At 46.5% G+C, this 56,813-nt stretch carries 57 protein-coding genes, 1 other RNA gene and 3 pseudogenes (1 of these 61 running past the window's edge); 23 read left to right on the top strand and 38 right to left on the bottom strand.

The window, feature by feature from the left end:
* The 5 genes from MiSe_RS08480 to radA all read right to left on the bottom strand — a co-directional run.
* On the bottom strand, positions 1-452 hold the beginning of the coding sequence (locus MiSe_RS08480) for a glycosyltransferase (RefSeq protein WP_226577409.1). The gene continues 676 nt to the left of window position 1, outside the view; only the first 452 of its 1,128 coding nucleotides appear in the window; its start codon is at positions 450-452; its stop codon lies beyond the left edge, outside the window.
* Positions 453-523: 71 nt separating this feature from the next.
* Positions 524-1,678 carry a glycosyltransferase gene (locus tag MiSe_RS08475; protein WP_226577406.1) on the bottom strand — a complete coding sequence of 385 codons (1,155 nt, stop codon included), beginning with the start codon at positions 1,676-1,678 and terminating at the stop codon, positions 524-526.
* A 78-nt stretch (positions 1,679-1,756) separates the two neighbouring features.
* Positions 1,757-2,620, bottom strand: a complete 864-nt coding sequence (locus tag MiSe_RS08470; protein WP_226577404.1) for an RNA-guided endonuclease TnpB family protein — start codon at positions 2,618-2,620, stop codon at positions 1,757-1,759.
* A complete protein-coding gene (locus MiSe_RS08465; RefSeq protein ID WP_226577401.1) occupies positions 2,595-3,008 on the bottom strand; it encodes a hypothetical protein in 414 nt (137 codons plus the stop codon). The genes MiSe_RS08470 and MiSe_RS08465 overlap by 26 nt, the downstream gene beginning before the upstream one ends.
* 146 nt (positions 3,009-3,154) lie before the next feature.
* Complete coding sequence (gene radA, locus MiSe_RS08460; RefSeq protein ID WP_226577398.1) at positions 3,155-4,678, bottom strand: DNA repair protein RadA; 1,524 nt, start codon at positions 4,676-4,678, stop codon at positions 3,155-3,157.
* Between the two features lie 169 nt (positions 4,679-4,847).
* Between radA and rpaB the strand changes: the two genes are divergently transcribed.
* The 4 genes from rpaB to MiSe_RS08440 all read left to right on the top strand — a co-directional run bounded on the left by rpaB (position 4,848) and on the right by MiSe_RS08440 (position 8,014).
* The gene (gene rpaB, locus MiSe_RS08455; protein ID WP_226577395.1) at positions 4,848-5,582 is read left to right on the top strand and encodes a response regulator transcription factor RpaB; all 735 of its coding nucleotides are present in this window, start codon (positions 4,848-4,850) and stop codon (positions 5,580-5,582) included.
* Between the two features lie 160 nt (positions 5,583-5,742).
* Positions 5,743-6,405 (top strand): cofactor assembly of complex C subunit B, encoded by a 663-nt coding sequence (locus MiSe_RS08450; RefSeq protein WP_226577393.1) that lies wholly within the window; start codon positions 5,743-5,745, stop codon positions 6,403-6,405.
* A gap of 471 nt (positions 6,406-6,876) precedes the next feature.
* Positions 6,877-7,416, top strand: a complete 540-nt coding sequence (locus MiSe_RS08445; protein WP_226577390.1) for a DUF456 domain-containing protein — start codon at positions 6,877-6,879, stop codon at positions 7,414-7,416.
* A 13-nt stretch (positions 7,417-7,429) separates the two neighbouring features.
* Positions 7,430-8,014: a Uma2 family endonuclease gene (locus tag MiSe_RS08440; RefSeq protein ID WP_226577387.1), complete on the top strand. Its 585-nt coding sequence runs from the start codon at positions 7,430-7,432 to the stop codon at positions 8,012-8,014.
* A gap of 64 nt (positions 8,015-8,078) precedes the next feature.
* Here the strand turns inward: MiSe_RS08440 and MiSe_RS08435 are convergent, their stop codons facing one another.
* From MiSe_RS08435 to rfbB, 4 genes are all read right to left on the bottom strand, one after another.
* The gene (locus MiSe_RS08435) at positions 8,079-8,711 is read right to left on the bottom strand and encodes a hypothetical protein (RefSeq protein ID WP_226577384.1); all 633 of its coding nucleotides are present in this window, start codon (positions 8,709-8,711) and stop codon (positions 8,079-8,081) included.
* Positions 8,712-8,714: 3 nt separating this feature from the next.
* A complete protein-coding gene (locus tag MiSe_RS08430) occupies positions 8,715-9,215 on the bottom strand; it encodes a hypothetical protein (RefSeq protein ID WP_226577381.1) in 501 nt (166 codons plus the stop codon).
* Positions 9,185-10,030 carry a DNA adenine methylase gene (locus MiSe_RS08425; protein ID WP_226577377.1) on the bottom strand — a complete coding sequence of 282 codons (846 nt, stop codon included), beginning with the start codon at positions 10,028-10,030 and terminating at the stop codon, positions 9,185-9,187. The genes MiSe_RS08430 and MiSe_RS08425 overlap by 31 nt, the downstream gene beginning before the upstream one ends.
* Before the next feature lie 227 nt (positions 10,031-10,257).
* Entirely contained in the window at positions 10,258-11,343 is a 1,086-nt protein-coding gene (gene rfbB, locus MiSe_RS08420; protein ID WP_226577374.1) for a dTDP-glucose 4,6-dehydratase, read from the bottom strand.
* A gap of 77 nt (positions 11,344-11,420) precedes the next feature.
* Here rfbB and MiSe_RS08415 point away from each other — a divergent pair, with 77 nt between their 5' ends.
* Positions 11,421-13,028, top strand: a complete 1,608-nt coding sequence (locus tag MiSe_RS08415; RefSeq protein ID WP_226577371.1) for a CapA family protein — start codon at positions 11,421-11,423, stop codon at positions 13,026-13,028.
* A gap of 100 nt (positions 13,029-13,128) precedes the next feature.
* Here the strand turns inward: MiSe_RS08415 and MiSe_RS08410 are convergent, their stop codons facing one another.
* The 8 genes from MiSe_RS08410 to MiSe_RS50820 form a co-directional block, all read right to left on the bottom strand.
* Positions 13,129-13,623: a radical SAM protein gene (locus tag MiSe_RS08410; RefSeq protein ID WP_226577368.1), complete on the bottom strand. Its 495-nt coding sequence runs from the start codon at positions 13,621-13,623 to the stop codon at positions 13,129-13,131.
* Positions 13,599-13,931, bottom strand: coding sequence for a hypothetical protein (locus MiSe_RS08405; protein WP_226577365.1), 333 nt, complete (start codon positions 13,929-13,931; stop codon positions 13,599-13,601). Before MiSe_RS08405 ends, MiSe_RS08410 begins: the two co-directional genes overlap by 25 nt.
* 319 nt (positions 13,932-14,250) lie before the next feature.
* The gene (locus MiSe_RS08400; protein WP_226577363.1) at positions 14,251-14,931 is read right to left on the bottom strand and encodes a SnoaL-like polyketide cyclase; all 681 of its coding nucleotides are present in this window, start codon (positions 14,929-14,931) and stop codon (positions 14,251-14,253) included.
* Between the two features lie 536 nt (positions 14,932-15,467).
* Positions 15,468-16,499 carry a D-glycero-beta-D-manno-heptose-7-phosphate kinase gene (gene rfaE1 / locus MiSe_RS08395; protein WP_226577360.1) on the bottom strand — a complete coding sequence of 344 codons (1,032 nt, stop codon included), beginning with the start codon at positions 16,497-16,499 and terminating at the stop codon, positions 15,468-15,470.
* Positions 16,500-16,562: 63 nt separating this feature from the next.
* Entirely contained in the window at positions 16,563-17,840 is a 1,278-nt protein-coding gene (locus tag MiSe_RS08390) for a hypothetical protein (protein ID WP_226577358.1), read from the bottom strand.
* Positions 17,841-17,923: 83 nt separating this feature from the next.
* Positions 17,924-18,811, bottom strand: coding sequence for an energy transducer TonB (locus MiSe_RS08385; RefSeq protein ID WP_226577355.1), 888 nt, complete (start codon positions 18,809-18,811; stop codon positions 17,924-17,926).
* A 33-nt stretch (positions 18,812-18,844) separates the two neighbouring features.
* On the bottom strand, positions 18,845-19,570 hold the full coding sequence (locus MiSe_RS08380) for a precorrin-2 C(20)-methyltransferase (RefSeq protein ID WP_226577352.1): 726 nt from the start codon (positions 19,568-19,570) through the stop codon (positions 18,845-18,847).
* 4 nt (positions 19,571-19,574) lie between these two features.
* The gene (locus MiSe_RS50820) at positions 19,575-19,709 is read right to left on the bottom strand and encodes a hypothetical protein (RefSeq protein ID WP_264196384.1); all 135 of its coding nucleotides are present in this window, start codon (positions 19,707-19,709) and stop codon (positions 19,575-19,577) included.
* Positions 19,710-19,865: 156 nt separating this feature from the next.
* On the opposite strand from MiSe_RS50820, the gene MiSe_RS08375 reads away from it, so the two are divergent.
* The 3 genes and pseudogenes from MiSe_RS08375 to MiSe_RS08365 all read left to right on the top strand — a co-directional run.
* The gene (locus tag MiSe_RS08375; RefSeq protein ID WP_226577487.1) at positions 19,866-20,273 is read left to right on the top strand and encodes an IS607 family transposase; all 408 of its coding nucleotides are present in this window, start codon (positions 19,866-19,868) and stop codon (positions 20,271-20,273) included.
* A 24-nt stretch (positions 20,274-20,297) separates the two neighbouring features.
* Positions 20,298-21,719: a hypothetical protein gene (locus MiSe_RS08370; RefSeq protein WP_226577349.1), complete on the top strand. Its 1,422-nt coding sequence runs from the start codon at positions 20,298-20,300 to the stop codon at positions 21,717-21,719.
* A gap of 103 nt (positions 21,720-21,822) precedes the next feature.
* A pseudogene (locus tag MiSe_RS08365) lies at positions 21,823-22,044 on the top strand (lipase); the annotation flags it as partial.
* 158 nt (positions 22,045-22,202) lie between these two features.
* Here MiSe_RS08365 and MiSe_RS08360 read toward each other — a convergent pair.
* Entirely contained in the window at positions 22,203-24,113 is a 1,911-nt protein-coding gene (locus MiSe_RS08360; protein WP_226577345.1) for a cation:proton antiporter, read from the bottom strand.
* A gap of 588 nt (positions 24,114-24,701) precedes the next feature.
* Here MiSe_RS08360 and MiSe_RS08355 point away from each other — a divergent pair.
* Together MiSe_RS08355 and MiSe_RS08350 are read left to right on the top strand one after the other, a co-directional pair.
* Complete coding sequence (locus MiSe_RS08355; RefSeq protein WP_226577342.1) at positions 24,702-25,436, top strand: cytochrome c biogenesis protein CcdA; 735 nt, start codon at positions 24,702-24,704, stop codon at positions 25,434-25,436.
* Positions 25,437-25,863: 427 nt separating this feature from the next.
* Positions 25,864-27,255: a cytochrome c biogenesis protein gene (locus MiSe_RS08350; RefSeq protein WP_226577484.1), complete on the top strand. Its 1,392-nt coding sequence runs from the start codon at positions 25,864-25,866 to the stop codon at positions 27,253-27,255.
* A 263-nt stretch (positions 27,256-27,518) separates the two neighbouring features.
* Here the strand turns inward: MiSe_RS08350 and MiSe_RS08345 are convergent, their stop codons facing one another.
* The 6 genes from MiSe_RS08345 to MiSe_RS08320 form a co-directional block, all read right to left on the bottom strand.
* Entirely contained in the window at positions 27,519-28,676 is a 1,158-nt protein-coding gene (locus MiSe_RS08345; protein WP_226577339.1) for a response regulator, read from the bottom strand.
* Positions 28,677-28,864: 188 nt separating this feature from the next.
* The gene (gene queF, locus MiSe_RS08340; RefSeq protein ID WP_226577480.1) at positions 28,865-29,230 is read right to left on the bottom strand and encodes a preQ(1) synthase; all 366 of its coding nucleotides are present in this window, start codon (positions 29,228-29,230) and stop codon (positions 28,865-28,867) included.
* Between the two features lie 69 nt (positions 29,231-29,299).
* The gene (locus MiSe_RS08335) at positions 29,300-29,704 is read right to left on the bottom strand and encodes a hypothetical protein (RefSeq protein WP_226577336.1); all 405 of its coding nucleotides are present in this window, start codon (positions 29,702-29,704) and stop codon (positions 29,300-29,302) included.
* A 133-nt stretch (positions 29,705-29,837) separates the two neighbouring features.
* Complete coding sequence (locus tag MiSe_RS08330) at positions 29,838-30,212, bottom strand: phasin family protein (protein WP_226577332.1); 375 nt, start codon at positions 30,210-30,212, stop codon at positions 29,838-29,840.
* Positions 30,213-30,250: 38 nt separating this feature from the next.
* Positions 30,251-30,347, bottom strand: an RNA gene (gene ffs / locus MiSe_RS08325) — signal recognition particle sRNA small type.
* Between the two features lie 228 nt (positions 30,348-30,575).
* On the bottom strand, positions 30,576-30,842 hold the full coding sequence (locus tag MiSe_RS08320) for a YciI family protein (protein ID WP_226577329.1): 267 nt from the start codon (positions 30,840-30,842) through the stop codon (positions 30,576-30,578).
* Positions 30,843-30,895: 53 nt separating this feature from the next.
* Here MiSe_RS08320 and MiSe_RS08315 point away from each other — a divergent pair, with 53 nt between their 5' ends.
* Together MiSe_RS08315 and MiSe_RS08310 are read left to right on the top strand one after the other, a co-directional pair.
* Positions 30,896-31,459 carry a 2'-5' RNA ligase family protein gene (locus MiSe_RS08315; protein ID WP_226577326.1) on the top strand — a complete coding sequence of 188 codons (564 nt, stop codon included), beginning with the start codon at positions 30,896-30,898 and terminating at the stop codon, positions 31,457-31,459.
* A gap of 15 nt (positions 31,460-31,474) precedes the next feature.
* A complete protein-coding gene (locus tag MiSe_RS08310) occupies positions 31,475-32,356 on the top strand; it encodes a serine hydrolase (protein ID WP_226577323.1) in 882 nt (293 codons plus the stop codon).
* Positions 32,357-32,566: 210 nt separating this feature from the next.
* Here the strand turns inward: MiSe_RS08310 and MiSe_RS08305 are convergent, their stop codons facing one another.
* The 3 genes and pseudogenes from MiSe_RS08305 to MiSe_RS52590 all read right to left on the bottom strand — a co-directional run.
* Positions 32,567-33,811: a RuBisCO small subunit-like domain-containing protein gene (locus MiSe_RS08305; protein ID WP_226577320.1), complete on the bottom strand. Its 1,245-nt coding sequence runs from the start codon at positions 33,809-33,811 to the stop codon at positions 32,567-32,569.
* Between the two features lie 164 nt (positions 33,812-33,975).
* The gene (locus MiSe_RS08300; protein WP_226577316.1) at positions 33,976-34,122 is read right to left on the bottom strand and encodes a hypothetical protein; all 147 of its coding nucleotides are present in this window, start codon (positions 34,120-34,122) and stop codon (positions 33,976-33,978) included.
* 62 nt (positions 34,123-34,184) lie between these two features.
* Positions 34,185-34,255 (bottom strand): annotated as a pseudogene (locus tag MiSe_RS52590) (IS200/IS605 family transposase); the annotation flags it as partial.
* Between the two features lie 108 nt (positions 34,256-34,363).
* Here MiSe_RS52590 and MiSe_RS08290 point away from each other — a divergent pair.
* The 4 genes and pseudogenes from MiSe_RS08290 (at position 34,364) to MiSe_RS08275 (ending at position 37,413) form a co-directional block, all read left to right on the top strand.
* Positions 34,364-35,563 carry an RNA-guided endonuclease InsQ/TnpB family protein gene (locus MiSe_RS08290; protein WP_226577313.1) on the top strand — a complete coding sequence of 400 codons (1,200 nt, stop codon included), beginning with the start codon at positions 34,364-34,366 and terminating at the stop codon, positions 35,561-35,563.
* 20 nt (positions 35,564-35,583) lie between these two features.
* A pseudogene (locus MiSe_RS08285) lies at positions 35,584-35,718 on the top strand (YnfA family protein); the annotation flags it as partial.
* 224 nt (positions 35,719-35,942) lie between these two features.
* A complete protein-coding gene (locus MiSe_RS08280; RefSeq protein ID WP_226577312.1) occupies positions 35,943-37,145 on the top strand; it encodes a hypothetical protein in 1,203 nt (400 codons plus the stop codon).
* 34 nt (positions 37,146-37,179) lie between these two features.
* Positions 37,180-37,413, top strand: a complete 234-nt coding sequence (locus MiSe_RS08275) for a hypothetical protein (RefSeq protein WP_226577308.1) — start codon at positions 37,180-37,182, stop codon at positions 37,411-37,413.
* A 34-nt stretch (positions 37,414-37,447) separates the two neighbouring features.
* Here MiSe_RS08275 and MiSe_RS08270 read toward each other — a convergent pair whose 3' ends face one another.
* The 6 genes from MiSe_RS08270 to MiSe_RS08245 all read right to left on the bottom strand — a co-directional run bounded on the left by MiSe_RS08270 (position 37,448) and on the right by MiSe_RS08245 (position 43,149).
* Positions 37,448-37,759, bottom strand: coding sequence for a hypothetical protein (locus tag MiSe_RS08270; RefSeq protein WP_226577306.1), 312 nt, complete (start codon positions 37,757-37,759; stop codon positions 37,448-37,450).
* Between the two features lie 33 nt (positions 37,760-37,792).
* Positions 37,793-39,607 (bottom strand): CHASE2 domain-containing protein, encoded by a 1,815-nt coding sequence (locus MiSe_RS08265; protein ID WP_226577303.1) that lies wholly within the window; start codon positions 39,605-39,607, stop codon positions 37,793-37,795.
* Between the two features lie 129 nt (positions 39,608-39,736).
* Entirely contained in the window at positions 39,737-40,576 is an 840-nt protein-coding gene (locus tag MiSe_RS08260; RefSeq protein WP_226577300.1) for a FecR family protein, read from the bottom strand.
* Positions 40,577-40,718: 142 nt separating this feature from the next.
* Positions 40,719-41,048, bottom strand: a complete 330-nt coding sequence (locus tag MiSe_RS08255; protein WP_226577297.1) for a ribulose bisphosphate carboxylase small subunit — start codon at positions 41,046-41,048, stop codon at positions 40,719-40,721.
* A gap of 150 nt (positions 41,049-41,198) precedes the next feature.
* On the bottom strand, positions 41,199-41,582 hold the full coding sequence (gene rcbX, locus MiSe_RS08250) for a RuBisCO chaperone RbcX (protein WP_226577295.1): 384 nt from the start codon (positions 41,580-41,582) through the stop codon (positions 41,199-41,201).
* Positions 41,583-41,718: 136 nt separating this feature from the next.
* Complete coding sequence (locus tag MiSe_RS08245; RefSeq protein WP_226577292.1) at positions 41,719-43,149, bottom strand: form I ribulose bisphosphate carboxylase large subunit; 1,431 nt, start codon at positions 43,147-43,149, stop codon at positions 41,719-41,721.
* Between the two features lie 357 nt (positions 43,150-43,506).
* On the opposite strand from MiSe_RS08245, the gene MiSe_RS08240 reads away from it, so the two are divergent.
* Both MiSe_RS08240 and panB read left to right on the top strand, forming a co-directional pair.
* Positions 43,507-44,577 carry a ligand-binding sensor domain-containing protein gene (locus MiSe_RS08240; RefSeq protein WP_226577289.1) on the top strand — a complete coding sequence of 357 codons (1,071 nt, stop codon included), beginning with the start codon at positions 43,507-43,509 and terminating at the stop codon, positions 44,575-44,577.
* Positions 44,578-44,633: 56 nt separating this feature from the next.
* On the top strand, positions 44,634-45,410 hold the full coding sequence (gene panB, locus MiSe_RS08235) for a 3-methyl-2-oxobutanoate hydroxymethyltransferase (protein ID WP_226577286.1): 777 nt from the start codon (positions 44,634-44,636) through the stop codon (positions 45,408-45,410).
* Between the two features lie 235 nt (positions 45,411-45,645).
* On the opposite strand, the gene MiSe_RS08230 is transcribed toward panB, so the two are convergent.
* Entirely contained in the window at positions 45,646-46,353 is a 708-nt protein-coding gene (locus MiSe_RS08230; RefSeq protein WP_226577283.1) for a hypothetical protein, read from the bottom strand.
* A gap of 282 nt (positions 46,354-46,635) precedes the next feature.
* On the bottom strand, positions 46,636-48,150 hold the full coding sequence (locus MiSe_RS08225; RefSeq protein WP_226577280.1) for a hypothetical protein: 1,515 nt from the start codon (positions 48,148-48,150) through the stop codon (positions 46,636-46,638).
* Positions 48,151-48,205: 55 nt separating this feature from the next.
* Here MiSe_RS08225 and MiSe_RS08220 point away from each other — a divergent pair, with 55 nt between their 5' ends.
* A complete protein-coding gene (locus tag MiSe_RS08220) occupies positions 48,206-49,825 on the top strand; it encodes an ArnT family glycosyltransferase (RefSeq protein WP_226577472.1) in 1,620 nt (539 codons plus the stop codon).
* A 43-nt stretch (positions 49,826-49,868) separates the two neighbouring features.
* Here MiSe_RS08220 and MiSe_RS08215 read toward each other — a convergent pair whose 3' ends face one another.
* The gene (locus tag MiSe_RS08215) at positions 49,869-50,252 is read right to left on the bottom strand and encodes a hypothetical protein (protein WP_226577277.1); all 384 of its coding nucleotides are present in this window, start codon (positions 50,250-50,252) and stop codon (positions 49,869-49,871) included.
* Positions 50,253-50,682: 430 nt separating this feature from the next.
* On the opposite strand from MiSe_RS08215, the gene MiSe_RS08210 reads away from it, so the two are divergent.
* Positions 50,683-52,623 carry a chloride channel protein gene (locus tag MiSe_RS08210; protein WP_226577274.1) on the top strand — a complete coding sequence of 647 codons (1,941 nt, stop codon included), beginning with the start codon at positions 50,683-50,685 and terminating at the stop codon, positions 52,621-52,623.
* A 204-nt stretch (positions 52,624-52,827) separates the two neighbouring features.
* Here MiSe_RS08210 and MiSe_RS08205 read toward each other — a convergent pair whose 3' ends face one another.
* Positions 52,828-53,226 (bottom strand): AbrB family transcriptional regulator, encoded by a 399-nt coding sequence (locus MiSe_RS08205; RefSeq protein WP_226577272.1) that lies wholly within the window; start codon positions 53,224-53,226, stop codon positions 52,828-52,830.
* A 348-nt stretch (positions 53,227-53,574) separates the two neighbouring features.
* Here MiSe_RS08205 and MiSe_RS08200 point away from each other — a divergent pair, with 348 nt between their 5' ends.
* The 3 genes from MiSe_RS08200 to MiSe_RS08190 are packed head-to-tail and all read left to right on the top strand — an operon-like array spanning position 53,575 to position 55,458.
* Positions 53,575-54,018 (top strand): Rrf2 family transcriptional regulator, encoded by a 444-nt coding sequence (locus tag MiSe_RS08200; RefSeq protein ID WP_226577469.1) that lies wholly within the window; start codon positions 53,575-53,577, stop codon positions 54,016-54,018.
* 30 nt (positions 54,019-54,048) lie between these two features.
* Positions 54,049-55,053 carry an adenosylcobinamide-phosphate synthase CbiB gene (gene cbiB / locus MiSe_RS08195; RefSeq protein ID WP_226577269.1) on the top strand — a complete coding sequence of 335 codons (1,005 nt, stop codon included), beginning with the start codon at positions 54,049-54,051 and terminating at the stop codon, positions 55,051-55,053.
* Positions 55,054-55,083: 30 nt separating this feature from the next.
* A complete protein-coding gene (locus MiSe_RS08190; protein ID WP_226577267.1) occupies positions 55,084-55,458 on the top strand; it encodes a hypothetical protein in 375 nt (124 codons plus the stop codon).
* A gap of 337 nt (positions 55,459-55,795) precedes the next feature.
* Here the strand turns inward: MiSe_RS08190 and MiSe_RS08185 are convergent.
* Positions 55,796-56,813, bottom strand: a 1,018-nt coding sequence (locus MiSe_RS08185) for a choice-of-anchor D domain-containing protein (protein WP_226577264.1), incomplete at its 5' end; no start/stop codon positions are given.

Below are 56,813 nucleotides of genomic sequence, written 5' to 3'. Positions count from 1 at the left end.
CCCTGAGAAACTGCGACGACGCTATCTGCCCAAGGGTAAGATAATTTGGCTAACAGGGGTGCAAAGCGATCGCGTTTTCCAGTTGGGTGTTGCGCGTGCAAAGATAGATTATTCTGCTCGCAAACTACTACGCGGGTAGAAGTTCCAGACAGATATTTCGCCCATATTGCGACTTCGTTGGTAAAGTGCAAGGCAGAAAGCAAGGCGACAGGACGCTCATGCCGCAGGTAACGCGCCAGCTTGGGTATAACGCCTAGCATTTGTGGCGCTTGCAGATCTACAATTCTGACTTCTGGCGATACAAAGCTGAGGTAAGGTCCATCTTTTTTATTCAGGACGAAATCTACTTTTAAACCTTGTTTTGCCATGTGATTCGCCAGGTTTACCATCGCTCGTTCGGCTCCTCCACCGTAAAGCAGGCGGAGATAAAAGGCAACGCGGGTATCGGTCATACAATTTTGGATTTTAGATTTCAGATTTTAGATGGGAGACACACCCAATTTTGGATTTTAGATTTTAGATTTTAGATGGGAGACACACCCAGGATGTCTAGATATTGTTGGATGACGGTTTCCGATTTGTACTGATTCAGCCAAGCTGGATCGACAACTGGAAAATTGCCAGATAATACTTTCAGAATTGCTAGTGCGAGTGCTTCGCTATCTCCGACTGGCACTAGATCGCCGTACTTGCCTTTGTCTAAAATTTCTTCTGGACCGCTTTCGCAGTTGGTAGAAACTACGGGGGTCCCTACTGCCATTGCTTCTATGAGTACGGTTGGCAATCCTTCCCACGCGGAAGATAATGCGAAGACAGATGCTTTTTTCATGTAAGCATAGGGATTGTTGGAATAACCGAGCAGAGCAACATCATTTTCTAATCCCAACTCCCTCGCCAAAGTTTCTAGTTGCTGGCGCTGTCTACCGCTGCCTAAAATCATTAACCTAGCCGTTTGCTTTCGCTTGACAATCGCCAAAGCACGAATCAGGGTAGAAAAGTCTTTTTGCTCGACTAATCTTCCTACTCCCAAGATTACCGGCGGTTCGCCTGGATTAAACCAAGGGTGTTCCACTGGCTGTTTTAATTTTTCATCGAGTTCGGGGGTAATCACTGGGTTATGAATCACCCGAATTCGCTCTGGAGGTAGTTTGGTGATATTGTTTAAATCTTTCGCCACCCCTTGGGAAACTGCCACAATTGCATCGGCCCAAGGGTAAAATAGCCTCACCGTCAAGGGTGCTAACCGGGCGGAAACTTGCTCTACACGCTTTGCCTCTACGGAAATATTACTTTGTTCGCATACAACTACCCGCGTTGATACCCCAGAAAGGCGCTTAGCCAATATAGCGATTTCATTTGGATAATGCAGCGCCGAAAGTAAGGCTTGCGGCTGTTCGGAGCGCAGGTAACTCACCAATTTGGGCAAACTTGCCGTAGATTGAAGGCTGGTGGGGAATTTTAACGTTTTACTTTTGTCAAACTGTCGAGCTTTTAGATCTATGATGTTAACTTCAGGGGGAACCTGGGATAGGTAAGGCCCTTCTGCCCTGGTCATCAATAAATCTACTTTGAGTCCCTGGTTGGCAAAGCCCTGTACTAACTTTACCATCGCCCGTTCCGCTCCTCCCCCACCCAAGTCGCGAAGGAACATGGCGATGCGAGGCGGCTGTTTAGCCATGTTGATTAATCTCCGGTGCTAACCTAAATGAATCTACACAATCTTAGCGCATGGGAGAAGTAGCAATTTAAACATGGCTTACGCAACATTTCTAGATGTAGGGGTTGAGTTGACACTCCGCCGCATAAATGACGGCGGATTCTTGCGTCTACAGATCCCTCTCACAAGGAGAGGAATCCAACATCGGCGTTCGGGGCTGTGCCAAGCAGCCCATTCTCCAGACCGGATGAAACCATTACAGCAGCATCTCTCTGCAGGTCTAAAGAACATGAGAAACCATCCCCGAAGGGCTAAGTTCAAGGCAGCGTTCAAGTCAGCGTTGTGGTATTGTCCATTAGGACAGTTAAAGTCGTGCTTTTTTCGCTCTCCAAGAGTTCCACAAGTTGAGCAAGATTTGCTAGTATATGGAGCCGGACGCTTGATTAATTTTAACCCTAATAGAGCTAACTTATAATCTAGGAGTTGCTCTAAAGAATAGTAAGCCCAAGAATGCCTTGACTCACCACTATCAGCACGATTTTTTCGGATCTGCTTCATGGTATTTCGACAGCCTTCTAGATCTTCAACGACCACATCAGCATTGAGATATTCCGCAAATCTAACTATCCTTCTGCTGATAGTGTGATTCACAGCATCCATCCATCGCCGCTCTTTCTTGTTCCACTTCTTTAATGCCCGAAACTTTTTAGCCGACTGCAAAGAATGGCGACGTTTTTGATTAGGACGACGACGATGCTTGACTTCTTTACCTTTGAAAAACTTGCCGAAACCAATCGCTGGCGCTACCACTGCTAGATTATTTTGTCCACGGTCGCATCCAATATAGTTCGTTGTCTTTACCTCTGGAACTTCCAGGGTTACAGAAATATAGGCATACCACTTATTTCGATGTTTGATTAATTTTGCGGAACCTTTATCAATCGAAGTGTCGCCAACTAACAACCTGTCTAAAATTGGTTGCCAGTGCTTTGATGCTACTTCTACTGGAACTCGCGCAAGTTGCTTTGATACTGGGAAAACTTAAGCTAAAAGTTTCACCAACTTTATGGATTGACCAGTTCTGCTTATTGATCTCTGGTGGCAAAGATTTGTATTGTTTAACTTTCTTCCCAACCCCAGATGTAGTATGCCGAATTGTTTGATTTGCAATCGCAGACATGAGTGAAGTTTCTACCTTGGCTGTGGTCAACTTTCTTCTCTCTGGGAGCGGAATAGTTAACAGCCAATTAGCTAAACGAGTGTTCTCCGAACTCATCTCGCCAAACATTTTTGCCTTGACTTGATTGAGGTGAGAAAACTTTAGTTTTAGCGTGATAGTTACACAACTCATGCTATTATTTTAGCACGCCTTACCCGCATGGGTAATAAAACTGCGAATAAATTCGCCGCACCGCATTTCATCCACCGGATAAATCACGGTGGATGAAATGCTCCCGTGCTACTTTAGGTAACGAAACCCAACCTTACAGATCAAGATTAAAATTCCTCTGAGTCTGCGTCTGCCTCATCAGATTCTAAGTCGTTGCTGCCGAAGCGGGGTTGGGCGGGAATCGCGGCAACGATCGCATCCAATACTTTAGATACAGGTATAATTTCTAACCCTAAATCTTCTGGGAATTTTTGTCCTTTGGGAACGATCGCGCGTTTAAAACCGAGTTTAGCTGCTTCTTTGAGGCGCAATTCCATTTGAGAGACAGCACGCACTTGTCCGCCTAAACCGACTTCGCCGATTAAAACGGTACGGGAATCGACAATGCGATCGCGAAACGATGCCACGACTGCGATCGCTATTCCCAAATCTACCGCCGGTTCTTCTACATTCAAACCCCCCGCCGAAGCTACATATGCATCTAATTTAGATAAGGGTATGCCAACTCGTTTTTCTAATACGGCTAAAATTTGCAAAAGTCTGTTATAATCCACACCCGTGGTTGAACGGCGGGGGGAGGCGTAACTTGTGGGACTGACTAACGCTTGCAATTCGACGACGAGGGGGCGCGTACCTTCGCAAGCGACGACAATGGCAGTACCGGGGGCAGCTTCATCGCGGTTGCCTAAAAATAATTCTGAAGGATTGGCGACTTCCCGCAAGCCGCGATCGATCATTTCAAAGATACCGATTTCGTGGGTAGCGCCGAAGCGATTTTTGACACTACGTAGCAGGCGGTGAGAGGCAAAGCGATCGCCTTCAAAATAGAGTACGGTATCGACCAGGTGTTCCAGGACTCTGGGGCCTGCGATCGCGCCTTCTTTGGTAACGTGTCCTACAATCAGCAGCGTAATATCTTCCCGTTTGGCGATCTGCATCAGCGCCGAAGTACATTCTCGCACCTGCGCCACCGAACCCGGAGCCGATGCCATAGTCGGTAAATAAATCGTTTGGATACTGTCAATTACGGCTAAATTTGGTTTGAGCGACTCCAACTCGCGTAAAATTTGTTCTAAGTCGGTTTCGGGTAACACGTAGAGATTGGGCTCAACAATCTCGGTGGCGGTGGGTTTTTCCTCCGACTCGGCATCGGGGGTTAAAGCAATACCCACACCTAAACGAGACGCCCTCAATTTAACTTGCTGTCCTGACTCTTCTGCCGATACGTAGAGGATGCGGTATTCCATCGCCAGTCGATTGGCAACCTGAAGCAGCAGCGTTGATTTGCCAATACCCGGATCTCCGCCAATCAGTACTAGAGAACCGGGGACGACTCCGCCACCGAGTACCCGATTCAGTTCCGCGTAACCGGATGACCAACGTTCTTGCTGTTTTTCAGTAATTTGGGAAAATTTGAGCGACATCCTGGGTTTAGGTGGGGTATTGGCTGCTGATTTAGCGTTTTGCTGGGTGGTACCTTGCCAATTAGTGCGACGGTCATGGTTGGTTACCTGGGTGACAATTTGTTCTTCTAGCGAGTTGTAAGTCCCGCAGGCGGGACACTTGCCAAACCATTGACTAGACTCGGCCCCGCATTCTGTACACACATAAGAGGTTCGAGACTTTGGCATTTCTTTATTTTAATTAAAGAATCTACACGTCGCTTAAAGCTTAAGAAAGCTTGAAAGGCAGCACCTGCGGGAATTTCAGGCTTCTTAAACTGACATGATAGAGTACGATCTTAATACACGCTGCTAAAAATTAACGATTTGCAATTTGACTTAAGGAGTGTTGACCAAATTGGAAAGCCATAAAGAAAAAATTTTGGTAGTTGATGACGAAGCTAGCATTCGCCGGATTCTGGAAACTCGCCTATCGATGATTGGTTACGATGTGGTAACCGCCGCCGATGGGGAAGAAGCTTTAGAAACATTTCGCAACGCCGATCCCGATTTAGTCGTTCTGGACGTGATGATGCCCAAGCTAGATGGCTACGGCGTCTGTCAGGAATTACGCAAAGAATCCGATGTGCCGATTATCATGCTAACAGCACTGGGAGATGTCGCAGACCGGATTACGGGACTGGAACTAGGGGCGGATGATTACGTTGTTAAACCGTTTTCGCCCAAGGAACTCGAAGCTCGCATCCGCTCAGTTTTGCGGCGGGTAGACAAGACGGGTGGTGGAGGCATTCCCAGTTCTGGAGTGATCCACGTCGGCAATATAAAAATAGATACAAACAAGCGGCAAGTTTACAAAGGCGACGAGCGCATCCGTTTGACTGGTATGGAATTTAGCTTGCTGGAATTGTTAGTCAGTCGTTCGGGGGAAGCGTTTTCCCGTTCGGAAATTTTGCAAGAAGTTTGGGGATACACGCCAGAGCGTCACGTCGATACCCGCGTGGTGGATGTGCACATCTCGCGCTTGCGGGCAAAGTTGGAAGACGATCCCAGCAATCCAGAGCTTATTCTCACCGCCAGAGGAACCGGCTATTTGTTCCAACGGATTATTGAGCCAGGGGAGAACGAGAAATAGGCATCTTGTGCAGGTGAGCGGGTGAGCAGAGGAGCAGAGGAGCAGAGGAGCAGAGGTGCAGAGGTGCAAAAGGTGCAGGTGAGAATTACCCGTGACCTATGCTTATGCCCAATGCTCAATGCCTAATGACCAATGAGCAATGACCAATGACCCATGACCCATGACCAATGACCCAAATCGAGTGTTGCGGCGGTTACCAATAGTTGTTGGTGTGTTGGCAGGTTCCCTGCTGATGCTGAACCGCTTTTTGACGCCGCAAATAACCGACTCTCAGGCGCGTTCGGATGCGCTGGGAGTCATTTTGTCGGCGCTGTTGATTTTAACCGGGTTGCTGTGGCAACAGGTGCAGGCGCGATCGCCTGACGCGGTTCAACTCATCGGCGAAGAGGGGTTTGAACTCGCGTCTGATTTACCAGAAACGGTAAAAGCAGAATTAGCATGGGCGTCTCGTCTGTTACTCACGAATACCGTAACGCGCAGCATCGTCGTTTGGTATCAAGGCAAAGTCTTGTTGCGACGCGGCATTTTAGGCGCAAATTCCGAAGTAAAGCCAGGAGCAATTCTTCAGCGAGTTCTGGAAAAGCAAAAGCCAGTCTATTTAGTGGCTCTGAACCTGTATCCGGGCAAAATTGAATTTGATTATTTACCGGAAAATACCCAGGGTGTCATCTGCCAACCAATAGGCAGTAAAGGCGTGTTGATTTTAGGCGCGAATGCTCCCCGCAGCTATACCCAGCAAGATGAAAACTGGGTAGCGGGAATTGCTGACAAATTAGATGTGACGCTTCAAGCAGGGGAAACGGGAACGGGTGTAGAAAATTAACCGTCTCTACCACAAGATAGAGAAAGCCGGTTTCTTCGTATATACATATTTATCAAATACCGGATTTTTTGTCCAAACCCACGACGAACCAAGAAACCCGGTTTCTTGGCGTAAGTCCTGAAGTTGTTCGTCTCTCCCTAGACATTCATCCGTTTAGGTGAACCATGCCAAAACTTTTTTTTGTATTAAGTAGGTGCAGGTAAATAAAGTGAAAATATTTATGTAAGCGCCAAGCGGGCATTCTGCCCACCCCACAAGAATTTCAGCTCTCTTGTGGGGTGGGCGCGCCAAGCGGGCATTCTGCCCACCCCACAAGAATTTCAGCTCTCTTGTGGGGTGGGCGCGCCAAGCGGGCATTCTGCCCACCCCACAAGAATTTCAGCTCTCTTGTGGGGTGGGCGTCCCGCCCGCTTTGTGTTCAGTTTATTTATACTCACCTACTTACTTTGATTAAACAAGGCATGAAAATTTATGGTGATTCTCTACTGGCTGCTGGTTGTTTTGATGTTGGTGGGTGTCGTCGGTGCGGTTGTTCCCGGCATTCCTGGTTCCAGCTTGATTTTAATTTCTGTCGTGGTTTGGGGTGCGATTCACGGTTTTAGTCCGGTGCAAATATCCCTAATTGCAGCGAGCGCAGTCTTTATCCTCAGTATCGGAATTGACTTGCTCGCTACCTACTGGGGGGTAAAGCAAGCCGGTGCGAGCAATTGGGGTTTAACGGGTTCAATGGTAGGTTTAGTTGTGGGAACGTTAGGTTTGCTACCAGCGCTACCCTTTGGTGGGCCAATTTTGGGTGTCCTGATGGGGCCTTTACTGGGAGCATTTATCGGAGAATTTCTGTATAGGCGGGAGTTAGAATTAGCAGCTAGAACCGAGCAAGCGTTTAAAGCCGGTGTAGGAATTGTCGTCGGTACAATTGTGGGGCAGGTGATTCAGGGGATACTTGCGATCGCACCCGTTGCGATCTTCCTGTGGCAAACTTTGCCCTTGGTGTGGACGGGACAGATTTAATTGGGATTGGTAGATGATGGAAAATCTTCCTTTGGTATTGCAGTTGCATCCAGCAATTCAACTAACAGATGACCAATTTTTTGACTTTTGTCAACTAAACCGCGATCTACGCATAGAACGCAATGCCAAAGGAGAATTATCTATTATGTTGCCAACTGGAGGTAGAACTGGGGGAAGCAATTTTAAGTTAATTCAACAGTTAGCAAATTGGGTCGATATTGATGGAACTGGCATTGGTTTTGACTCTTCTACTGGTTTCAAACTTCCCAATGGTGCAGAGCGTTCCCCGGATGCTTCCTGGGTAAAATTAGAAAGATGGAATGCTTTAACAGAAGAACAGCAGGAAAGATTTGCTCCTATTTGTCCTGACTTTGTGGTGGAATTGCGTTCTCGCACCGATAGTTTGCAAGTTTTGCAAGACAAAATGCAAGAATATATCGACAACGGTGCTGTTCTCGGTTGGTTAATTGATTGTAAGCGGCGACGAGTTTATATTTATCGTCCCCAGTGCGAAGTTGAACGTTTAGATAATCCAGAAACGATTAGCGGCGAGCCAGTTTTGCCGGGATTTGTCTTGGATTTACGAAAAATTTGGTAGGCAATGGCATACAGCAACTTCACTCTTAGCAAAGTTAATAGCTAAAACACTAAGTTTTCCTTAATTATTCTACACTCTCAGCAGCTTGACGCAGAGCTAAGAAAGCTTCTTTTAACGGTTGACTGACTGCACTTTCTGGTTCTGCGAGTACAAGGGTTTGATATGCTTCTAGAAACTGCATCCGCAACCGATGGAATAAGTGCAGAAAATGTCGCAAAAAACTAAGGCAATCTAAAATTACAACTTCAACCCCACCCGTTATTTCATAAATACTGGCAGCATATTCCTTAACGGGTTCATCGATGATGTCTGTAGTAATAAAGATGTAGTTGTCTATTTTATAATCCGTCTGTTGTGTTCTTTCATTGATTTTTTGGATAGCAGGATCAACATCATCTTGAGTCACTTTCCTTGTTTTCATCTCATAGCTAGCGATCGCATTATCTTCACCTATCAGCGTAATCTCTAAATCTCCTAACGATCCTGTTTGTTTATCGGCTGCATTGTGAGACTGAAGAGGCAATATTTGTTCTCCTAGACGTTCAGATGCAGACTGATAAGCCGCTGCAACAACAAGAACGGGTAGACGACTGGAACCACGGCACTTCATGTGTTGTTCAATTAAACTGACAATCGCTTCTGCTGATAGCGGTATTGCATCTTCTCTGGACTGCAATCCAGCTAGTAAAGTTTGCATCCGCTAGCGTTTTTCGTTTCTTACAATCAGAAGAAACCTGACAGTTTCAGCCAGTAAGTCCGCTGCTGAAACTCTATTGTTATGAACATCTGTTAGTAGCTGCAACACTTGTTGATAGAGTTGCGGCGGTTTTCCTACCAAATTAACATCTGGAGTTAGGATAATATTCCGGTTGCGAAGTGCAGGGGTAAGAAAGGCAGTAGTTGGATTGCATGGTAATTCGTGTTTGTTGATGAAAGCATTTATGTAAGCTTCATCATAAGTGCGTCCAGAATAGCAGTCTGTATCGCCAATTTGGGTATACGGTTTGCGAATGTCTACACTCGGTTTATGTACTTTTGCTAGCAAACAAGCTAACAGCAACCTTACAGCCGCACGGTTTTGGATATTTCGGCAAACATATTCTAGCCTACTAACAATTTCAGGCTCGTTTACAATTGGTTCTGCGAGTTGAGTAGATGCTGTTTCAAAGGCTATAGCAAGGACATCTGATGGGGAGGACATTGTTTCTCTTTTTCTAGATCGTAATTAACCCAAAGAACTTCTTGACGTGGGGCTTTTACAGAATGACAATTTTTAACTGAGGCTTCAATACAAATCCAATCGCTGTATAGTTTATTCATCAAGTCGCCGTGGTAGCTAGATAAAGCAACTTTGCCTTTAACGCTATGCAGAACTTTAGCCAATTCTCGATGTTCGTTATCGGTCATTTCATAAGCATAAGCTTTGCTGTCACCGCGAGAATCGTGAGGATAAGGCGGATCTAAATAAAATAGAGTTTCCTCGCTATCATAGCGTTTTATCACCTCAATTGCTGGAGCATGTTCTATCTGAACTCTTAACAATCTTTGGGCAATTTCCGCCAAACCTTCTACACTTCCCAACCATCTAGAAACTGCACCCGCCATCCCGGCACGACTGGTGAGTAAACAATGCGCCCATCTCCCAGTACTTGCTGTTTGGGCTAATCCAGTTCTGACTTGTCTCGCCCTAATAAAAAAACGTCTTGCTCTCTCCAAATCTGATAATTCTTGATTGTTTGGAGAGATAGCAAGCTCAAATTTTTCGCGAGAAAATGGTGTCAGTCCAATCGCTTCAATTAAAGCATTTTTCTGATGCCGCAAAACGCGAAAAAAGTTGACAACTTCTCCATCAATATCGTTATATGTCTCAACTGGTGATGGTTCTCGGTTGAGCAAAACTGCTGCCGAACCGCCAAAGGGTTCGCAGTAATGTTTAGTTTGCGGTAAAAGAGGCAATAGCCAATCTAGATGGCTAAATTTTCCCCCATACCAACCAAAGGCTATCAGCTTACTCATCGCTTAAGTTCTACCTGCACGATCTATAACTCTGTTAAATTACCCTACTCAACTACCCACTCACCCTCCAAGGAATTAATTCCCTAGCTAATAGCCAAAATCCTCTTTGGGAGGACTGAATAAAAATATTAGTCCACTTGAGTGGACTTAAGCTATTAGCCAGGGATTTGAATCCCTGGCGGGTGATGGAACTCGCGCCAGATCTAAAAATTGGCAAAATCTATACTTTACGCATAAACCTTCCGATAATATGCCTGATACTCTTCTGATAGCAACGGTTCCCACCAATTCCGGTTACTCAAATACCATTGAACGGTTTGTCGCAAACCCTGTTCGACGGTAACAGAAGGACTCCAACCTAATTCTGTTTGCAATTTGGTGCTATTAATTGCATAGCGGCGATCGTGTCCTGGTCTATCTTTGACAAAGGTAATCAATTTACTGCAAGGACGCACTGGCAAATCGGGTGCTAATTCATCCAAAAGCTTGCACAAAGTTTGCACTAAGTCAATATTTTTGACTTCGTTATTGCCGCCGATGTTATAAGTTTCTCCCGGTTTACCGCGATGCAAAACTACATCCAAAGCGGTGCAATGATCGATGACAAACAGCCAATCGCGCACGTTTTGTCCGTCGCCGTAAACGGGTAATTGCTTGCCAATTAAGGCGTTGATGCACATCAGGGGAATCAGTTTTTCGGGAAACTGATAAGGTCCGTAATTGTTCGAGCAATTTGTCAGCAGTGTGGGTAAGCCGTAGGTGTGGTGGTAGGCTCTAACTAAGTGGTCGCTACCAGCTTTAGACGCCGAATAAGGGCTGTTGGGAGAATAAGGGGTGGTTTCGCTAAAAGCGGGGTCGGTAGGGCCCAGACTGCCGTATACTTCGTCTGTAGAGACGTGGTGGAAGCGGTAGGTATCGGGTTTTCCTTTGGCACCCCAGCGTTGGCGGAACGCTTCTAGGAGGGTGAAAGTACCGACGACGTTGGTTTGAACGAAGGCTCCTGGGCCTAAAATAGAACGGTCTACGTGGGATTCGGCGGCGAAGTGGGCGATCGCATCCACATCTTCTTCTTCTAGCAGACTATCGATCAAGGCGCGATCGCATATATCCCCCTGGACAAACCGGAAATTCTCTTTCCCTTCCAAAGATTCCAGATTGCGCCGATTTCCAGCATAGGTAAGCGCGTCGAGGACTACTACGCGGTCATCTGGGTAGCGCGCGCACCAGTAAAGTACGTAATTAGAACCGATAAAACCCGCACCCCCAGTCACTAACAACCGACGAGGTATCCTTGTTGACGTTGAATCAGGCATTTGTATAACCTTCCTTACCACTCTTGAATGATTGCCAAAATTTTGCTGCTGATCTCAGCTATTTTCAGCCGTATTATATGGGGAGTTTGTTTGTTGGTGTGAGGACACGGATTGTGGTACAGCAAGTCTTGACTCAGGAAACCGTGCTAGAAAAAGCAAAACGGGGAGATGCCAGTGCGATCGCCGCCTTAATTAACGAGGTATTGTGGAACAGCGGCATGAAAGCGATCGCCAAGAGCAAGGGTAGCTGCCTGCATATTGTACTGGAAGGGGAACGAGTACCGGAGCGCTCCACCTGCGTCCGCTTCGTCGCCGATGGGATGAAGCGTTTGAAACCGGGTGGATTTGACTCTGTCCGAGTTTACGGTAAACGCATTGACAAAAGAAAGCCTGCTTGGACTGAGGCGTTTGAGTTAAAAAGACGTCCTCGCACTGCACCCACTCCCACTCGACCTCCCCTTCCTGCAACCGTTCCGCAGCCCAAGAGTCGCCCTAAAAAGCTTAAAACAAAACCGAAAAAAAGAATACCCTTACTCGTAATGGGCGGTACGATCTGGGTGGCAGTGGCAACTTTAGGCGCTGCGATTAGCTCTCGAATCAATGTCGCAACGAATACTCAGGATAATTCCGTACCAGCAACCAATCAATCCACACCCAAACCTTCACCGACAAATAAACCGGCTCAAAATTTAGCACCAGCTTCCCCAGTGGCGGCGACATCTATCACTATTAAAGCCGTTGGCGATATCGTTCCCGGAACTAATTATCCCAACAATCGCCTACCCGGAAATAAAAGACAACTGTTTCAAAATATCAAATCCTCGCTGCAAGGCGCTGATATCTTATTTGGCAATTTTGAAAGTACGATGACCAACTATCCCCGACCTGCCAAAGATACCAGTCGGGCGATGGTATTTGCATTTCGCAATCCTCCTAGTTATGCCACCCTGTTTAAAGAAGTTGGATTTGATGTTCTAAGCGTTGCTAACAATCATTCTTTTGATTTTTCGCCTACTGGTTTTGAAGACACGATGCGAAATATAGAAAAAGCAGGCGTCAAAGCAGTTGGCAAGAAAAATCAAATTCTTTACACGAATGTCAAAGGTGTGCGGGTAGCTTTTATCGGGTTTAGCTATCTCAATTTCCACAATTCTATCAATAACTTGCCCGCCGGGAAAGCCCTGGTTGCACAAGCTAAGAAAAATGCCGAAATTGTTGTAATATCGGTTCACGCGGGGGCTGAGGGATCTGATGCGACGCGGGTGAGAAACCTGGCGGAAATGTTCTATGGGGAGAACCGAGGAAATAAAGTTCTGTTTGCCCGCACGATGATTGACAGCGGTGCAGATTTGGTGTTAGGACACGGCCCCCACGTTCCGAGAGCGATGGAATTATATAAAGGAAAATTGATTGCCTATTCTTTGGGCAATTTCATCGGATACAGAACCTTATCTACTGTGGGAAATCTGGGAGAATCTCTGGTTTTAGAAGTCAAACTCGATGCCCAAGGTAATTTTGAATCTGGCAGAATTATCCCAGTGCAACTCGATCGTCGAGGCATTCCTTATCCAGATCGCGGCTATGGTAGCGTGCAGCTAATTCGCAATCTGACTAAATTGGATTTTCCCAATACTCCCCTCAAAATTGAAACCAATGGGAAAATAACTAAAATTGGTAATAGGTAATGGGTAATGGGGAAGAGCTTCATAACTTACCCACGACGATACTATCACCTTTGTTTCTGGGTAGAGTTTCTTTGCGTAAGTCCTGAGCTTAAGCGATCGCTCACGACCCATGCCCCATGACCAAACTTTTGTGCGGCCCAATCCAACGCTCTCGCCCACAAATATTGAGCGTAGACGGACGATTTTGTTGTAGGCGTTTTTTAACTTCTTCAGCAGGTGTATCCAGGATGTGAAACAACTTTTGCTTGGATAAATAGCAAGGCGTTACCCATCCGTCACAAGTAATGTTTGGCTCGACACAAGACCAACAAGAACCCGTGAAAGCGCAACTGGGGCTGACAGAAACATTAGCTGTTACGCTGGCTTTATACAGTGTGGTAGTAAGTTCTCGCCACAGATCGTAATCGAGCAAATCCTCCCTGAGCAATTGTTCAGCTCGTCCTTGGGGAGCCAAAGCTGAAAAATTTATTTCTTGTACGCCCAAATTTTCTGCCAGTTGCACAAATTCTAAACATTCAGGGGCGTTGCGACGACTGAGAACAACTTCAATGTTGACCCGAATTCCAGCCGCTAGCAATTCTTTAATCCCAACCATTGTTTTTTGGAACCATATTCTACGTAACCGCTTTTATCGGGGTAACCCCCTCGATAAAAACCTAACGCCAGCGATGGATAGTCCGATCGTACAAGTTCGTGAATAACTCTTTCTAAAACATCAGGCTGATTGAGGCGACTAACCTGGCTATCTGCAAGGTTTCTGAGGATAACTGCAACGCGCTCCAGCACCTGTGGGCGATAATCGCAGATGCGAATCAGATTGAAAATTTCTGCATCTGTGCCTTGAATGCCATAGGAACGAAGGAGTGCTTGTGCTGCTTGTTCATTAAGAAGATCCCCGTTCAATTTCCACCCCCGAAGAGTTTATTAGGAGTATCTCCAATTGAAACTAATGGAAAGATAACGAAAATAGGTAATAGCTAATTGGTAATGGGTAATTGCTAATGGCTAATCGAACTAACTTCGTTACCAATCGCTAATTAACGCAAGTTGCTAGTTATAGAATATTGGTTTTAGATCCCCCCAGCCCCCCTTAATAAGGGGGGGAATCTCCCTTGAGCTTCTCTTGGGCCCCCCTTGGCATTGGGGGTTGGGGGGATCGGTTTGATAACTAGCAACTTGCGTTAATTACCCGTTACCTAAATTTCCTGGCGCGTCTTTAGTGTTATGATAGACTTGCAGAATTTGGAGAGTGGAAGGGACAGCCTGTTTCTAACTTTTCCCCTGTAGCGAGTTTTTTACCTGCCGTAAGTTTTTCCAAGAAAGCATTAGTATCAAAGAAGTGTTCGACTGATTCAATCTTCAAATCTTCACTGACGCGGGCAACGCTCATACCCACAATTTCTATGGTTTCTCCTGTAGGTTCATACTCTTTATATTTTCCGGTAAAATTTCCCCAATGCCGCCACTTGAAGGTAACGTTAGGAGGCCCAGAAAAAACTTCAATCACTTCCCAAACAAATCCTTGAGGCAATGCATTGACAAAAAGACTGTAAGAAGATTCAAAATCTTCTTCTTTTGGGTTGTAATGCTCTGTTTCAGTGAGAAACAAATTGTAAGTTCCTACATTGACTATATCCTGTACTGTGTAGGCTGGGCCGCCATTTGTACTCATGCGAAATTTTTCTGCTACAACAGACACCCACTGCTGGGGATTGGTTTTGAAAGATGCTTCCATCTCGAAGGTGCGAACCAGATTTTGCACAATCGCTTCTAGAGAACCTTCTAAGTGATTGTATTTGCTCCCAGATTTTAGGAAGCTATTGGTGCGACTGTAGTCAGGAGGGCTAGAATCACGCCACTCTGCATCTGCGCTTTGTGCAATAACTGTATCTCTGTTATCCAAAGCGGTTGATTTGCAGCCTGAGACATCTTGTATATTCTCCTCTTAATTTATAAGCCCTATTAATCGTTTATAAGTCAAACTAAATCTGAAAATATTATCCTTGTCAACCTGTAAATAATTAAAAAAATATAAGCTGTACGGGACTTACGCAAGGGCGTGCCTATCACCAAAGTAACTTGGCTGCGAACGCGAGTGCGCGCGGTGGGCATATCTCGAGTTGCAAAACCAACGATTTTTCATAGAAACCCGCATGGTTGCGCCTAAGTCTTGATGTATTTTTCCTAGCTACTTTTCCTACCTTTCTTACTTTTTTTAGAGAATTTTTCATTAAGATTACTCGCTTCCCGGCGGAAGAGTTTGTATTGAATTAACCGCAAAGACGCGATAGACGCTTTCTGGGGCGCACCCGTTGGGTAGGAGACGAAGGAAGAGGAAAGAAGAAGTAGATAATCTTCTGGCGGGATGGGAGTAATAGGGATCTCAATAGAGGAGGGAAAAGCTGCACCTTCCCCTCCGGCAATTTAGTTGCCGCGTCCCTACTCAGCTTCATCCAATAATGCCTGCAAAGCTGCTTTCATTTCATTGGGTGTTGTTGTTGCGGTACCAAATATTCTGACGACGATGCTGGCGGCTAAATTACCCAAAACGGCGGCTTGCCAAAATGACCCACCGGCACACAAACTTAAAGTCAGTGCGGCTACTACTGTATCGCCTGCGCCGGTAACATCGAAAACATCGGTGCGGTTGAAGGCGGGAATGTGGTTTTCTTCTCCGGTGCGGTTAAATAAGCTCATGCCTTCTTCACCGCGAGTGATGAGGATTTGCTGTGCTTGGGTGAGATGGAGGAGGTCAGATCCAGCTTGGCGGAGAGATTGGGGGGAAGCGATCGCATATCCTACCGCTTTTTCTGCTTCGGGCAAATTCGGCGTAAACAGCGTCGCCCCCCCATAACGCTGCAAATCGCTTTGGGCATCTACAATTGTCCGAGAATGGGCTAACACCGCTTCAATTACAGGCGCAGTAAACACCCCATCCCCATAATCGGAACAAACCACCGCATCCACCTTTCCCACCTGGGAGCGGATATAATCTGCTAGCTGCAACTGTAAATCTGGATCTGGCAAATCATCGGATTTCCTGTCTACCCGCACGATCTGCTGCGTCACCGATTGTCTAGCATGACCGGAAATTCTTGTTTTGGTCACCGTCGGACGGTGTGGATCGATTAACATGCCACTGGTATCAATTGCCGCCAGTTCAAAAATGCCCCGCAGTGCTTGTCCTTGGTCGTCTTTTCCGATCAATCCAGCTACTTTTACCTGAGCGCCCAACTTGGCTAAGTTATAAACTGCATTCGCCCCACCTCCCGGCACTTGTCGGGTATGTTCGTGGCGGATAATTAAAACGGGGGCTTCGCGGGAAATGCGCTCGACTTGTCCGGTGAGAAACTCATCCAAAGTCAGGTCACCCACCACGAGTACCCTTGCTTGGTTAAACTGTTGGAGCAGGTGAAATAATCTTTCAGAAGAGGCGCGCAGTTGGTCTGCAAACGATGAAGCAAAGGTCATAAAAATCCATCGATTTCCAGCTAGCAAATATCCCAGTATCTATTATCTCCCGAGCAATGCGCTTTAACGCGAAGCTTCGTTATTTTGCTCGATTTCGATTTCGTATAGATAAACCTTTTTCTCGCCAGCGGGTGGAAAGGAACGCTTTTTAACATCATCAATTGCTGCCTTTATTGCTGCCTCATTTAGTGCGGGATAGCCAGTACTGCGAGTTAACAGAGGATCGGTTGATAAATTTCCATTTTCATCGATTAACAAGGCGACGCCAGCGGGATTCACATCGGGCAGGTTCTGTTTGATGGGAGACACAAGGCGTATCGATATTTTTTCTTGATGCCAATTTTTTTGCTCGCCTGCAAACTGCTCAATTTTTTTGTAGAAGGCCATCACATTATTTCTTGACGCTTCCACTTTAGTGCCATCGGCATTGTAACCGTACATCCGCTTGAGATCTTCTGATTTTTGCCCTTGCTGCAATTGTTTCTGAAGCTGAACTAGCAATTTTTCTTGTTGCTCCCATTCATCTAAAACTTCCAACTCCCGCTGCCGTCGAAATATTTCTTGCCGTTTCTTTTCTTCCTCGATCTGTCTCCCCAATATTTGTTGGCGTTCCTTTTCTTGCTGTTGCAGCCGTTCTAATTCTGCCTGCCGTTGCTGTTCTTGCAACTGTCGCAATTGTTCTTTGCGTTGGTTTTCTAGTTCCATCTCGCGTCGCAATTGTTGTGCTTGGCGCTGCTTTTCTAGTTCCAGCTCCTGTCGCATTTGTTCGGTTTGGCGTTGTTTTTCTCGTTCCAGCTCGCGGCGCAATTCTGCCTGTTGTTCCAACTTTTGCTTTTGCAGTAATTCTTCCTGTTGTCGCATTCGCTGTTGAAATAATTCCTCCTGTTGTTGCAGTTGTTTTTGCAATAATTCCTGCTGTTTTTGTACTATTTGCTGACGCACTAATTCTTCCTGCTTTTCTAAGGTTTGGGTAGAAGGTTGCTGTGGTGGAGAAGGCGGCGGCAAGACATCGGTAGGAGGCAGGGGCGGTGGCAGAGGCGGCAAAGAGACTACTGGCACTGGAGTGGAAAATTCTTGCAGGCGGCTGATTTCTGCTGGCGTTAACTGCACCAAGTCAACGGTTCGCTGGAAATCGGGTTTTTGTCTGGACATGGAAAATATAGGTGGAGCAACCCAGAGCAATCCGTGTAAACTCAGTGAAAATACGCTTGCCAATACGTTTGGCAGGGTTGATGTTTCTGGCTGGGGTCGAAATAACTCAGCATCAGACATGGCAGGTGGGGTATATGCCGCTAGTCTTGGCTTTGTAGGGTGGGAGGGATGCGTTCGCTTTTTCGCCATTAGCAGAAACCTCTCGCTCTCGATATTAGAGACACAAATAGCAGGTTTGAGAAGTTGCCCCTACTGGAAAAACTAAACAGAATCTAATTTTTCGGTTGGGGTCTGGGGAAAGTCCAGGTATTGGGGGTAGGATTGGGATTTGAAGGTAAATTAGTTGGCGGCGAAGGTAACTTGTTTGATTCGATCTCGACGCGATACTGGTACGCCACATACTCGCCCGTTGCGGGAAACGATCGCTGCTTGATATCTTCTATCGCTGCCTGATTTAGCTTAGGGTAGCCAGTACTGCGAATTAACTCTGGCTCACCCGTAATTTTACCCCTTGGGGATACCAACACGGCGACACCAGCAGGAGTTGTATCTGGTAGTTTCTCACCCACAGGAGAGGCAATGCTGTGAGGGATGGGCGGGCGTGGGATAATTTTTCTGGAAAATCTTTTGTTGTTTCTCAACCAGGCATCGAGTTTTTCCCTTTCTTCAGCTTCTGTCGTCCCCGCCTGATTATAGCCGTAACGAGACTTGAGCAAGCTATCTGGGAAGCTTGGGGGCGCCGTTGCAGTTGGGGCAGGAATTGGTGTAGGCGTCGCTGTGGGTGTTGGTGTTGGGGTGGGAATTGGTGCAGGCGTTGCTGGTGTTGGTTTGGGAAGCGGTTTGCTGGGGGGTTCTGGCAGGGGTATATTAGACCTTACGGGTTCCTGACCCCCAGAGGTATTGGGTGCGCCCGTTCGTAGCTGGGGCGGTAATGGCAGCGATGGGCGAGTAAATTCGCTGATGCGTCGCATTTCTCCTGGACTTAACTGCACCAATTTGACGCGGCGTTCATCCGATGATGCTGTGGCAGAAATGGGCAATTTTGGCTGAAAAACCCAAACCAGTCCGTGTAAATTCAGCGAAATTAGGGTGAACAACAAGGTCAGTAGCGGTGAGGTGTCAGACTGGGATGGAGTGGGTTCGGTGTCGAACATAGTCATAGGGCAGAAAAATTGCCGATTTAAATCTCAAATCTAAAATCTAAAATTCGTTGATCTGACTTGTATCAGCAGCAAAGAGAAGTAGGGTAATTGGAGATTTGGGCGCTCGCACAAATTAGTATAGATCGCTTGGTTGGGTAGGGTTGCTCTTTCTACCACATAACTGCTATTTAATAAATTCCGCCGCTGCAATACTTGCCAAACTTGCTCGTATACCGAACTTACTTTGAGCAATACCACTACATCCGCCCAATCTAAAACCGCTTCTAGTTCTCCCACGGTATAAATAGCCGGTAATACGGCTAAACGTTGACCGCGCATTGTTAAAGGCAGTCCCAATACTGCCGCCGCCGCCATCGGCGAACAAATTCCTGGAACTACCTGCACCTTGACTTCCGGATGCAAAAGTTGTAGCGTTTGTGCCAAATAGGTGAAGGTGCTGTAAAAACTGGCATCGCCTTCACAGGCAAAAGCTACATCTTGACCTTGTTCGAGATATTGCCAGACTTGTTCTGCCGCTACCTGCCATGCAGAGGAAAGAACGGCGTCATCCTGGACGTAAGGGAAAGTTAAAGCTAGTTGCACCTGAGTGGAATTGAGCCATTGGGCGACAATTTGCTCAGCCATGCCTGGATTGCCCCGTACACCTGCTGGAAAGGCTACTACAGGGACGCTTTGAAGCAACCGCAGTCCTTTGAGGGAGATTAACTCCGGATCGCCGGGGCCAACGCTAATACCGTAGAGGATACCTGTTTTCACTTGGTTACTGACATTGCGATCGCTCAACGTGTTCGCGTGAGTCCCCAGGTTCAGCGCTAGCAACCTGGGGAGGGATAGCGGGTAAATCTGGGGGTTCGTTACCCCCGGATTTACCAATCCCGTGGTATGATTGTGGCATATTCTTCACATATTGAAAATGTCTCAAGTCCTCACGGTTAGCTGCAAACTTGAAGTATCAAAAACTTGATGCGGTACTTCGTGCGTTTGCTAGCTGCTGTGAGTACGTGAACAAAAACACAGAGTATCAACCCACTCCCAACGCACCGATCTTGCTATCCAAGCGGATCATCACAAGCAGCACCGCACAGGTGAAATCATCAAAGAAATCGGCTCAGGCATGAACTTCAAACGCCGCAAGTTCCTGAAGCTCATGCAGCGTGTCGCCAATCATGAAGTCAAAGAAATTGTGGTTGGACATAAAGACCGCTTGTGTCGATTTGGGTTCGACTTTATCGAATGGTTCTGCAACCTGCATGACTGTCAAATCACGGTTTTAGGTGATACCAAGCTCAGTCCTTATCAAGAGTTGATGCAAGATTTTATCTCGATCATGCACTGCTTTTCTAGTCGGCTCTATTTCCTCAGACGCTATAAAGACGAAATCAAGGCACAACCTGTAGAACTACCCCAGCCACCGCGCGATACTATAGAAAAATCGGAGTGGATCGGAGTAGAATTGTAGGAAATCAGCAATTCCTGCAAAGCAGTGGCACTCAAAAAGGTCAAAGGTCAGCGCATCGAAACCAAAACATTGCGAACCAAATTGCATCGCAGTGGTTTTGATTTTGCTCAAACCAATCGACTGTTTAGCGAAGTGACACTGTTTTTTGTGTGGGTGATTGCAGAGGATCCAAGTGGTGTTGATAGCGAGGATTTCAAACGTTACTATGAGCCGCGATTCTTCGGTAATCAGCCAACAAAAACTTTTCCATTTGACTGTCCGCAAGTCTTTCGCAGGGCAGCATTAGCAAAAGCAGTTGGCATTTACAAATCATGGAGGTCAAACAAGCAAAATTGGGACATTCGCGTTGCCAAACGGTTAGCCAAACTTAGCTCTCTTCAGCGCGGCAAACCGATGAAAAAGCACAAGCCGCCTGTATTGCCCACTGAACTCAACCTGAATGCTTCACTGTATGCAGGCATGTTCAAAGACGATACCGGATCATCCATCTTGCTGCGATTGTGGACTCTTAAGGCTTGGGCGTGGGTCAAATTTCACTACGACTCATCTCCCTTGCAAGCAGGCTGGTCTACCAGCACCCCGACACTCGTTGTCAAACGCGATGGAACGGTGTGGCTCAATTGGGTAATTGAGCGCTATATGCCTGCAACCGGAGGCATTAGAACGCTGATGCAGCACGGTAATCGCTTCATCACGGTCGATACTGACTTGGATGGCGAGATTTGCAAAGCCGCTGCCTATGACGTGGACGTGGACGGTGAGCTTCATGAACTCGATCGCATCACGGTTCGAGGGCATAAAGCGCATACGGCACGTAGGAAGTCACGGTTAGGCAAGATTGCTCAACTGATGCGAAAGACCGGACGCATTGCCAAAGGTTTTGCTCAAAAACGCTGGAGCAAAATCAAGCGCTGCGAACAAGATGCCGCACGGCAGATTGCTCGTCAGATTGTCAACTTTGCCCTCAAGCATGAGTGCGCTGTGATTGTGTTTGAACACCTAAGTAAGCTACGTCCCCAAAAAGGGCGTTATTCCAAACGATCAAATCAAAAGCGATCGTATTGGCTCAAGGCTGCGGTGCAAGAGCAGGTTGCACGGATTGCGCGTACTGACCACAATATCTTGACGGCAAAAGTCAATCCACGCGACACCTCAAACACCGAAGCTATAACAGGTGAGCAGGTGATGCGAACCAACGATATGCCAACAGCAAAGCGATGGCAATCGGTGCAGGTGTGGGATGATTTCGCAGGGGCGCAAGGCTATCATCCTGGCAGTTTAGCTGTGACGCGAAGGGGCAAAATCATCAACGCAGCGTTGAATGCATGTCGTCGAATTGCGCTCAAATTCGCATCACGCTATACCTCAAAAGCCCATCTAGCAATAAATGGGTGTATCGGCGTTGTATATCAACCTCGATGCTGCGGCAGTGTCACTCCGCCGTGATTTCCTACCCTTTACGCCTACTTGGTCGAAGCAAGTCTTCAACCGCTGGGTAGAGCGCCTACAGAGGAGATCGCGAAAACGTGGAAAATGGGATTTACTCCGTTTTTCCGTGACACGCAGAGGCAGTTGGTTAGCTTACAGCAGCTATCAATTAACCTGCGGAAGGGGGGATACCTGGGGAGATGGTATCACGCCGATTGAAGCCGCCCATTTGGCAGGGGCAGAAAATTTAGTGGTCGAAGGTGTCAGGCATTCCCCCAGATCCCCTGGAATTTGGTACGGTTCGCCGGAAATTTTGCCAGCTTGGGTGTCGTATTTGGCTTAGGAAAAGGGAATAGTGGGTAATTCTTTTCCAGCGGGACTTAGGCACGCGGGGTCAGAAACCCGGTTTTTTCGGAGACGATTTTTCCTAAAAACCGGGTTTCTTTGCCGGGTAATTCTTTTCGATTACCAATTACCAATTACCCATTACCCATTACCGATTCAAACTTGTTTTAACGGAACTTCCAAAGCAGCAGCAGGAATTGGTACTTCTTCAACTTCGGGTAACTTTTCTAACACCAAACGAGAGGATGGACTCGCGCCGGATAAGCGCTTGAGCAATTTCGGTCTGGGATCGTGCAACAGGTAGATAATCCGATCGCCTACTTTCCACTCTTCTGCTGCTGGTACGACTAACAGGCGCTCTTCTCGTTCGATTAATAACGGCACTAACTCGCCAGAATTGATCAGCGCCTGAAGGTGAACCTGCTGGAACGAAAGCGCCTGTTCCTTCAGTACCGTAGTTCCCAATTTTACATTACCCTCATTGAGATACTGATTCCAGGTTTTGATGGGCAGCTGGGGAACAAATGCTTGATTGACCTGATTTGATGCCGTACTGGTTTGGGGATCGCGGGGAAATACTGCCAGGACGCGGGGTGGATTAAACTCTTCTGCGGCTCGCTGCGCCAGCACTACGTTCACCTCGCCGTTGTTGGTCATGGCGAGGAATGTCCCCATCGATGCCAGTCCTGCTTCTTCCAAAACCCCCGTATCCAAACCGCTACTTAAGAAAACTTTGAGATTTTCTTGTTCAGCTTGTCGGCAAGCTTCGGGGTCGGTATCGATTAACACCACTGACTCGCCGCGCTCTTGAAACAAGCGGGCAATCAATAGACCCAAGGGATTGCAACCAACTATTACCGCGCCTGTAGCCTCTTTTGAGGTAATTTTGAGCCATTGGGCGACCCAACCTGCGGTCAACCCCTGCAAAATTACCGTCATCATGATGGTAAGAAAAACCAGAGCTTTAATCGCGTCTCCACCGTTGATTCCTCTTTGGGTCAACAGAATGGAAAACAGGGAAGAAACCGACGCCGAAACAATTCCCCTGGGGGCAATCCAACTGACAAATAGTTTTTGTCGCCAGTTGAGGTCGCTGTTGAGGGTACACAAACTAACGCTAATCGGGCGGACTATAAACATCAGCACCAAAACGGTAAACAAGCTACCCCACCCCAAAGCGAACACGCTGGCGATGGATAAATCTGCCGCCAGCAAAATAAACAGGACGGAGACACCCAGGGTAGTTAGCTGTCCCTTAAATCGGCGCAGCAATCTTTCTTCGGGCAAAGAAGAAGCTCGCAAAACAATTCCCGACAGCACGGTTGCCATCAATCCCGATTCGCTGCGAATAAACTGAGCCAAACCAAACAAGCCCCACAAACCGGCTAAAACCACCAGGTTTTTCAGTTCTTCTGATAAAAAATGGGCGCGTTTGAGAAAATATCCCAATAACCAGCCACCCGCAGCGCCTATCGCCCCGCCAATTCCCAGTCGCAGGAATAATCCAGTCATCGCTTCTACGGGAGAAGCGTGGGTGGTGAAGATGGTGTCTAAGACAACGACTGCCAAAATTGCGCCCACGGGGTCGATTAAAACGCCTTCTCCTTCGAGCAAGGTTGATACTTGCCGGTCTACTTTTACATGCTTGAGCAGGGGACTGACTACGGTAGGTCCGGTTACCGTTACTAGAGAAGCATACAAAAAAGCAATCGGCCAGGGAAACTCGCCTAACCAGTGCGCCGCCATGCCGCCTAAGAGTAGGGTGACGAGGGTGCCGAAGGTGACGAGGTTGCGGAGAGGAGCGGAAACGCGCCCCAAGTCGCGCAGTTCTAAATTAAGACCGCCCTCGAATAGAATTACGGCGACGCTGAGGGCGACTATCACTTCTAAACCAGTTCCGAGCCAGTTCGGGTGTAGGATACTTAAACCACTCGAACCCAACAAAATGCCGAATAGCAGCAAGAAGACGATGCTGGGAACTTTGAGGAATGCTGCTAGAACCTGAGCGCCAATGCCTGCGACAATGGCGATCACTATCTGTAGGGTAAGTTCAAATGATGCTTCCATAAGGCTGTTTATCGCAGGCTATTTATGCTGGGTCGAAATGCCTTGCTTTTACTACTCACGATTAGCAATTGTCCTTGACTTGGTTACAAATTGGGAAAAATGGCGCAATATCAAGAAATTCTGTGGGTGGTGAAAGCTATTGCGTCTGCTGGCATTCCATACCTAATGTGGGATATGGATAGGGAGCAAAAAAATCCACTTGCGAGTGTTAATCAGCAGACTACTGTTAACAATTTTAAGGATGCCGACAAGCTAGATCGGTTCTGAAATTTACAGTCATGTAAGATGCACCGGGAATTTTGCGGAGTTTAAAAGCTGAGCCAATAATAAATCGCCGGAAAATTTTTTGTGAGTTGGTAAAATTGTTCAATCCTGATATTTTAACATCAAGTTTTCCGGTCAGCCTTCGCACTCATTACCGTAAATGCAGCTTGGGAACTGGGATTGCGGTGTTTTTCATCGTGGCGAGCGCAAGTTGCACAGATATCGCAGCTAGCTGGGTTGAAAGTTGCAGTTGGCGATCCCCTCGCTGCGATCCCCCAATAAGCTACAATTCAAGCTGTATGGGCATTTCAATCCACCTGCCGCATGTTAGAAACTCTCTCTACCTACCTTTACCAACTCCAACAACTTGCTAACACCCTAGTTTCTTCTCAGCTAAATCACCTTAGCGGGGTTAGCATTGGCGTTATTTTTGCCGCTGGCTTGCTGACGAGCATGACGCCTTGTATGCTTTCGATGTTGCCGATCACGATCGGCTACATCGGCGGGTATGAAGCCAAAAGCCGCTTCAGTGCTGCTGCTCAGTCTACTTGGTTCGCGTTGGGATTGGCAACCACGTTAGCTGGGTTAGGCATCCTAGCAGCGCTGCTGGGGCGCGTTTACGGACAAGTGGGAATTGGATTACCGATTATTGCCAGTATTGTAGCGATCGCAATGGGTCTCAACTTACTAGAAGCAATTCCTTTGCAATTTCCCTCTTTTGGCGGTAGCGAGTGGATTTCCGGCGATTTACCACCGGGAATACGTTCCTATCTGCTGGGTTTAACTTTTGGTTTGGTTGCTTCTCCTTGCAGCACCCCCGTTTTAGCAACTTTGCTCGCTTGGGTAGCTTCGACGCAAGATTTAATTTTAGGCGGTATTTTTCTGTTGCTTTACGCCGCTGGATACGTAGCACCGTTAATCTTAGCCGGGACTTTTACCGCTTCGATCAAAAAGCTACTAGAGTTACGCCAGTGGTCGAGTTGGATTAATCCCGTTAGCGGTGCAATGCTCGTGGGATTTGGTGTATTTTCGCTGTTAATGCGGATTCCTAATTGGTAATGGCTAATGGCTAATGGCTAATGGCTAATGGCTAATGGGTGAAACGAGGCAGAGGGAAAGAAAGTTGTAGGGGCGGGTTTGACCAATAATTTCTGTATCCCACAAATATCGTCAATAAACCTGCCCCTTCCAGGTCAGGACTTACGCACGACTCACCTATCACCTTTGTTTCTGCGTAAATTTCTTTTCATATAAACCCGGTTTCTTGGCGTAATATTATGTCGGTTGAATCACCCGTAATAAAACCTGACCACGTTGCCACCCAGATGATGGGGATGTAGGGAACATCCGAGATATCTTGCCAGAACAGATAACCTTACTGGTGCCGTGCCCAATCGCTCAATCGCGGGTAATCGACCGGACATGGTATAAGTCCTGTAGGTGCGATCGCAAGCAAATCGTTGATAACGGTAAAAATAAGAAAAAAATGACAATTACCAATGACCAATCGCCAATTACCAAACTCCAACGCCTATTTCAGCGCGAATTATTGCCGTTGTTAGGAGATTTGCGGCTGGCAATATTGCTGCTGCTGGCGATCGCTGTTTTCAGTATCTCCGGAACGGTAATCGAGCAGGGTCAATCTCTGGCATTCTACCAGTCGAATTATCCCGAAGACCCGGCTTTGTTTGGCTTCCTCTCTTGGAAGGTTCTCTTATTCTTGGGTTTAGATCGCGTATATCGCACTTGGTGGTTTTTGGCTCTTTTGATTTTATTTGGCAGCAGTTTAACCGCCTGTACTTTTACGCGCCAATTTCCCGCCTTAAAGGCAGCGCGTCGATGGAAATTTTACGACCAACCCCGCCAATTTGAAAAGTTAGCTTTAAGTGCAGAACTCGATAGGGCAATGCTTGCTAATTTAGAACCTGCATTGCAGCAGCGCCGCTATAAAGTCTTCCAAGAAGGCGTAAGGCTTTATGCCCGTAAAGGTATTGTCGGACGCATCGGCCCGATTGTCGTCCATGCTAGTATGCTAATCATTTTGTCTGGCGCAATTTGGGGCGCGCTGACGGGTTTTATGGCTCAAGAAATGATCAAGAGCGGTACTACGTTCCAGGTAAAAAATATACTCGATGCTGGGCCAATGGCTGCGCCGCAAGTTCCTAAAGATTGGTCGGTAAAAGTTAATCGCTTTTGGATCGATTACACGGCAGAAGGGTCAATTGACCAATTCTATTCGGATTTATCCGTTGTCGATAACGGGGGAAAAGAAATCGACCGCGAAACGATTTACGTCAACAAACCCCTGCGTCACAGAGGTGTAACTTTTTACCAAACAGATTGGGGGATCGCAGGCATTCGCTTTCGCTTGAATAACAGCCCCGTGTTAGAGCTACCAATGGCTCCCCTGGAAACTGGCGGTAAGGGACGCCTTTGGGGAACTTGGATTCCCACTAAACCCGATTTGAGCCAGGGCGTATCGCTTTTAGCCAAAGATTTACAGGGAACGCTGCTAATTTACGACACAGCCGGGAAGCTGTTAACCACAGTCCGCGCCGGTATGTTTGCGGAGGTTAATGGCGTAAAATTCTTCATAGATGAAATAGTTGGCAGCACGGGTTTGCAAATAAAAGCCGATCCGGGTATTCCCATTGTTTATCTGGGTTTTGGCTTGCTGATGGTGGGGGTGATGATGAGTTATGTTTCCCACTCGCAGATTTGGGCGCTGCAACAAGATGGAAGTCTTTACGTAGGAGGAAGAACCAATCGGGCGCAGGTGGCGTTTGAGCGAGAAATGATCGAGATTTTGGAGCAACTCAAGACACCTGCGATTGTAGAAGAAGTTGCAATCGGTTCTACTTTAGCCAAGGAAAGTTAATCTTTTTTAGAGAGCATTAGATTGGTTTTTGGCTAATGGCTAATGGCTAATGGCTAATGGCTAATGGCTAATAGGAAAAAGGCCATTAACAATGAGCAATTAGCCATTACAGGACTGACGCACGACCTTGCCATCACCTTTGTTTCTTCGTAAATCTCTGGTTGCCAAACCAACGATTTTTCGGAGAAACCCGGAATATGAGCGTAAGTCCTGAGACCATTAACAATGAGCAATTAGCCATTAGCCATTAGCAAGCTCTCAGTTTACGGTGATTCTTGCTGATCTTCTGGTAAATGCTTTTTAATCAATTGCAGCAGTTGCTCGGCTGTAAAAGGTTTGGCTAAAAAATCGCTGACACCGACAAGCTTGGCGCGGACTCGGTTAATGGTATTGTCCCAGCTGGTGAGCATAATGATGGGAGTTTTGCGGAAAGTAGAACTATGGCGTAAAAAATTACAAACGTTATAGCCGTCGGTATCGGGCATGACTAAATCTAACAATATTAAATCGGGTTTGTATTTAGCGAGGAGACCGATCCCCTGAATTGGATCTTCAACGTACAACAGTCGGTAGCCAGCGGGGGGGAGAATTTCTTTGAGATAGCGTCCCATTAAAGGAGAGTCGTCTATGCAAGCGATCGCAAACTGCTTTTTGCCAATTTTGTCATCCCTCAAGTGACATACAAAGGGAGGCGTTATATCTGACACCGCTTGCAGTTCCACCACACCTTGTTGACGGAAGTGTTGCAACAAGCGCCCTACCCTAGTCAAGGGTTGCTTCATCTTCAAAGCAAGATCCCACAGGGTGTATCGACCTGTAAATAAGGCGGTTAAGTCGAGAAAAGTATCCACCGAACATTGATCCAGTTCGCAAGGGGACGGTTTGAGGACGGGTACCAAGTCGGGATCGATGTTGCCTATGCCTATCTCCAGCCATTTTTCGTAGAAGCTTTGGCTTTGCTTGATCAGTTGCTTGACTTCTAAAGGAGACAAACTCAGGTAAAAAGCTACTTGCAACTTGCGATATTGACGGGGTTGCCAATATCCTGCCAAACTCGCTTGCCGAGTCATGGAAAACAAAACTTCTTGCGTGGTTTCCAGGACGACTGCTTTGACTTGAGCAGCACTCAAGTGACCTTGTGCCATCCCCTGATGCAGCAGCTGACATTCCCAAAGTTCGCTGCTAACCAGTTGGTCAGTTTCCACAACCCAATTTGGACAATGCCTTTTTAGCGCTCGTTGCCAACGTCGGACGCGGTGGTTTTCCCCAATCGCATAAAACAACTGTCCCAGGAAAAAGCAAAGCCGCCACTGGGAGGTGCCGCTGCAAATCATCAACTCTCCCGTAGCTTGCTTTTGGTTGATGGTTAAGAGGTTTCGGTCTAGTTTGCTCAGCCAGTAAGCTGCCGATACTGTTTGCATATGCGTGCCACCGCCAGCCAATTTTTTTGGCAACTACTTACATAGCATAAGCAGTGGCATCGAGTCGGCATAATGGTGGAGTTACCTATTTTTCCGCAGGGGTTGTGTAAAGCTTGGGTGAAATTAGCGCTCGCGCTACCCAATCCTGCTACTTACGGAATTTCACTTAAATATACAAGTAAAATTTATTACTTTTTATGATTCACCTCTATCGTGGTATGAACGTTGCCGCGAGGGGAAAAATCGCCTTTAATATGGACTTCCAAGGGGTCGCAAGCGGCAACAAAGTCATCGAGGATTTGATTGACGGATTCTTCGTGGGAAATGTAGCGATCGCGGTAACTATTGATATACAGCTTCAACGCTTTTAACTCGACTACGGTTTGGTCGGGAAAGTAGGTAATGTGAATCGTGGCAAAATCCGGATAGCCAGAAAACGGACACTTGCAAGTAAATTCCGGCAACGTAATGTTAATTTGGTAACGTCGCCCCAGGCGCGGGTTGGGAAATGTAATCAGTTTTCCCTCAGCAATGTGACGTTCGCCGTACTTCATTTTTATTGTGGCTGGCTCAGTTTCATACTCCGGAGAAAAATCGTCACTAATTGGTAAATCTTTCATCATTTAATAGTTCCTATAACCTTCCCAATCTGGACAATTTTCTGCTTCCCAACCATAGGGATGCATTCCACAAACGAGTAAGTTACCTCCGTATACTTGACCGTGATAGTGACGGCAACCAACACAAGCGGGATGTTGTTGGGGTGATGGTTCTACGGTATCAGTTAGGGGCCATTCTGACTCAAAGCTACTTGGCTCAAACTCGGCACATGCGTCCAGAATCGGTTGAATTATATCGTTCAAAAACAGTTCGATTTCGGTGCTGATGGCGTTGTTTACTTGGTGGGCGACTTCTTCAGACAGTAATGCGATCGCATCCACTGCGTCGGTAACATCGCTGAAGAACTTCTCTACCTCCTCAGTTACTGTTTCTAGCATGTCGGTTAAATTTTTTTGCCAGTCTTCCATAAGCGCTACGCTACCACCCTTGCTTGTTCTCAAGGGAAAAATTTGCTTTCGTTCCGGAGGACTTTTAGTTTAGATCCCCCTGATACAATTATCAATGCTTATTCAGCGATTGCGACCGTTCGTAGTAGGCGCTTCAGCGACCGTTCTGGAGGCGGCGCAATTCTTCTTGCAATGCGCTTACTTGATCTCTTAACGCATCTACATTTTCCGGCTTGGCTGGGGTTGCTTCTTCTTCATCAGTTACGATTTCAATCCGTCGCGGTTCGCCACTAGGGGCGTTAGTGGTAGGCTCTCCAGGCGACTGTTGCTGCGCCCGCTGGATCATTTCGTCTACCATCCGCCTAGCTTCTTCGGTGGTCATTTCGCCCTTTGCCACCATCTCATCGGCTAGCTTTTGGGCTTGCTCTTTCAGTTCGGCTAGAGTTCCACCCGCTTTTTCACCTGCTGCGGCTGCTAGCCCCACTCCCAGGTAAAACGCCTTTTTCACCAGATCTCCGAAACCTGCCATAGCCGCTGCCGTTGCTTAAAAAAAGGGCTTAAAAAAAGGGCGACCCGGAGTCTACGCCTACTACAAGCATCCCGTGTTGCTGCTACCTTCCGGTCCTGACAAGGTTTGGGCGTTGCAATCGCATAGGTCCAGGTCTAAATCTAGGATAACATCAAATTTGGTCATGGGTAATGGGTAATTGGTAATGGGGGCTTTTTGGGCAGGTGGGCAGGTGGGCAGGTGGGCAAAAGGGGAATTTGAATGTATATTCTCCCCTGCACACCCGCACACCCGCACACCCGCACACCCGTTCACCCGTTCACCCGCACACCCGCACACCCGCACACCCGCTCACCCGCTCACCCGCTCACCCGCTCAAGAAGCCTATTCAGCTAGAATTTTCCACTCATACAGCTTGTAGGTGACGCAATTATTTTGCACGAGGGGGTCTTGGGCGACAATAGCTTTGGCTTCATCCATGCCAGTCGCTTGGAATATCATCATCCCGCCGCCCCGTTGCGCCCAGTACCCGGTACGCGCCTGGTGTCCTTTGGCGATCAAGTCCTCGACGTAAGCTTTGTGGGCGGGGACATGTTGGTCAAAGGTAGGTTTATCGACTATTCCTTCTTCGATCTTTACAAACCAAGGCATTTTGGATTTGAGATTTTAGATTTTAGATGGGAGATTCTGTTGAGATTATAGATATGGACAAGCGTACAAGCCTTTATTTTATTGCCCTCCTGCCCCCCCAAGAGATCCAAGACTACGCTAATCGAGTCAAACAGTACTTTGCCGAGCGCTACAATAGTCGCCACGCCCAGAAGTCGCCGCCCCACATTACCCTGCAAGCGCCTTTTGAGTGGGATCGCGAGTCGGTTTCGGTGTTAGAACAATCCTTGCAGAATTTTGCCAATCAAAGACCCAGTATCCCAATTTCCCTATCGGGTTTTGCGGCGTTTCCTCCCAGGGTGATTTATATCAATGTGGTGAAAACGCCGCAACTCCTCACTTTACAAGCTGACTTGATGGATAGCATGATGCGGGAGTTGGGTATTGTCGATCCGATGGCGAAGCAACGCCCCTGGGCCCCTCACATGACGGTGGCGTTTAAAGACTTAACCAAGCAGAATTTTAAAGCCGCGTGGCCTGAATTTGAGCATAAATCTGTACAATTCGAGTTCAGTGCCAATTATTTGACGCTGCTGGTTCACGATGGTGGGCGGTGGCATGTGAGTGCGGAGTTTCCTTTTTTACCTGCCAATGGGTGATGGAGTGCAAAATTGATGGTTCAAAGGCAATATGTAGCGCTCGCTCTAGCCTGTCTGATGGGCATTTTACCCGCACTGGGGGTAGTCCCTCTTGATATACCTGCTCCTGTAGAAGAGTCTCCCTCTCAAGTGCTTGACGCTATTGTGGCTGAGAGCGGTTTATCTTCCCCCACGATCGCAGTTTGCGACCTTGAGCGCAAATGTCTCAATTATCGCGGTTCGCGCCCGCCCCAAAGTGCCGCCAGTTTGATTAAAGTGCCGATTGCGATCGCCCTCGTCCGCAAACTTGCCGCAGATAATATTAGTTTGGATACAGAGATTTACGTAGAACCCAGTAATTATACGGAAGAGAATTTCTCGTCTATTCGGGTTGGCAGGTCTTATTCTTTTAAGTATTTGCTGACGCAAGCGCTCGCTTACAGCAGCAACATTGCGACGAATCAAATTATTGATTATTTGGGATGGGATTATATCAATAAAACTTTGGGCGAACTCGGCTATCCCACAACGCGAGTCAGCCACAAACTGAAAGGTTCTGTGACCGATCCATCTAAAAATGTTGGTTGGGAACCGAACCGGATCACGAGTAACGAACTAACCGCGATGATGGTAGAAATTTACAATCGCAAGCACCCAGAATATGAGGTTTTGGCGGAAGTTCTCAGCTATCAGGTAGAAAAAGTGCTGGGATTTCGGGCGTTAAAAGAATCTCCGGGTCGCTGGTTGGGGGAGAAAACGGGAGAAACTTCCCTGGTGAGAGGGACGACAGTTGCTGTAGAAATTCAGGGAAAGATTTACATAATTACGGTGATTGGAAATGGTCGCAAGCGCGAGAGAAAAATTCGCCGCTCTCTGTATAAAATTGTGGATTATATTGCTAGTCACAAGGGGATTTAGAAACCGGGTTTCTTAAACAATACCTTCGCCAATTTTCTGAAACGCCAAGATCCCCCAGGTTAAAACCTGGGGCTACACAAACAAAGCCCGCCAGAGCGGGCTGAAATTCTTGCAGGCTGCTCTGGCAGCCAAAGTTTGTATAGCCACAGGCTTAAGGGTGTCGGATTTTGGCGAAGGTATTGCCCAAGAAACCCGGTTTCTGTGGCATCATTATCTCGGTCTGTGGATAATAGTTTCCATGACGCGGCGCTTGGCGTTGGGGTCGATTCCAACTAAGCGGATATATTCGTCACCGTGTTCTGCGAGACAGTTTTCTAATGCTGCGATCGCATCCCCTTCTTGATTTGCTGCAATCGAAGCGCAACTGATCCAAGAATTCGTCCGAAAGCGACGTTCATCTACATACTCTATGCCAATTCGATAACCGCTGCTGACCAGTTGTTGCAATTGCTGAATCATTTCTGGACTCAATTGGGCGTTCTTTGCTTGACCGTTGCTCCCATAACCGTTACCATTGCCGGGTATTTCAGTTTGGATAGCTTGATTTGCTAACTGATGTTGTTTCTCGTGGAAGTTTAAAGATTGGTTGTATTCTCGCACGAGCCGCATTTCTTCTACCCGCGTTTGTTCCGCGATCATCACTTTGGCAAATTCGAGTAACCGGGACAAATTGAAGTCTGGTTTTGGGAATTTAGGTGGCCCTTCTAAACTATTAACCACCCGCGAGGATACTTTTTCAATACCCACTTTATGGATAAATTGACGAATTTGTTCGTCATAAATCCGCGACCTTAAAGCGCTAAAGAAATCAATCGCTTGCTTGGGGAAAGTATCGACTAGCTGTTCGATTTCCTGGCGCGACAATCCATCTTCTGAAAAAATCCCGCTGACGATGCCAATTTTATCGTCTCGGTTCGGTTCCCAGTAAAATTTCTCCATCCGACCTTCGCGAATTAAGGGCGCGTACAGGGTCGAAAAGTCGTTTCCCGTGACGATAATTGGGACGCGGTGGAGGGGATTTTCGTCATAACTTCCAGGTAGCTGGACGTTGGTAGGATTATCGGCAATATTCATCAGCGTGGCGTTGACTAATTGAGTATTGACCGTGTATTGCGTCCCTTCATCGAAGCGTCCTGCACCCGCATCCAAGTCGTTAATCATCAGTGCGGTCATTCTACCCCGAACTTTGATAAATTCGGCAGCTTCCCGATAGCGGAGGCGAATTAAACGCGCTGGATCTCCGGCGTCGGGACTTTCGAGTTCTCCCCCAGAGATGTGAAGGACTTCGATGCCCATTTTCTCGAATACTAATTCGCATTGGAACGATTTACCTTCGCCTTTGCGCCCGTGAATTCCCAAGATGAGGGGAACTCGGATTTTGGGGATGTCGAGGAAGTTTTTGGTGATATGAACGGCAATTTTGTCAAGAAACCGAGGAGAGATATAGTAGGTCATGGTGTACTGAGTGCGTTCGCTTTTCTGCCCATCGTTAAAATTTTATAAAAATATGGGTGACTATTGTTTAACCAACTGGGTTTTTAGGATATTTATTTTTATTTAACCGCAGAGGCGCTCCAGGACGCAGAGGAAGAGGGTAGAGAGGAGCGAACGCGCTATAATTAGCTCTTCGATTCTTGGTAAGCGTTAACTTTCTCCACAAGCGTTTCTACTGTTTCTCCAGCGAATAACTGTTCCCGAATTGCCAAATAGCTACCTTCACCTATCGGCAACATAGACACCAACATTGCAATTTTTGCTGGTTCCATGTGTTTCTCTAAAATTGCCCCATTAAATTCCAGCAATCCGCAGTCCCACTTCTTGAGTGTATCAATGAATATTTCTCGTAATCTCGCGCTTGATTTCCCCGTTAATCGCTTTCCGGCGGTATTTTACAACCAATACGACATGAGCGTTAAGTTTATAAACAGACCATTACCCGTGATGATACATAGTTGACGATTGATGGCGGTAAATAATACAATAGCAAGATTGAGCGCCGATTAACTGATGCTGAACACCTTAAGGGTAAGAATTTATCCGAACAAAGAGCAGCAAGTAGCCTTAGCTAAAAATTTTGGCTGTTGCCGCTTTGAAAGGAATTATTACCTGAACAAAACTAATACTCAGTATCAGGAGACGGGGAAAGGCTTAAGTTATTGCAATATGGCAAAGGACTTAACCCAACTCAAAAAACTTGCTGATTACTCTTGGCTGCAAGAGGCTACTGCTGCTACATTGCAGCAATCATTAAAAAATCTAGAATCAGCTATTAAGAATTTCTTGGAAAAGCGTGCTAGGTTCCCTAAGTTTAAGAGCAAGCACGGCAAGCAGTCAGTCCGGTATCCTGAAAGCTGCTCAATCAGAGGCGATAACTTAAAACTTCCTAAGCTAGGAGTTGTCAAAGCTAGAATCTCCAAACCGGTTGACGGCAAGATTAAATCTGTAACTGTTTGCAAGACAAGTACAGATAAATATTTTGCCGCCATCTTGTTTGAAGTTGAAGATGTACAACCCAATAAAGAAGGCAAAGTTTCAGGTATCGATCTAGGATTAAATAGCTTGGTGACAGTGTTTGACGGTGAAACCTGCTACAAGGTTGATCCGGTTAAACCTACCAGAAAATACGCCAAGCGACTAAGACGTAGGCAACAAGCTTTATCTAGAAAGGAGAAAGGCTCTAATAACCGTAAAAAACAGGTAAAAAGAGTAGCTAGAGTCCATGAGAAAATAGCGAATACAAGACAAGACTTCCTGCATAAACTCTCTAGAAAGTTAGTTGACGAAAACCAAGTAATTGTAGTAGAAGACCTTTGCATAAAAGGGTTAGCGCGTACCAAGCTAGCTAAATCAGTATTAGACGCTGGTTTTGGAATGCTAGTAAACTTCTTAGGCTACAAACTAGAAAGAGAGGGAGGAAAGCTTGTAGAGGTTGACAAATTCTTCCCCAGTACGCTTTGCAATTGCTGCAAATTTAAAAACGATTTTTTGAATTTAAGCATTCGTGAATGGGTTTGTCCAACTTGTCACAGCCATCACGACAGGGATGAGAACGCTGCTAAAAATATCAGGGAAGAGGGTTTGAGAATACTGTCAACAAATACGGTAGGACATACCGAAATCCAAGCTTGTGGAGAAGCTGTAAGACTCGTTAGCACTCGTGCTAAAAAGCGGGTTTCTGTGAAACAAGAATCTCCCGCCACAGCGTAGCTTGGCAGCGAGAGTGTCAAGGAGGTATTTTTATTATCCTCTCGATTCTTTGGGGTTGGAAAGTCGATAAGGTTCCCCCAGACCGCTATGATTATTTAGGATCGGGTATTATTCTTTTAGGCGTTTGGGTGATGATGTATCTGCGAAAAAGTTAGTTTTTATACACCAGGCTAAAAGAAACCCGGTTTCTCGGAAAAATCCTAGGTTTGGCGACTAAATATGAATGAAGAAACCGGGTTTCTGTCGCCGCCCTAAAAGAAACCCGGTTTCTCGGAAAAATCCTAGGTTTGGCGACTAAATATGAATGAAGAAACCGGGTTTCTGTCGCCGCCTGCCTAATTCCAGATGATATTCTTTGATTTTTAGGAGTTATTTAAGCATGAAGCTGGCATTTTTATGGCGAAATTTAGGTAATTCAGTCGTTTACTATCCCCAACTGGCTAAGGTAACTGGTGGGGTGACGGCGGCGGTTTTCTTTTGTCAGCTTGTCCAATGGCAGGCTCAATTAAATAATACCGATGAATGGGTGAGAATGAGTTTTGATGAAATTGAGCGCGAGACGGGTTTGAGTCGGGTGGAACAGCAATATGCTAGGAGTCAATTGCTTAAGCGATCGCTCATCCAAGAACGCGCTTGCGATAACAGCAATGTCGTAGAGTTTTGGCCTAATATTGATGCGTTTGAAACGATTTTAGAGGCTTTTTGCGATGAAGATTATAAAAATCACTATCAAGTTAGTAATGGTAAAAACGATCGCGCTTCTCTAGAAGTGGAAACAGTTAAAACGGATAAGTTTTTTCCCGTTCAGCGTCAGCCAATTTCAGTCAAAGTAAATCCTAATTATCAATTTAGCGGTCCTTGGAATTCTCAAGAGCAATTTGAGCAGTTTCAACGAGCTTTATTAGAATACTTTAAAGAGAAAGGATACGATAACCCTGGTGGATGTGTTTTTAAAATTATAGATGGTATGACCAAAGGTTTGGTATCGCCGTTTTGGGATGAATTTATTTCAGTAATTCCGCTAGGATCTAGTCAAAAAGTTAAGCGAGAGTGGGAAATTGAACCAGGAATTCCTTATCCAGTTTTTGAAGAGGAACGCATTCAATACTACGTTCATAAAGGAGAACCATTGGAGGTTGCAGTTGCAAAAGCACGTTCAGATTTAAGAGATCCGGTACTAGGAAAAAATTTGTGGGAGGGATTCTTGAGGAAATGCGATCGCATCGCCGATGAAGCCATCAAAGCGAAAAAATTAGGAGTAACAACACCTTATCTACCCCCCTCTTTTACAAATAAACCTGAAATCACCAAAGAAAGTGTCATGAATAAACTAGCTGCTGTTGCTCCTGACTTTTCTCTAGAATCATCCAGTACAGCATCTTTACCTGACAGTCGTTTAGAATTGACAGAAGTTGAGGATAAATCACCCGCTTCTACCTGCGATATTCCCAGTCTTGCTGCTTTACAGTCAGCTTATAAAACTCCTATGGGTCGCACTTTAGTTGAACGGCAAATTGCCGAACACCCAGAATGGGGATACGGAATTGTAGATGGTGAAGTGGTGGATTTAATGCCTTTTTAGTCATAAAATAAAAAATGCCAGGAGATAATTTGCCATGAAACACATTCGTGACATAGATCCGCTTGTTCCGGGACGCCCTACTCTTTCATACCAAGAAAGAGAACATCTCAGTAAGGCTAGATTGCAGCAACAGAAAGAGGATGGATATCAACAATTAGTTGAACTTTGTCGTCTGGGTGAGTACGACGCAGCACGGCAACTTGCCAACCGAAATTCTCGCTGGGGTTATCAAATAGTTGGCGGTGAAGTAATGGAGAAAATCGACTAGAGAAGCTGTTTTAACTCGAATGGTGGTGACAGTCTCAATAAAAATATTCCAGTAATTCCCAAAAACTTAGCTCGCTGTTTGCTATCCAAAACTCGGCAAGATCGCTTTGTCTGAGGTGTATGAGAGTGTCGTCAGGTAAATTTCTAGCTTTTAGTTCATTCAGAAACATATCCCAGTTGGCTTCAAAAAAGGGAACTTGTTTGAGTTTCTCATATCTGATTAGTTCTGCCTGTTGAATCTCTTGAGCAGTTCCCACTAACCGGGGAAGTTGCAAAAGGATGGACAAATTCCTTACTTCATTTTCGTTCATGATGAAATAATTGAATGCAAAGTAATCAGCTGACATTACTCCTATTAGCAATTAGCAAGCAATTAGCAATTAGCAATTAGCAATTAGCAATGACTTTTCGCCCAATATAGAACAAATAATTGTTTCTTGCTTTCTACCTCGCAGTTGAATGCTTTTGACGGGTTTTGCATCGTACTGATCGCTGACATATTCCCAAGTCTCGTTAGTGATTAAAATCCCATAGGGATTATCTTCTTTTACTTCTTTATTCATCGCCTCCAGTCGCGCCGCCACATTAACTGTATCGCCCAAAACGGAAAAATTCAAACGCTTCCCACCGCCAACGCTACCTGCTATAATAGCTCCAGTATGAACGCCAATTCCAAATTTAATTATTGGCTTTTTTTCGGTTTCAAATTGCTGATTTAATTTTTGCAGTCGTTCGTACATGTCCAAACAAGCAGCGATGCAATTTAAAGCATCTTGTTTAATTTCTTCCGGTTTAGTGCGCGGAAACGGGATGCCGAAAATTGCCATAATTGCATCCCCGATATATTTATCGATGACGCCGCCACGATTCATAATACACTCGCTCATCGCATTCAGGTATTGGTTCAGCCAAGGCATTAATTCGCGGGGCGATAATTGCTCTGAAATAGTCGTAAAACCGCGAATATCCATAAATAAAACTGTGGCTACCATTTCTTGCGGTTGCAATTCGCCATTTTTAATTATTTCGTCTTTGCGCTGCCAAATTAAGTTAGCAGTTTCTTTCGCCATGTATTTTTCAAATAGGCTCATTAATTGTTGCTTTTCCTGTTGTTCTCGCAGTTGCAAACCAATTCCAGCCAATACAATTGTACCCATAGGCGCAGCAATAGGAAGCCACCCAGAATTGAAGGCAAATAAGGCTATTGAAATACCATACCAAGATAGGGGGAGAAGGATTGCGATCGCTATCCTTCTCTCTGCACCCAATTTTGACAATATCCCGCTAGTAATGGGGCCAATTAAAAGCAATAAAACTGCGGTTTTCCAGTCTGGTAAAGGTTGCAGCAATCGATTATTTAGCAAGTTATCGATCGCGGCTGCATGAAGGTAAACGCCGCTAGTTGGTGGGATTTGATTTAACGGCGTCACCAACGGATCGAAACCAGTTGCGGTTATTCCTACTAATACAAATTTGCCAGTAAAAGCATCTTTAGATACTTTACCTTCTAGCACATCCGCAAATGAATAAGTCGGCAAAGATTGCGTTTTTCCAGGCCAATTTAACCAAACTTGCTGAAATTCTTGACTGTCCTGAATAGGGATTGTTAAAGACTGGTCTGGATTATCGGTATTGTAGAGTTGCAGCATCGCCACTCCCAGGGATGGAATACCCCGCACGAATAGCGCCGCCTGACGGCTAATGCCATCTGTATCTACCCTGTGCCAGATCTGACCCCGCGAGGCGGCGGCTTCGTCCAAAATTGAGATGATGGGGATGATTTTTCCCCTATCATCCCAAGGTTCAGCCAAAATTACATTACCGCTAGCGCGGATGGCGTCGGCAAGTTGGCTATCGTCGGGACTAGGTTCAGCAAATATAATGTCCAAACCAACTGCTGCGGGACGAGAAGGGGAGAGTGCTTGTAATAGTTTAGTGTAGCGATCGCGCGCAAACGGAAATCTCCCCAACTTCCTCAAACTCGCTTCATCAATTGCGATAACTGCTATCCGTTTATCCCAATTTGGCTTGGGTAAAATTCCCATATCCCGAATTTGAAACAGCGAGTTATAACCCACTTGTTCCAAAGCTTTCCACCCACCCAACTGCCACACAACCAAGGAAATAATAGCAGCAATAAATCCAGGCAATAGTGCCTGAATGCGGGCAATATAACGAGACAACTCATTTTTCATTAGTTATTAAACCAAGTTGCTATTTATAACTATAATGCCTTTAAAAATAGCTGGCTAATTGCTAATTGCTCATCGGAATATTTTACACTTATACCAGCCATTAACTATTAGCCATTAGCTATTAGCATTTTACCTTAGTAATCTTGCACCAATCTCGTGAGATTCCTGTTTTCCCAGGGGACTGCGAATCACTATCCTGTAGTCAGAATTAGCTGGTCTGGGTAGTATTGTGTCAATTTTGCCTGTTTTATCCATTTCTAAAGGCTGGTCGTTTAAAAATACCAAATTCAGCGGATCGACCGTACAAATTAATCGCACTCTGTTTTGATTGATAGGTGATAAACTAATCAACTCGTACTTCAAGTTTTCTTGCGTTAATTTGGGTGGAGTTGGGGGATCTCCGGGAAAAACTAGGGAAGAATAGCCACCATTTACCGTCACCGTTCGCCCTTTTGCAGAAGTAGCAACTGCGCCTTCAAGGGTAGAAACTCCTGTTTTACCACCTGGACCAACACCGACGCCAAATTCAGTCCCGCGAACCCCTGTAACCCCTGCTGGACTGCTAATTTCCAGGCGCGAATTTAGGTTGGTCAAGGGTCGCGCTTGCACCCTTGCTTGTCCTCTGGGTACGGAAAGGCGCGTCACTTTGCCGCCATTGGCAACCATAGAAAGACTTTGGACTTGCACGGTGGTTAATTCAGCGACATTGATCGTAGCAATTCCACTATCTACAGCCAAAACCGCACTAGATTGTCTACCTGTAGATATTTGCTGACCGGGGGAAGTTAAGCGATCGCCTACTCGTGCTGGTCTTCCTTGATACGTGACCGTACCGCGAATCTGCCTAACTTCTACCGCTCGACTAGCAGGTAGCTGAATATCTCTAGCCAGCAAGGGTATAGAAAAGGTTAATAATATACCGACAATTAGTAATGCTACCAATCTAGAAATTTGAGGAAGAGATTTCATCGCGCCACCATATCAATAACGCAAATCTATATTAGCCTCTTCCTCTCTTGTCCTTCTTTATCCGGAAGCAAGAGAAAAAGTAGGGACAAAAACTGTCCCTACCTCCTCAAGGTTTAACTATTCTTTGTTTGCGGTTTCAGATTTAGAAACGGTTGGGTTTGTGAACGATGAAGCTGAGAACTTGGCACTGCTTCACGTTATCGAAACCCATGACGCGGATAAAGCAGTTGCCGTACTCAGCGCGGCAAGCTTTGATTTCACTCAACACTTCGTTGGTGGTGGTGGCGTTGAACAAAGGAAGCTTCCACAGCGTCCAGTAGTGCTGAGTCGGTTCGGAACTTTCGCTGAATTCCACACCGGGAATGTAGCCCTTATCCAGAATGTACTGGAGTTGACGGGTAATTTGGGCATCCGAAAGGGGGGGCAGGTAAGAGAGAGTCTCGAAACGGCGCTCTTTAGGTAGAGTTTGCATGGCTTCCTTCGTGTCTGTCTGATGTTTTTACGGTTGTTGGTAATTGGTAATTGGTAATTGGTAATTGCTAATTGCTAATTGCTAATTGCTAATTCTGGGAATATTCCCATTACCCATTACCCATTACCCATTACCCATTACCAAGATCGGCTAAGATTCTTTTTCCTCTTTGGGATAGGTGCTGGAGTCAGTGACGCCTTGTTGTACGAGTCGCTCTAGATGATGGCGCTGATGTTCCATATTGGCTTGCTCAATTCCAGAGCGAACCATTTCTGGTAAGTAGTCGGCGACTTCTTCTGCCAGGTGCTTTCGCAACGTCATTAGCCTAAATGCCAAGTCTTGCTTTTCTTGCAGCAGCGCTTGCAGGAAGGCTTCTCCGTCTTGGACGCTGTGGCGAGAGGCGAAGCCACTCAACCACAACGCTTGGGGCGGGTTGGTTTCGCTCAGCTGAGCCATTACGGTTTTCAGCGCTTGATACGTCAAGTAGCTGCTCAGTACCTTAGACGTGTCTTTGGCAACTTGTTTTAAGTCCATGAACTGACCCCAGCTTGAATTTCAGATTTTAAATTTTTCGATCTTAGATGAGGGATATCAGCGCAGCAATCAAAATCGCTACCAACTTCAGATTTCCCTCAACATCTAAAATCTCAAATCCAAAATCCAAAATCGCTTAGAGGGTGTCAACGGCTTGGAACTCGAACTTGATTTCCTTCCACAGTTCGCAAGCTGCGGCGAGTTCGGGACTCCACTTGCAAGCTTCGCGGATTACGTCGCCACCTTCGCGCATTAACTCGCGACCTTCGTTGCGTGCTTGGACGCAAGCTTCCAACGCGACGCGGTTTGCGGTAGCGCCAGGAGCGTTACCCCAGGGGTGACCCAAGGTGCCGCCGCCGAATTGCAAGCAAGCATCATCTTGGAAAATTTCTACCAGCGCGGGCATGTGCCATACGTGGATACCGCCGGAAGCTACCGGGAATACTCCAGGCATAGAAGCCCAATCTTGGGTGAAGAAAATACCGCGAGAGCGGTCTTCTTCGATGTAGTTTTCGCGCATCAGATCGACAAAGCCCATCGTGATCGCTTGGTCGCCTTCCAACTTACCAACTACGGTACCGGAGTGCAGGTGGTCACCACCAGACATCCGCAAGCACTTGGCGAGTACGCGGAAGTGGATACCGTGGTTCTTCTGACGGTCGATTACGGCGTGCATCGCGCGGTGGATGTGGAGCAACAAACCGTTATCGCGGCAGAAGCGTGCCAGAGATGTGTTAGCTGTGAAACCACCCGTCAGGTAGTCGTGCATGATGATCGGGGTTTTGATTTCTTTAGCGAATTCAGCCCGCTTCATCATTTCTTCGTTGGTGGGGGCAGTCACGTTCAGGTAGTGACCTTTGATTTCCCCGGTTTCAGCTTGAGCTTTTTCGATGGCTTCTTGAACGAACAGGAAGCGATCGCGCCACCGCATGAAAGGCTGGGAGTTGATGTTTTCGTCGTCTTTGGTTAAGTCCAAACCGCCGCGCAGACATTCATAAACTGCACGTCCGTAGTTCTTCGCAGACAAACCGAGTTTCGGCTTAATCGTACAGCCCAGCAGGGGACGACCGTACTTGTTCAACTTGTCGCGTTCAACGGTGATCCCGTGGGGTGGCCCTTGGAACGTCTTCAGGTAGGCTACGGGAATCCGCAGGTCTTCCAAACGCAGGGCTTTGAGGGCTTTGAAACCAAACACGTTACCTACGATGGAGGTTAACATGTTAGTTACGGAGCCTTCTTCAAACAGATCCAGCGGATAGGCGACGAAGCAGAAGAATTGGTTGTCTTCGCCTGCAACTGGCTCGATGTCGTAGCAACGGCCTTTGTAACGATCCAGGTCGGTGAGCAGGTCAGTCCACACAGTTGTCCAAGTACCAGTGGAGGATTCTGCTGCTACTGCTGCACCCGCTTCTTCGGGAGGAACTCCGGGCTGCGGCGTGACGCGGAAACACGCCAAAATATCAGTATCTTTGGGAGTGTAATCGGGAGTGTAATAAGTCAGCCGATAATCTTTTACGCCAGCCTTATACCCAGATTTGGACTGAGTTGCAGTTCTTGAATAGGACATGTCTTCCTTCCCAGGAGTCTCTCGAATTCTGATTGCCTGATTGGCTCGTCGTTTTACACTATACCAATAAAGCAATAAGTTAAACTTCAAATTTTCTTTAGATTTTCATAATTATTTATAATACTTTAAGATTTATTACAATATTTTGCATTATTTGTTACAGAAAACTCCCGGCGATCGTGGTTACCAGGTATACTCAACTTTTGTGCCAGGAAAGGCGAAATGGGTCAGATGCCAGCAGCAGTATATGTTATGGAAAAGTGAAGCCTCAGCAATTGCACTTTGAGGGCTGGATAAATTAGAAACAACTTGCACGTATAGAGCGCTCGCGAGCAAGTCTTTGCAGGAGGTGTATTTATGCCAAGGTTGAGCGTACGCAGTATTTACCTAAGTGCCATCCTGGTGGCGGTAGGAGGAATTTTTGGGCAAATTGGGATGAATAGCAGCGTTTTAGCCCAATCTACCCTCAGAAACGATCCAACTCCCCTTTATCCACCCACCGCGCCGCCACCGAATGTAGATCCGCGCCGAATACAGCGCCGTCCTTTAGAAACCGATTATCGAGTCAGTGCCTTGCAACGGGATATAAATGGTAACCTCTGGGTAGGCTCGTGGCGGGGATTGGCGCGACTCGACCCCAATACCGGCAGCGTTTTGGCGCGGATTAGTTTAGCCAACTTTACAATTTTCGCGCTCGCCCAAGATAAAGTAGGGCGGATCTGGGTCGGAACCTACGAAGGATTGCAGCGAGTAGACCCCCGCACCAACGAAACGACAGCGCAGAGTTACTTTTTCCCATCGCGTAAAGTTTTGTCGCTATTAATTGACAAGCGGGGTTACTTGTGGGTGGGAGGCGATCGCGGCTTAGCCTTAATTAGTCCAGACCAAGGACTATTGATGACCACCCTGCGAGACTTACCCGGAGTCAGCGCAAATGCGCTGAGTTTAGATCCAGAAGGTCAATTATGGGTAGGAACCTTAGATGGATTAGTCAGAGTGGATACAGCCAGCGCCTTTCCCATTAACCGCATCAAAGATCTGCCAGGTACGACAGTACAAGCACTCGCCACCGATTTGCGAGGTAGTCTTTGGGTAGGAACGCCCAACAGTTTAATCGAAATTGACCCAATCAACGGTAGAGTCTTGCGAACCGTCACCGAACTAGACCAACGAAATATTACAGCACTCCACGTAGACCAACTGGGTAGCCTCTGGGTCGGAACCGACAAAGGTTTATTTAGATACAACCCATACCGAGGCACATTGCTGGGCGAAGTAACTGGATTACCAGCCGCAAGAATACTAGCAATATCTGCCAACACCGATGATAAATTATGGGTCGGCACAAGCGAGGGACTAGCGTGGGTAGACACAATGACAGGTATCGCCACCCCCCATCAAAGTTTCAGTCGCAGCACCCCTGAATAAAACTCTCTCTTCTTCTTACCTCTGCGTCCTCTGCGTCTTTTGCGGTTCAAAAAAAAATGGTTATCAAAATCCGGCAATTAATTGAATGGAAACAACAAAAGCGCCCCATCGTAGTTTTAACTGCGTGGGATTACCCAATCGCCCAGATACTAGATCAAGCCGGAGTAGACTTAATTTTAGTCGGCGATTCTTTAGCAAGAGTAGCCCTGGGATATAAAAACGAATTGCCACTAACCCTAGATGAGATGATCCACCATGCCAAAGCAGTATGTCGGGGGGTAAAACAAGCTTTAGTTTTAGTAGATTTGCCGTTTTTAACTTATCAAGAAAGTCCGCAACAAGCGATTCATTCAGCAGGGCGAATTTTAAAAGAAACAGGGGCGCAGGCAGTAAAATTAGAAGGCGGATATCCGGCGATGGTAGAGACAGTATCCCGTTTAGTGCAAGCTGGAATTCCCGTAATGGGACATGTAGGGTTAACGCCGCAGTCGGTGTATCAGATAGGTTTGAAGCAGCAGGGGAAGACAAAAGAGGAAGCAGAGAGAATTTTAGGGGAAGCGATCGCTCTCGAACAAGCAGGCGCATTCGCCATGTTACTAGAACACATCCCCGCAGACTTAGCCGCACAAATTACCCAAAAACTATCAATACCCACAATAGGCATTGGTGCTGGTCCTGATTGCGATGGTCAAGTATTAGTCACCGCTGATATCTTGGGAATGGGAGAAAAATCCCCGCCATTTGCCAAAGCTTATGCTAATTTAAGCGCAATTATTACCCAAGCGGCGCAAGATTTCGCCACTGAAGTTAGAGAGAAAAAATTTCCCCGATAGTTGACAGTTGATAGTTGACAGTTGACAGTTACCTCGTCCTAAAGCTTATAGGATTGGGAAGGAGGGAAATTAATTTTTACTTTTACCCTGAAAGGGGGCTTTATAGCGAATTGCAGACGTATGAGGTACACCTTCGTTTGTGTAGCGGCAGCATTAATGCTGCCGCTACACAAACGAAGCGATAACGCTTTCCCTCATCCACTTGCAATCTGCTGTAAATTTTTTCTGGTAATTGCTAACAGCCGCCGGGACAAGGATTTTCGCAGCGGATATTTGTGGCTGGGATGCTTTCGATTTTTTTGCTGGTTAAATTGATGCGCCATGCTAGTCGCGCGGGATAAAAGTCGGCATTTTCGTAACCATTTGTTTGAGCGATCGCTACAAATAAATTTTGCGTTCTTCCTCGCCGCATCTGACACCCAATTTGGGCAAAATACTCACCTTGGCGAAGTTTGGGGACTGTTTGTGCATCTAAAACTGCGTTAATTGGTTCTCCCGTGCCATCGGGTCGATTGAGCATTCGCAGTTTTTCTTCTAAAATGACTACACCCCCAAAATTACTGCTTTCTGCACCTGGATTGACGAAGACAACGCTATATTTACAAACTGGATTTCCCACACAAGAACCTCCAACATACCAACCCGGTAGCGATTCATTACTGGGGGTTGTACGCTGAATTCTTTCAAAGGTCAATTGCCAGTAAGTCGCTAGCGCTTGGCTTTTATAAGCATTGCTTAAATTGCCCGACTGGTTAAATAAAGTTGCTGCTTGTTGGAAGTCTGCGATCGCGCCGCGATAATCTTCCCGACCTGTCTTAGCAATGCCTTGATTATAAACCTCTTCTGCCCTAGTTTGACTTCTTGGTTGAGCCTGCATTACCCCTGGGAAACATTCCAGGAGGGCGACTGCACTTAAAAATATAATACTTAAACGTTTAGTCATCTCATAAATTGATATTCTTGTCCTATTTTATGGCTTGGCTGTGGGAAACCGCGCCAATTTTAACCTAATTTAAAACAACTACAATATCACAAATAATTATTACTCTTTTCGCTGCCCGAATAATTAGTATTATTGAACCGCGTTAGCGAAAGCTAACGCTTGCGGATGCGCTTAGCGATTCAAGGGTAGCGAATTAGACGCGAAGTACACGAAGGAAGAAGAAGTCGGAAGAAGCGGATAATCTTCTACCGGGAAGGGAGTTTCTTGGCTTTGCGGCGAATGCTAACTTTCAGGTGGTCGCTCTTGCGTATGGGATACAGGTTTTGGTCCAGCGTTGCGAACATTGATAAACTTACCAAGCATATCGAACCAAAAAGGCGCACCCATTGCAATAGCGATCGCGCTCAAAATCCAACCTACAAGCCTTTTAAGATAAGAAAAAGACCATTTATTAATTCGCCATTCTTGACTTTCTTTTGCTTGTTGTTGCAGGTTAGCCTCACTCCAGCCAATAGGTAAGGAAACATTCTCCAAAGCTTGTTTAACGTTGTTTATATCATCCCCTTGGCGAGTGCGAATTGCCCTTTCTGTAATCGTAGTACGTAAAGCCGAATCTTTGGAGAGCCTGCTAACAATGTGAAACGTATCTGCATTAGTTGCGGTAGCGACTAGCATGCCAATTAAAATCGCCACGCCTTTAGCATTCCGCTTATAAACACCCGATGCGCGATCCATTGACCGATCGAACCAAGTTTCAATTTCTTTCTGAAAATGCTGTAATTCCTTGTCTACATCTTCAATTTTTATTTGAGTTCGTTTGGCAATAACAGAAATAGTTTCTACTAGAGAATCGGGCAAATTTTTCAGTATTTTTTCCTCAACTAAATTTTCAACTGAACCGTAGATTTCTGCGATTTTTCTATAACTTTCGCTGTTTGGCTCTGCCAAAGCTTTTTTCAGGATTTTATAATCTGCTAAAACTTCAGTGACGCTACGTTGTAAGCTTCTCAGCAATACAGCTTTATTGGTCGAATTAAAAGTCTGAATGCTCAAGGAGCTTATTCTGCGTAAAAGTTCGCTGTTTTCGGGGAGGAAATATCTGACATGATCTAGATAAATATTTAAAGTACCTTCGAGCCTACTGAGGCTAGTATTCAAAGTAGCTTTATTGTTTTTTAAATCTTGGACAATTCTCTTAAAACCTGTTTCTACTAAATTCAATTCTCGTTCCAGATGAGATTTAATTTCATCGCTTAAGTCTGGTTCGGGAAAAGAATGAACAATCGATTTTATATCCTCGATTAGCTCTAGGCTAAATTTTTCTAAGCTGACTCCACTAGCTTTTTGCAGCAGTTTCTGAATTCCTATTGTTTTAAACAGTGTCGTGGCAAATGTTTCGGCTTGTATGTAAGAAGGTCCGCTATCTTTATGTCCAAAAATTCTTTGGTTTACCTCCTCTTTTTTCTGCATCCAACAATACATTTTAAACCATAACGAACCGCCAAATTTAGCCAGGTTGCGAAACCAAGTTACAAGTGGCCCTCTGGCTTCCTGATTCAGCGTATTAATCAAGGGATCGTTGTAAAGTTCATTGGCGATAATTCTAGCTTTACTCAATTCTTTTTCCGCACTTTCGCCGCCTCCTACCAACAGTGATTCTATGGAGTTTTTTAAATGCTTGGCTCTCCACTGGACAAGGGTAGCAAGCAATTCTTGAATTTCCGAGGCGAGCAGACTCAAAATCAAGTAAATAAACAATAAACCGATAGCAATGTCTAATATTTGGGGTAAATTCATACTTGAATAGGTTTAAATTAGAAAGGTGTCCGGTATCATAGAGTTCAATGCAATTATGGGTGGTTCAAATTTGGCCTGGGGTAATGCCAAAAACAAATTTCGCGCGGGTGAAAAATGGAGCGAGGTTTTCTGTATTGTAGGATTGCTAGTGGCGGCAGTTGTGCTGTATGGAATTAATCTGGGAGGATTGGCGCTGCGGGATTGGGATGAGGGAATTGTAGCTCAAGTTGCCCGCGATATTTTCCATGCCCCGGCTGACTCTTTACGCTGGCTTTATCCAACCATAGCAGGAGAGCCATACCATAACAAGCCGCCGCTGATGCACCTGTTAATTGCATTGACTTATTCAATCGGTGGCGTGAATGAATGGACGACGCGGTTCCCAGGGGCAATGCTAACTGCTATTTCCGTACCGCTATTGTATGGGATTGGGCGGGAAATTTTTCCCCAACGCCTTGGGGCGATTTTCTCAGCTTTAATTTACCTGACTTTGCTACCCGTCGTGCGTCACGGACGTTTGGCGATGTTGGATGGGGCAATACTGTGCTTTTTTTTGTTAATGGTATGGTGTTTGTTACGCAGTCGCCGCGATTTGCGCTATTGTCTCGGCGTTGGTATTGGTTTCGGCTTGATCTGCCTGACTAAGGGTATTTTAGGAGTATTGTTGAGTGCGATCGCTTTCCTCTTCATCTTCTGGGATACACCCCGACTCCTGACATCTTTCTACCTCTGGAGCGGACTAATTATTGGCAGCATTCCAGTAGCGTTGTGGTATGCTGCCCAATTCTTACACTACGGTGAATCTTTTATCACAACCAGTCTCGTTCGTCAATCCTTGGAAAGGATTTGGACACCAGTAGAAAATCACACTGGGCCACCGTGGTATTATCTGCTGGAAATTCTAGAATCAAGCTGGCCTTGGCTGCTATTTTTACCCCAAAGTTTCCAACTAGCCTGGGAAAATCGCAATCTCGGCTGGGCTAAATTAATCTTGGTTTGGAGTAGCGTTTACTTATTGGCTATCTCCGCGATGACGACAAAACTCCCTTGGTACGTTTTGCCAGTTTACCCGGCTTTAGCCCTAGCAGGGGGTGCTTACTTAGCAGAAGTTTGGCATTTTCCCGCGACAAAATCTTACCCCCGTAGTTGGGTTGTTATTTTAGCATTGCTGGCTGTTGCGGGTTGGGGAGGTAGCGTTTACTTTGGCTTCTTCGCGCCGACGCGGGAAGCGGATATCGGATTAATTTTAGCTGCCGTGGCGATCGCAATGACGTTAGGGGCGGTTTTGGTGGCGCGTTGCGATCGCCAATTTATGGGTATATTATTTTGGGGGATGTACGTGTCGTTAATGCTACTGATGACTTCCCAACATTGGGTTTGGGAGTTAGCCGAAGCGTATCCGGTGAAACCCGTCGCCGAGATGATCCGGAATAGCGGGATGCGGTCGGGTGAAAAGATTTATACATCCTATCCTTACAATCGACCGGCGTTGAATTTTTATAGCGATCGCCAAGTCATCCCCGCTTCAGTTGATAATCTCAAACAACACTGGCAACAAGATTCTTCCCCCTACTTGCTCATCGATCCATCGACGCTGCAAAATCTAGCTCTAGAGCAGGTAAAACAGCTAGGAACCGTACCAGATTGGATGCTAATTACGCGCCAGAGAGCATAGGGCATAGGTTAAAAATTACCAATTACCCATTACCAATTACCCATTACCCATCCAAACTTTTTGTCACCCACTCCCAAAATTGGTGTAGGGGATTTTGCCGATCTTGCCTGCCCTCTGGCGTTGTTAAGGTAACCGCCAAGAAAATTGCACTACCTACAAGGACGATCGCCGCGAGGGGCTTACCAAAGCGGAAATCGCGGCGCATTCGAGCTAGAGGGCGACTCTGACGCCGCAGCATCTGGCTGTTGGGACGGCGTTTAAGCGGTACGGGATCGCGGACGTAATGACCGCTTTGACTCACTACAAAACGTTGCTCGCAATAGGGGCAAGTATAAAGTCCACTGCCCGCTCTGCCCAGCTTCATGGGTCTGGAACGATGGCAAATCGGGCAAACAGCGGAACGTCCATCAAATGTGTGAGCACTCATCAGAATTTCCTAATTTCCCCACCGGATGTGATTATTTTTAAGCGTTGAGCTGCTGACAGTGTGTTGATGCCAAGCGCCTCGATCCGAGTTTTTCCTGGTGATAGCTTGCGCCACCTGTAGTGACTTTTAGCAAGGCGCATCTCCACCCAACCCATCCTTGGTTTGAAGTGGTATCCAAACGCCGACGCCAGATAAACATTTTTAGCATTCGATACGGAATTATGAACCCTAAGATTTTTAACCGCATTGCCCCAAAAGTTTTGTTACGAGTAGTAACAGACGGATTGATTCAACCATCTTCTTCCCTAGTCTACCCTTGTTGACTTACCTTCCTGCAACCCCAGTGGGGTTCTTTATCTATACAATCAAATTGAGAAGCCAGTCACAAAATTTAAGCTTTCTCTAAGTACTAGATATAGTCGTCTCTATAATGTCATACCTACCTCCCGCTGCGGCCTCGCTGTCTGAATCGACAGCACTCAGAACGGGCACTTCTTGTCGCGTGCCTACTTCTACATCCAGACTCACCCGCCTACTTAACCATCTCCAGCCTTCCCCAGAAACAATGGTATTGATTTTGGCGGTGCTGATTGGAGGTGGATCGGGGATGGGTGTGGTCACGTTTCACTATTTGATCGAGCGGATCCACAGTTTGATGTTAGAAGATCTGATGGGTCACATCTCGGTTTGGGGTTCCTGGAGTTTAGCCTGCGTTCCCACTATCGGCGGATTGCTCATCGGACTAATGCGCTGGCGCTTGCAAGACTTTGGGCCGAGCATTTCTACTTTAATCGCCGCCACTGAGGACGCAAAACTTGCTTTGTCGCGGGAACTCAGACCCGTTACGAAGATGGTGGCAGCTGCGATTTCTCTCGGAACTGGCGCTTCTTTGGGGCCAGAAGGTCCTTCTGTGGAAATCGGCGCCAATTTTGGCATGTTAGTGGGTCAAGTGCTGCAAGTGTCCCGCGAACGCCACCGCCTGCTGTTGGGTGCTGGGGCGGCAGCTGGTTTGGCAGCTGGTTTTAACGCCCCCATTGCGGGCGTTTTTTTTGCCCTGGAGTTGGTTTTGGGGACAACTTTTGCCACTTCAGCCGTGAGCGTGGTGCTGCTAGCAGCCGTTGTAGCGGCGTTGGTTGCCCAAATTGGATTGGGTGCCCAACCTGCTTTTAGTTTGCCAGCCTATGACGTTCGCAGCCCTCTAGAATTGCCTCTTTATATGGGATTGGGTTTGCTCGCGAGTCTGGTATCTCTCACCTATACCCAAGCCATTCAACTGGCTCAACGCTGCTTTCGCGGTCAGGTAGCAGGGTTTGGCTGGTTGGGTCGTATTCCACGATACATTCATCCCGTAATTGGGGGACTCGGCGTCGGGTTGGTGGGTTTGCAGTTGCCCCAAATTCTCGGCATCGGCTACGAAACCGTTGGCGCGATGCTGCAAGATGTGAAATTTTCCCTCCAGTTGTTGCTGCTTTTGCTAGTCGTCAAGTTAGTGATGACCGCGTTTAGTTTGGGCAGCGGATTGGTGGGGGGTGTATTTGCTCCCGCGATGTTTTTGGGTGCTTCTTTGGGGGCAGCTTATGGAAAAATTTTGCCCTTATTGCTGCCTGGGTTAAGCCTACATATTGCCGCCCCACCCGCTTATGCCATGGTGGGAATGGCGGCGGTTTTGGCTGCTAGCGTCCGCGCTCCTTTAACGGCTATTTTGTTATTGTTCGAGATGACGCGGGACTATCGCATTGTTTTGCCTTTGATGGCGGCTGTGGGTTTAAGCGTGTGGCTGCTGGATACCATTAAGTCAAAGTCAACGGTAAATAAGGGCTTAAATCTCCAACAAATGGGCGTGAATGTGGAGAAAGACCAGAATCTGGAACTTTTAAAACAAATTCCAGTTTCGGCGGCGATGCTTAAACCTCGCCTGATGCTATCTAGCAGTTGCAGCGTGTTAGAAGCCGGTTTGGCGATGACGAACGAGCGCTGTCACACGGCTTTAGCAATCGATCAGGATTTAAAACTAATTGGTCTGGTCACGCTTCAGGATATCGATCGCGCGATCGCTGCCTCCGAATCCGATGCTTCTACAATCAATTTGGTCGATTTAACCCTCGCTGCGATCTGCACCAAGGATCTCCTCTATGCCTATGCAGATGAGCCGGTTGCTGATGCTTTAGACCGCATGGCAGCGCGAGGTTTGCATCAGCTTCCCGTGGTTGAACGCGACAACCTCAAACGGATTTTAGGCTTACTCGAAAAAGAAGGAATTACCCTGGCATGCGACGTTGCCGTTACTACTCGAGCAATTAACCGCTATCTCTCCCCTCCTGCACTGACTACCCAGGAGTTGCCTTTACCCAAACTCACCCAAACTGCCTGAACAACCTTTCAGGTATCCCTTGACCAAGTTATTAGTTTTTTGTAGGGTGGGCGAATGCTCACCCTACAACTTTTAGGGGATTTTGTCTTTGCTTGGGCATAGATAAGCAAACTATTCCCTTGCTGTACGCCTTGCCACACGGTATTTGGCGCTTAGGTCTTGAAGGTTGCGGTTGCTCTGGGCGAGATCGTAGCGGTGTAGTCTTTATTCCTCGTCCAGTTCGATGTCGTCTCCACCGATTTGTTTGAGACGAATGTGCTTGCGTCCTAAGGAAATTTCAAACTCATCTCCTGGTTTCAGCCCCATCTGTTTGGTGTAAGCCGAACCAATCAATAAGTTGCCGTTGGACTGGACGCTGATTCGATAACTTGCACTGCGTCCGCCGCGACCATTACCGCCTTGTTTGCTGTCTAACTGAATCCCCTCGGCATCTATGAGGGCATTCAAGAATTTCATCATGTTGACGCGCTCTACACCGTTTTTAGTCACGGTGTAGTAGCCGCAGGCTTTGGCTTTTTCCTCTTTGCTGAGATTTTCTAGCTCTTTGACTTTTCTCAGGAGAGCTTCCCCTTCTAGGGTTTCGATCTTTTGTGTTTTTGGCATTAACTTCTCTCTACAACAAATCCATCAAGTAATTTATAGTATCTTACTTTAGCTGAAATTCACACTGGTTGATATGAAGCTTTAGCTTTATATCAGCTTACACCCCTATGTTAGCCCTCCAAGGTAAAGTTCTTTAAAGATTGACTGGGGTCTGTTTAGTAGCATCTTTGTTGAATTGGGGTGAGGGAGGAGGGAGAGGGAGAGGGAAAATACTCGCGCCCAGTTCGTGGCAGATTGGTATGACCATCCCTGAAGCTGATGATCGGCAACAGAAAGCCGTTTGTGAAGGAAACGATCCTCAACTTGGTGGATGATAGACAAAGGAAGGTTTTGGTTACCGTAGCTCGAATGAAACTGACAACTCGCGCGCACTATAGTGTAAAGGCACTACTAGATTTGAGTTTACAGCCTGGATATGGCCCGACTTCTGTAAAAGCGATCGCTCGTCGCCAAGATATCCCCGCTCCCTATCTGGAAAAATTACTGATCGAGATGCGTCGCGCTGGGTTAGTTAACTCGGTTCGCGGCGCCCTGGGAGGATATCAATTAGCTCGTCAACCTGGGAAAATCTCTTTAGGACAAATTTTAGAAGCGGTGGGAGAAACGATTGAACCCCTACCTCACCACACTGCGGATGCAAAAGCAACTGAAGATTGGGTAACGCTGACGCTGTGGCGACAGTTGCACCAAAAGCTAAAAGAAGCGCTGTACGGTATTTCCCTAGAAGATCTTTACTATGATGCCCGCAGTTGGCAAGCTGCTTGTGGGGAAGAAACGAGTTTTGTTGTTTAGTAATTGCTAATCGGTAATGGGTAATGGGTGATGGGTAGTGGGAATTACCTGATTCTAGCCCTCGCTGCCAGTCTAGATTACCTGATTGGCGATCCTTGGGGATGGCCTCATCCAGTGCGAGGGATGGGATGGATAATATATCAGTTTGTTCGAGGCATTGTAAATAATCCCTTGGCAACAGAAGATGCTTATTTTACCAAAACAAGGATAATAACTCACCGACTAGCGGGAATAGTTTTAGCAATTGTACTGGTCATGGGTAGCGGCGGCTTGGGTTGGATAATTGTTCAAGCTGCTAGATTTATACATCCTTTATTGGGTGTGGCTCTCGAAAGCATAATCTTGGCAAGCTGTTTTGCCGCGAGGAGTTTAAGAGATGCTGCGGATGATGTTTTACAACCCCTGACTCAAGGAGATCTAGCGAAAGCACGTAAGACTTTAAGTAATTATGTCGGTCGCGATACAGAAAATTTATCTTCATCAGAAATTTTACGGGCGGTGTTGGAGACGGTGACGGAAAATGCGACCGATGGAGTGATGGCGCCGCTATTTTATGCGCTCGCTGGCTGTTTTATCCCAATGGTGGGTGCTGCACCCCTTGCTTTGGCTTATAAAGCTGCCAGTACCCTCGATTCAATGGTGGGTTATCGCGCCGCACCCTATACATATATAGGATGGTTTAGCGCCAAAATGGAGGACGTTTTAACTTGGCTTCCTTGTCGGTTAACGGTATTGACTTTAGCGCTTTTATCGGGTAAGCCTGGTTATGTTTTGCAAGTATGTCGGCGAGATGCAACTGCCGATCCGAGTCCGAATTCGGGTTGGAGTGAATGCGCTTATGCTGCTGTATTGGGCGTGCAGGTGGGAGGGATAAATTTCTATCGGGGAGTGGCGAAGCACAAACCGCTTTTGGCAGAAGCTATTCATCCGATTACGCCAGAACGAATTCAACAGGCGACTCGCTTGACAAGGAATTGCTTTTTGATTTGGTTAGCGATCGCCCAAACCGCGCTCATCTTGCTTGCTTGGCTTTAAAATGAGATAGGATTTCCCAGGTTGAACCGCATGGTGACGATAACATCCCAAGAAATTGCTCAGTATCGTTCGCAACTATCAGCTGATCCGGACGCCCTCAAAGCTTTGGATGTGATTGAAGACTGCGAGGGAGATCTGGAAGATGCAGCGATCGCGCTGGCAATTGGTGCGGGACAACAACCAGACACATCGGATAATTGGTTAGCGCTTTTAGCCAAACGGTGTCGCGTTCCCATCTGCGAAAAAGATTTTAGGGAAGATTTATTAAATGGCAACTGTACAAAGGCAGTAGAATATCTAGCCTCGACGAAACTTTGCCCGCAACTGTTGGTAGCGCCAGTGGTAATCTACGCGATCAAGACAGGGGTGAATCAGTTTTGCGAACCTTTGGAATATAAGCTCTAATCCGACGCTAGATCCCCGACTTCACCAGAAAAGTCGGGGATCTGGTGTGATGTTTGATGCTAAAGAAACCGGGTTTCTATGAAAAATCGTCGGTTTGGCAACCAGAGATCCCAGCTTGAAACCCGGTTTCTCGGAGCGGTTACAGCCTTAAGGCTTTGTTTGTGTAGCGGGTATTTAATACCCGCTACACAAACTTGCGGTGTACCTTTTATGGCTGCAATCCCCTCACGACTTACGCACCCAAAGCCAAAAACTTTGGTGATGCGTCAATCTCGCGAGTCGAAACCCACGATTTTTCCTATCACCAAAGTTTTTTTGCCTAAGTCCTGCCGCTGTATCAACCCAAGAGCGTAATATTCGATGCTGTTGGTTCGGCATCAAGGCGGACAATATCGACAGCACTACCAGCAGCATTTGCTACCGGATCGTAACCCAAATACCGATTTCCATCACTCGTGTAGAGGAAGAAAACCGGGTTGGTAGAACTACCTCGTTGTGTAGCTAATGCTGAATCTACCTCGCTAACATTAGCAAACGAAAGATTTGGAGCGAAAACGATCAGGTTATTGCCGCTAATGTCTGTACCGCTAGCATTCAGACTCGTAACGGTTACAGATGTGACATTAGAAATATTGCCGAAGCTGGATCTGGCAAATTGCAGTTGGTCTTCATTAGGAGCAAAGCCGGCGATCGCATCTACAACACCTGGTGCTGGAACGTTCCCCCATGCAATGATATCAGCTCCGCCACCCGGAGTGATAATTTCAACAGTATTACTATCTCCCCGAATGGTGTCCGCACTCGCGCTTCCATCAATGCGAGTTCCATTTGTCACCGTTGCACCAATTACAAAATCAAACGGATTTTCATCGGTGTCATCGTTATCAAACGACAAAACTCCTTCCAGATTTCCTGCCGCTGTAGTATTAACTTTTACCGTAAAAGTCAATTCTCCATTCGGTGGAATTGTAGAGGGAAAATCCCCGGACAAACGGAAACCATTAGGCAGTTGTAAATTACTCAAACTTACCGGAAATAAGGGGCTTGTATTTCTGAGCGTGAAGGTTCTAGATAAGTTTCCACCCAGCAAAATACTGCCGAAATTCAGGGCTGTTGTAGTACCATCCACCGTGCCAGTAGTACGATCAAGGACTTCAATTTCTCCCACAGATGTAGACGCCTGATTTACCGTAGCTTTGATGATGAAATTAAACGGATTCTCATCCGTATCACTCGTATTAAAAGAAATCGTTCCTTCCCGATTAGCTGCGGTTGCTGTATTGACATTAATCGTAAAAGAACCCGTGGCGTTTGGTGCGATGGTTGCCGGAAAGTCGCCTTGTAAACTAAACCCT

Origin of the sequence: Microseira wollei NIES-4236 (genome assembly GCF_020521235.1) — a bacterium.
Taxonomy (GTDB): domain Bacteria; phylum Cyanobacteriota; class Cyanobacteriia; order Cyanobacteriales; family Aerosakkonemataceae; genus Microseira; species Microseira wollei.
This window is presented reverse-complemented; position numbering and strand designations above follow the sequence as displayed.

Bases quoted from the DNA above. Each gene is read 5' to 3' on its own strand.
- MiSe_RS08440 (WP_226577387.1), top strand. From the start codon at position 7,430: ATGATGGAAAATCTTCCTTTGGTATTGCAGTTGCATCCAGCAATTCAA.
- rfaE1 (WP_226577360.1), bottom strand. From the start codon at position 16,499: ATGACCTTTGCTTCATCGTTTGCAGACCAACTGCGCGCCTCTTCTGAA.
- MiSe_RS08210 (WP_226577274.1), top strand. From the start codon at position 50,683: ATGTCATACCTACCTCCCGCTGCGGCCTCGCTGTCTGAATCGACAGCA.
- MiSe_RS08310 (WP_226577323.1), top strand. From the start codon at position 31,475: ATGGTTCAAAGGCAATATGTAGCGCTCGCTCTAGCCTGTCTGATGGGC.
- MiSe_RS08255 (WP_226577297.1), bottom strand. From the start codon at position 41,048: ATGCAAACTCTACCTAAAGAGCGCCGTTTCGAGACTCTCTCTTACCTG.
- MiSe_RS08320 (WP_226577329.1), bottom strand. From the start codon at position 30,842: ATGCCTTGGTTTGTAAAGATCGAAGAAGGAATAGTCGATAAACCTACC.
- MiSe_RS08475 (WP_226577406.1), bottom strand. From the start codon at position 1,678: ATGGCTAAACAGCCGCCTCGCATCGCCATGTTCCTTCGCGACTTGGGT.
- MiSe_RS08415 (WP_226577371.1), top strand. From the start codon at position 11,421: ATGGGGAGTTTGTTTGTTGGTGTGAGGACACGGATTGTGGTACAGCAA.
- MiSe_RS08240 (WP_226577289.1), top strand. From the start codon at position 43,507: ATGCCAAGGTTGAGCGTACGCAGTATTTACCTAAGTGCCATCCTGGTG.
- MiSe_RS08280 (WP_226577312.1), top strand. From the start codon at position 35,943: ATGAAGCTGGCATTTTTATGGCGAAATTTAGGTAATTCAGTCGTTTAC.
- radA (WP_226577398.1), bottom strand. From the start codon at position 4,678: ATGCCAAAGTCTCGAACCTCTTATGTGTGTACAGAATGCGGGGCCGAG.
- MiSe_RS08225 (WP_226577280.1), bottom strand. From the start codon at position 48,150: ATGAATTTACCCCAAATATTAGACATTGCTATCGGTTTATTGTTTATT.
- MiSe_RS08350 (WP_226577484.1), top strand. From the start codon at position 25,864: ATGACAATTACCAATGACCAATCGCCAATTACCAAACTCCAACGCCTA.
- MiSe_RS08270 (WP_226577306.1), bottom strand. From the start codon at position 37,759: ATGTCAGCTGATTACTTTGCATTCAATTATTTCATCATGAACGAAAAT.
- MiSe_RS08200 (WP_226577469.1), top strand. From the start codon at position 53,575: ATGAAACTGACAACTCGCGCGCACTATAGTGTAAAGGCACTACTAGAT.
- MiSe_RS08450 (WP_226577393.1), top strand. From the start codon at position 5,743: ATGACCAATGACCCAAATCGAGTGTTGCGGCGGTTACCAATAGTTGTT.
- MiSe_RS08205 (WP_226577272.1), bottom strand. From the start codon at position 53,226: ATGCCAAAAACACAAAAGATCGAAACCCTAGAAGGGGAAGCTCTCCTG.
- MiSe_RS08260 (WP_226577300.1), bottom strand. From the start codon at position 40,576: ATGAAATCTCTTCCTCAAATTTCTAGATTGGTAGCATTACTAATTGTC.
- MiSe_RS08275 (WP_226577308.1), top strand. From the start codon at position 37,180: ATGAAACACATTCGTGACATAGATCCGCTTGTTCCGGGACGCCCTACT.
- MiSe_RS08215 (WP_226577277.1), bottom strand. From the start codon at position 50,252: ATGAGTGCTCACACATTTGATGGACGTTCCGCTGTTTGCCCGATTTGC.
- MiSe_RS08465 (WP_226577401.1), bottom strand. From the start codon at position 3,008: ATGAGTTGTGTAACTATCACGCTAAAACTAAAGTTTTCTCACCTCAAT.
- MiSe_RS08245 (WP_226577292.1), bottom strand. From the start codon at position 43,149: ATGTCCTATTCAAGAACTGCAACTCAGTCCAAATCTGGGTATAAGGCT.
- panB (WP_226577286.1), top strand. From the start codon at position 44,634: ATGGTTATCAAAATCCGGCAATTAATTGAATGGAAACAACAAAAGCGC.
- MiSe_RS08290 (WP_226577313.1), top strand. From the start codon at position 34,364: ATGCTGAACACCTTAAGGGTAAGAATTTATCCGAACAAAGAGCAGCAA.
- MiSe_RS08265 (WP_226577303.1), bottom strand. From the start codon at position 39,607: ATGAAAAATGAGTTGTCTCGTTATATTGCCCGCATTCAGGCACTATTG.
- MiSe_RS08430 (WP_226577381.1), bottom strand. From the start codon at position 9,215: ATGTCCTCCCCATCAGATGTCCTTGCTATAGCCTTTGAAACAGCATCT.
- MiSe_RS08435 (WP_226577384.1), bottom strand. From the start codon at position 8,711: ATGCAAACTTTACTAGCTGGATTGCAGTCCAGAGAAGATGCAATACCG.
- MiSe_RS08315 (WP_226577326.1), top strand. From the start codon at position 30,896: ATGGACAAGCGTACAAGCCTTTATTTTATTGCCCTCCTGCCCCCCCAA.
- MiSe_RS08220 (WP_226577472.1), top strand. From the start codon at position 48,206: ATGGGTGGTTCAAATTTGGCCTGGGGTAATGCCAAAAACAAATTTCGC.
- MiSe_RS08390 (WP_226577358.1), bottom strand. From the start codon at position 17,840: ATGGCGAAAAAGCGAACGCATCCCTCCCACCCTACAAAGCCAAGACTA.
- MiSe_RS50820 (WP_264196384.1), bottom strand. From the start codon at position 19,709: ATGCCACAATCATACCACGGGATTGGTAAATCCGGGGGTAACGAACCC.
- MiSe_RS08445 (WP_226577390.1), top strand. From the start codon at position 6,877: ATGGTGATTCTCTACTGGCTGCTGGTTGTTTTGATGTTGGTGGGTGTC.
- MiSe_RS08305 (WP_226577320.1), bottom strand. From the start codon at position 33,811: ATGACCTACTATATCTCTCCTCGGTTTCTTGACAAAATTGCCGTTCAT.
- MiSe_RS08335 (WP_226577336.1), bottom strand. From the start codon at position 29,704: ATGGAAGACTGGCAAAAAAATTTAACCGACATGCTAGAAACAGTAACT.
- MiSe_RS08425 (WP_226577377.1), bottom strand. From the start codon at position 10,030: ATGAGTAAGCTGATAGCCTTTGGTTGGTATGGGGGAAAATTTAGCCAT.
- MiSe_RS08345 (WP_226577339.1), bottom strand. From the start codon at position 28,676: ATGCAAACAGTATCGGCAGCTTACTGGCTGAGCAAACTAGACCGAAAC.
- MiSe_RS08330 (WP_226577332.1), bottom strand. From the start codon at position 30,212: ATGGCAGGTTTCGGAGATCTGGTGAAAAAGGCGTTTTACCTGGGAGTG.
- MiSe_RS08230 (WP_226577283.1), bottom strand. From the start codon at position 46,353: ATGACTAAACGTTTAAGTATTATATTTTTAAGTGCAGTCGCCCTCCTG.
- rcbX (WP_226577295.1), bottom strand. From the start codon at position 41,582: ATGGACTTAAAACAAGTTGCCAAAGACACGTCTAAGGTACTGAGCAGC.
- MiSe_RS08190 (WP_226577267.1), top strand. From the start codon at position 55,084: ATGGTGACGATAACATCCCAAGAAATTGCTCAGTATCGTTCGCAACTA.
- queF (WP_226577480.1), bottom strand. From the start codon at position 29,230: ATGAAGTACGGCGAACGTCACATTGCTGAGGGAAAACTGATTACATTT.
- MiSe_RS08300 (WP_226577316.1), bottom strand. From the start codon at position 34,122: ATGGAACCAGCAAAAATTGCAATGTTGGTGTCTATGTTGCCGATAGGT.
- MiSe_RS08355 (WP_226577342.1), top strand. From the start codon at position 24,702: ATGTTAGAAACTCTCTCTACCTACCTTTACCAACTCCAACAACTTGCT.
- cbiB (WP_226577269.1), top strand. From the start codon at position 54,049: ATGGGTAGTGGGAATTACCTGATTCTAGCCCTCGCTGCCAGTCTAGAT.
- MiSe_RS08360 (WP_226577345.1), bottom strand. From the start codon at position 24,113: ATGGAAGCATCATTTGAACTTACCCTACAGATAGTGATCGCCATTGTC.
- MiSe_RS08385 (WP_226577355.1), bottom strand. From the start codon at position 18,811: ATGACTATGTTCGACACCGAACCCACTCCATCCCAGTCTGACACCTCA.
- MiSe_RS08410 (WP_226577368.1), bottom strand. From the start codon at position 13,623: ATGGTTGGGATTAAAGAATTGCTAGCGGCTGGAATTCGGGTCAACATT.
- rfbB (WP_226577374.1), bottom strand. From the start codon at position 11,343: ATGCCTGATTCAACGTCAACAAGGATACCTCGTCGGTTGTTAGTGACT.